The following is a 48,918-nucleotide window of genomic DNA, read 5'->3' as shown; positions in this document are numbered from 1 at the left end:
CAACATGCGCCGAGCGTCAATCAACAAACGCTTGTCAGCGTCAATCAACATCGGCATCATCAACCTCGCCGCGACATTCTCATCTTGTTTGTCGCGCGTCTCTCATCCAGATTGTCGCGCCACAGGCACCCGCGCGTCGAGCCGCAAGCATTGCCTGTACCACTACGCCGTGTGCGGCACCGTCATCGGCGGCTACGACGACGTTTCCGTCGCGCGGCAAGCGACGCGCTACCGCTTGCGTCACCTGATCGAGCCGTACGGACTGCTGGTCGATGAAAATCCGATTCGTGCGCGTGACGCTGAGGGTCAACGGCTTGTCTTCGTCCACGCGTTCGGCCACGCCCTGGGGCAGATTCACACGCACCGCGTCGAGCCGCTGCATCGTAAGCGACGTCAGCATGAATGTCGCGAGCAGGAAGAACATTACGTCGATCATCGGAATGATTTCGATGCGGCCCCGCCGGGCGGGACGAGCACGCCGAAGCTTCATGATGCGGAGCCGTCCCGCGCGATGCGTAGGTCCGCCAGCCGCCCGTTCGCGAACGATTCGAGTTCGTCCATCAGGGCATCGATACGACGCGAGAAGAAGTTGAATGCAAACAACGCGACGAGGGCGATGACGATTCCGATCGCCGTCGCGATGAGCGCTTGCGCGACGCCGCCGGTGATGCCGGCCGGATTCAAGAGCCCCGTGCCGATCAGTTTGAACGACTGCATCATGCCGACGATCGTGCCGAGAAGTCCGACGAGGGGAGCCGCCGTTACGATCGTTTCGAGCAGCCACAGTCCGCGACCGATGTCGCGCTGGATTTGCACGGCCACGGCATCGATTCTCGTTTCGATCCGCCACAGCGGCGCGCCGCGCTCGTCGAAGAGCCGCGCCACGCGGTGGAATGCGTGTCGCGACGGCAATCGCTCGAGCGCTGCCGCAAAACGTTCCTGCGCCGCGACTTCACCGGCGTCGTTCCAGGCTTGCCCGATCGCATCGGCCAATTCCACCGGCACGCGAGCGCAGCGCCAGAAGACGTATGCGCGATCGAGCACGATTGCCAGCGCCGCAACGGCCAACACCGTCAGTGGATACACCGCCCAGCCGCCCAGCCGTAGGGTCTCGGCCAAGTTCGTCAATTCGCTCAAGCTGTTCTCCTTTTCACCGATGTGCGCCGAGCGTCAAAAGGTCTTCGTCAGGCCCGCGTAGATCGCGCGCTGCGGGCCGAACTGCGGCGCCTGCACGCCGATGCCCGAGCCGCTGCGCAACTGATAGACCCTATTGAACGCATTGACGAGCACGAGACGCGCCGAGAATTTGCCGATGTACGGCTCATTGAAGCGCTCGATCGCACCGAGATCGAGCTGTGCGTAAAACGGCTGTTTGTCCGTGTTCGCGAAACCGCTGCGCAAGCCGCTGCCGACGATGCCGTCGGCGCTCAGCGTCGTATTGCCGAACGTGTAAGCGCCGCCGAACGAGGCCGTCAAGCGCTGATCGTGGTCGAGAAACACCCAGTTGCCGGCGATATAACTGAGCTCGTCGGATTCGAAATTGAACTGCGCCGATTGGACATTCTTGCCCTGTGCGCGGCTGTAGGCGATGTTCAGATAGGCCGAGACGTTGTCCTTCTTGTAGCTCGTCGTGAGTTCGACGCCGTACACGCGGCCGTGCCGATAATTGAACGGCGTGAAGATCAGCGCGGTACCGAATTGACCCTCGTCGAGCAAGTCATGTGCGATCTTGTAGTACGCGTCGAGACCGACCGTCAGATTCTGCGTGAGCTTCTGCTCGAGACCGACGTCGAAATAATGAGCGCGCTCGGGTTTCACCGGATCGTTTTGCGTCCCGGCGCTCTGATTGGTCGTGCCGTTGAATAGGCCGATCGTCGATGGAGATACCAGTTCGAACGACGGCGGCGTGAAGTAGCGTGCGTAGCCGGCGTGCAGCGTCGTCGCGTTGGTAGGTTGATAGATCAGGCCGATGCGCGGGCTCAATTGGCTCGCGTCAACGTACTCGTTCAGTTTGTCGTAGCGCATGCCGTAGTTCAGCCTCAGCTTGTCGGTGAGCTTCCACTCGTCTTGCAGATAGGCGCTATACAGGTATCCGCTTTTGCTGCTCGAATCGTTGATGCCGAACGGTACATCCGAGGCCTGGTTGCCGTTCGCATCGACCGGAAAGACCGATACGCTGTGGTTGAAGTCCGCATGCTCCTGCTGGGCCATCACGCCCGCGCGCAAAGTGTGTTTCTCGTTGAGTCGATAGACGAAATCGGTCTGCAGGCCGTTCGTCTGATCGCTATGGAAGTCCGATGACGCCACGCCGTTGAACGATAAGTCGCCGATCGTATCGGGGTTGAATTGCGTGCGCGAATAGCGCGTCGATAGCGCGATCTGATAGTCGAGCTTGCCGCCGTTCGTGCCCTGCAACGCGATTACCGCGAAGTTGTTGAGTTCCGACTGCGTTTCGTTCAGGTTCCTGGAGTCGACCGACGAGACACCTTGCAGCGAGTATTGAATCGGCAGACCAGGCGTGTTCGGCAGTTGGAACCAGTTGGTCGACGTGCCGAACATCACGCTCACGCGCGTGAGCGGATTGACGATGTACGACATGTACCCGAAACCGTTGCTTCGTTGCGTGTGATCGTGGGGCGGACTGCCGCTTGCGGTCGGCGACTCGATGCCGAGGTTGTTCACACCGTGGGAGCCGGAAAAGTAGTAGCTGAGCGGTCCCTGCGAGCCGAAGACGTCGGCGCTTTCCTGGAGCGTCTGGTGGCTGCCGCCATAGACGTCGATCGATCCGCCTTGCCCGAGTTCGCCCGCCTTCGTTTTGATGTCGACGATACCCGCCGTTCGATAGCCGTACTCCGCGGGCAACGCGCCCGTCACCAGATTGAGCTGGCCGACGATGCGCGAATCGAACGACTGGCCGAAGCCGCTGATCGGCTCCGGAATGAGGATGCCGTTGATACGGTACTGCAGATCCGCGTGATCGCCGCGTACGTGAAGCTGCCCGTACGAATCGTTGGCGATACCGGGCATTTGCAGCAGGACCTGATTGAGTGGCGTGTTCTGGCCTTGCGGCATGACATCGATGTCAGACTGCGTCACGCGGTAGACGCTCGCGCCGATATCGGGCTGAAAGCCGTTGCGCGCGCGATCGAGGCGCTGCGCATCGATATTTACGTCGAGCGCGCTGCCCTGTTCGAGCGCGATATCGATTTCGCGCGGCTTGCCCGCTTCGATCGTTTCGATGCGCGTGTTGCTGCTGAAATTTTGCGCATCGATGATCAGCGCGTACGTACCGGACGTGAGGCGACCCACTTCGAACCGCCCGTCAGAGCCTGTTTGCGCGTGAGCAATCGTGTTGCCGCCGGCATCCTGAACGAGCACGTCGGCATGTTCCAGCGCGCGGCCGTGCCGGTCCGTGACGACGCCGCGCAAAGCCGGGGCATCCGGGACGGCGAGTGCGTATAGCGGAATGCTCAAGGCAAGGTGCAGACAGCCCGCACGCGCGATCAGTTTTTTGTGTTTCGTCATTTTTGTCGTTCGAAAGCGGAAGCCGCTTGCCGGATGCGTCTTCACACGGAACAGCGGCGAATTGACGGGTTGCTCGTAAGCTGCTCATGCCATCGTTAATCGATGAAATGATATAACGTATCATGCCGGGATGAGATGATATAACGTATCACTTTATTTGCGCAAGATGCGATCCGGTTGGCGATGCGCACCGCTAAGCCCCGGCTAAGGTTCGCTTGGCAAGATGCTTTCGTTCCAGGTCTTTCGAGAGGTAACGATGTCCGTCATCGAGCAACATGGCAACGAGACTTACGGGCTCGTCGCGCGCCTTCTTCACTGGCTGGTGGTCGCTCTGGTCGCCGCACAATTCGTCTTGGGCTGGACGATGCCCGAAGTGCACCGGGATACGCAGCCGGTGGGCCTTATTGCCTGGCACCTCGCGCTCGGTGCTGCATTGATCGCGGCCATGGCTGCGCGCATTCTGTGGCGGCTTACGCACCGGCCCCCTCCGGGCGACCTGCCGCCGCTGCTCAGTACCGTTTCACGCGTGACACACTTCTTGCTCTACGCTGCGCTGATCGCAGTCCCCGTGCTTGGCTGGGCCAACGCGTCGTCGCGAGGCTGGTCCGTGAAGCTCTTCGGGACGCTGCCATTGCCGGCGCTCGCAGCTTCGGGTTCCACAGTGGGGCATGCGATGGGTGACGTCCATAGCGCGCTCGCCTGGGTATTGCTCGTGCTTATCGGCATGCACGTCGGCGCCGCGCTCGTGCATCGCTTCGTGCTCAAGGACGACGTATTGCGACGGATGATGTGACGCTCGGCCAGCCGGCCGGAGCGCCAGCTTCGTTCGACCGGGTCGTCGAGCCTTTCCCCGGCAGAAACAGGAATTACAGATCATTACAAAGCGGCGGCGTTTCAGTTGGCTGTGGCAAAAAAAAACGGGCGCCTGCCGCGCCCGTTTTCGTTCGATCGTCGCCGATCAGCAATTGCCTTTCTTCGCCTGGCCCGGTGGACAGAAACCGTTGCCGGGGCCGCCTTGCGGGCGGACTACGACGCCGGGCTGATCGGGTACATAGACAGCGCATCCGCTGAGTACGCCGGCAGCAATCGTCAGGATCACCATCATTTTTTTCATTCGAGAATCCCCGCTATAAGCATGAGGAGGGGCTTCGCCCCTCCGGTGTTTGAATGCAATGTGTCAGAAGCTGAAATTGACGGTCTGGCTGCCGCTCGAGACATTGACGGCGCTCGACTGCGTCGCACCGGAGGCAGCATCCGCCTCGATCGTATATTGGCCGGCCGACGTGGTCGCCGCAGTCAGGGAGATCGGCAAAGCGTTGCTGTAAGCGCCGACCAGCGGCGGATTGACCGGCAAGCTCATGGTGTACGCACCCGTCGTCAGATTGGCGTTGGCCGAGGCGATTTCGTAAGTGCCGGTGGTCGTCGTTTGCAGCGCGCGCAGGCTCGCGTCCGCGGACGCGGTGACCGTGCCGCTGACCGTGTTCATCGTGGATGCCGGCAACGCGATCGGCTGCGCGGCAGTCGATACGTGCGTCGTCGCGCCAACGACAACCGGCACCGACGTGATGACGCCGCTCGACACGCCGCTTTGCGCGATCACGACATCGTAGTTGCCGTTGCTTGCGCTGGCGACGAGCGGGGCGAAAGTGAAATGCCCCGTGCTGTCGGCAACGGTGCCGCTGATGACTTTGCCGTTTTGCTCGGCATAGACAGTCGCGCCGGCTTCGGCCGGTGCGACAAAGCCGTCGATGGTACCGCTTATCGTCGTGGGGGTGGCCGTAATGACCGGCTTGAGCGCATAGCCGCCGTTGCCCTGCTGGACCACGGACTTGCACGCGTTGAAGTCGAGCACGAGGTCCACCGTGCTGTTGGCCTCAACGGTAAACGGGCGAATGATTTTCAATCCGCTTTGCGTCGCGCTCGGCGTGGCGAGTGCGACTTCGGTCGTCGTGCCCGAAACGACAACCGAGTTGGCCAACGCGTTGCCCTGATTCGAAGCGAGCACGAGACGCACTTGCTGATATTGGCCAGCCGGCAATGTGGTTTGGCCAAGCGTCGTCAATACGCCGTTCGTGAGCGTCAGCAGATCGATCTTCTGCGGTGTCGCCAGCGTGATGTCACTCCAGCCCCCGTCGTTATCGCCCGCCGCCGAACTCATGTTGACGCGGACCTGATTCACGGTCACATAGACATGATCGAAGCCGCATGCCGGTGCATCGGTCATGTGAACGGCCAACGTGCCCGTGGGCGTACCGCCGCCGCCTCCGCCGCCGCAGGCGCCGAGCAGGATTGCCGTGCAGGCGAGCGCCGCGCCGGAGAGCAGTTTTTGTAGATTAGGGCTCATGATCACCACCTCTTCTTCGTCACTGGTGCGCGAAGGATATGCGTGAGCCGGTGCAAACCTTTTCTCTATTTGCAACAAACGGTAACTTCTTTCTTTAATTCAGGCGGGCTTGGACAGGCGGGTGTCCGAATCGGCGCGTGTACGCGCGGGAAAACGCAGCTGCGCTGCCAAAACCCACATGCGCGGCAATCGATTTGACACGCTCGCCACGGACAAGCGCCCGGCGCGCGAGGGCAAGGCGCCATTCCGTCAAGTAACTGCTGGGTGTCGTTCCGACGATTTCGCGGAACAGCTCCATGAACCGACTGCGCGAAACGCCGGCAATCGCGGCGAGATCCTCGATTCGCCACGCCCGCGACGGCTGGTCATGCATCACAGCGAGTGCGCGATGCAGGGCGGGGTGAGACAGGCCGGCGAGCAGCCCCGGCTGCGTCGCGCCGCCGTCGATCGTGCGCCGCAGCACCATGAGGACGATGACTTCGGCAAGCCGCTCGAGCGCTGTCTGCTTCCCGCACCGGGCGTCGAGCGCCTCGGCGGTGAATACGTTAGCGAGCGCGCGCAACTCGGGCGCGTCTTCGAGCCCGATCTCGATACGCTCGGGTAGCGCGCTCAAAAGCGGGTTCAACGGACCGCCGAAGCATAACGAAACAGCGGCGAGCACCTCGCCATCGAACGCGGCGACGGGCGGACCGATCCTCAGCACGAGGCTGCGCGCCGCATTCGCGGATCCTTTGACAACCAGCGTCGCGTCGCTTGCGCGGTCGTCGGGCGAGAACGCCCTCGCGGTGAAGTCGAACGCGCGAAAAAACGCGGAAAGTCGGTCGGGCTTCAGGGGCATCGGATTTTCAATCATGCAATTCGGACTCCTCATGATCGAGAGTATGGGAATCTTCATGCGTGCCGTCAATCACGGGTTGCCCGGCACCTTGATGACCCAGGAGGAAAGACACGATGTTGATACCCAGACAGGCTGCGCCGGAACTCAGCGTTGCCACGCTTGGCGGCGGCAGATTCGATCTGGCGCGCCAAACGCCCGATTACCTGACGTTGATTTGTTTTTATCGGGGCTTGCATTGCCCGATTTGCGCGATGTATCTCCGGGAGCTCGAGCGGCTGACACCCGAATTCGCTCAGCGCGGGGTGACGACTATCGCCATCAGCTCGGACGACGAAGCACGGGCACGCGAGATGGCGACGAAGATCGGCGCCGATCGATTGACCGTGGGATTTGGCTTGCCGCTCGAGAAAGCGCGCGAATGGGGCCTTTATATTTCCTCATCGCGCGGAAAGACGTCGATCGGCATCGAAGAGCCTGCGCTCTTTTCGGAGCCGGGCGTGTTCCTGATCAAGCCCGACAGGACGATTTACTACGCGTCGGTTCAATCGATGCCGTTCGTCCGGCCAAGCTTCGCCGAGTTGCTGAAAGCCGTCGATTTCACGATCGAGCATGCGTATCCGGCGCGCGGCGAGTACACGGGAGAAGTCTGATGCGCATGCGTCAGGCGCGCTCGCCGTCCTCGCTGTCCGGTACGGTATCGAGGTCGGTCAGCCATGCGTTTGCACTCGCGTCGCTCGGCGCGCGGTAGTCGCCGCGCGGCGAGAGCGAGCCGCCTGAACCCACCTTCGGCCCGTTCGGCAGGCAAGTTCGCTTGAACTGCTGTTGCTCGAAAAAGCGCCGCAGGAATACGGCCAGCCAGCGTTTGATGTCCGCGATGCCGTACTCGTGGCGTTTTTCGTCCGGCAGGTCCGGCCATGGCCCACGCGTACGGTCGCGCCATGCGGTCCAGGCGAGAAACGCCACTTTCGAGGGGCGGTAACCGAAACGCAGCAGATAGTAGAGGTTGAAGTCCTGTAACTCGTACGGGCCGACCGCGGCTTCGGTGAGCTGAATCGTCCCGTCCTCGCCCGGCGGAATCAGCTCGGGGCTGATATCGGTCTCGAGCACATCGCGCAAGACCGCGGCGGCGGGCGCATCGAGTCCGCTTTCATCGGCGGTCCATCGAATTAGATATTGGATCAGCGTTTTCGGCACGCTCGCGTTGACGCCATAGTGCGACATGTGATCGCCGACACCGTAGGTGCACCAGCCCAGCGCGAGCTCGCTGAGATCGCCCGTGCCCACTACGAGGCCGCCATGCATATTGGCGATGCGAAAGAGGTGACTCGTCCGCTCGCCCGCCTGCACGTTCTCGAACGTGATGTCATGAACCGCTTCGCCGCGAGCGAACGGGTGCCCGAGGTCTTGAAGCATCTGCATGCAGCTCGGGCGAATATCGATTTCGTTCGTTCGGCAGCCGAACGCGGCGACGAGGCGACGAGCCTGGCCGAGCGTACGTTCACCGGTGCCGAAGCCGGGAAGGATGCAGGCGATGATCGCACTGCGCGGCAACTGCAGCCGATCGACGGCGCGCACGCACACGAGCAATGCGAGTGTCGAATCGAGGCCCCCCGATATGCCGATGACGAGTGCCTTCGTCTTGGCGGCACGCATGCGCGTGACGAGACCTTGTACCTGGATATCGTAGATCTCGCGGCAACGTTCGCCGCGCCGTGCCGGATCCGCCGGCACATACGGGAAACGCTCGTAGCGGCGCGCGAGCGGCAGATGGATGCCGGTCGGCAGGGCAGCCGGCACGTCGACGGTGCGGAATCGTGCTGTGGTGTCGCGATGCAGACGGACTGAATCGCCGAACGTCGTTTGCCGCATCCGTTCCTCGACGAGTCGATCGAGGTCGATATCGGCGCAGATCAGTTGTGCCTTGTCGGCGAAGCGCTCGGTTTCGGCCAGGGCGTTGCCGTTTTCGTAGATCATTCCGTGGCCGTCCCACGCCAGATCAGTCGTGGATTCGCCGATGCCTGCGGCGCTATACGCGTACGCTGCCAGGCATCGAGCCGATTGAGCGCTTGCGAGCAAGCGTCGGTAATCGGCCTTGCCGACCGTCACGTTCGATGCCGAAAGATTGAGCAGTACCGTTGCACCGGCCAGCGCGGCGAACGAGGAGGGCGGGATCGGTACCCAGAGGTCCTCGCAGATTTCGATGTGAAAAGTGAAAAGCGGCTGCCCTTCGATTCGGAAGAGCAGATCGGGCGAACAAGGAATAGCGGTTTGTCCGATGAGATCGATCGAGTCGCGGTGCAGGCAGGAGGCCTCGGCGAACTGCCGTCCTTCGTAGAACTCGCGGTAATTCGGCAGGTAGTTTTTCGGTACGATGCCGAGCAGACGGCCCCGATGCACGACGGCGCCGCAGTTGAACAGAAGGCCATCGATCACGAGCGGCAGGCCGACGATCGCCGTCGTCGATAATTGACGCGACGCGGCGACGATATCGCTCAGTGCCTTCAGGCACGCTTCGAGCAGTGCCTGTTGGTGGAACAAATCGTCGCAGGCGTAACCGGACAAGCCGAGTTCGGGGAACAGCGTGACGAGTGCATGGCGAGCATCGGCCTCTTGCATCAGTGCGATCGTCTCGCGCGCGTTGACGGCGGGGTCCGCGACGCGCACGGGCGGAACCGCGACCGCGAGCCGCGCGAAGTTGTGGCGATAGAGGTTGAAAAAGGCCGGTACTTCGGTCATGGCGAATTCGTTCCTTACGGCGGCGGTATCGGCTGCTTGGCGGGTTCGCCGATATCGGATCGGGAATAGGGCTTGATTGAGCTCAATGTGCAATGTTACGCGATTCTGTCTGCTTGGCTCGGGCGTTGGGGCACCGGGGAGCGAGTCCCGCATGCGCGAAACGCGTAACCGCGGGCCCTTGTTGTCAGCTATAGTTCACAAATTGAGGGCGTCAACTATGGTTGACAAGCATGGCGGAAGGAGGAGGCATGAGTGCTGCAAAATTCAGTCGATACGACACGGTCGACTATCTGAAGACCGAGGAAGAGATTGCGGCCTATCTGGATGCGGTCATCGAGGATGGAGACCCGGCGCTGATTGCCGCCGCACTCGGCGATGTGGCGCGCGCACGGAACATTAGTAAGCTCGCCCGCGACACCGGCATGAGTCGCGAGGGCATTTACCGCGCGCTATCGGGCGAAGGCAATCCAAGTTTTGCGACTGTGATGAAGATCGCAGGCGCGCTCGGCTTGCGCCTGTCGTTTCGACCGATGACTGGGCGCGCGAGCGGATAGGAAGCGACGATGGAAAAAAACCGGCTCGAAGCATTCAGCGACGGTGTGCTCGCCATCATCATCACGATCATGGTGCTCGAGCTCAAGGTACCGCATAGCGCCGACCTTGCCGCTCTGGCTCCCCTATGGCCGACGGTGGCGAGCTACATCCTCAGCTTCATCTACGTCGGCATCTACTGGAACAACCATCACCATATGTTTCAGGCCAGTCGCAGCGTCGATGCCAGCGTGCTCTGGTCGAATCTGCATTTGCTGTTCTGGCTGTCGTTGCTGCCTTTCGCAACCGGCTGGATGGGGGAGAACCACTTCGCCCGTTGGCCGACCGTCTGCTACGGGGTCGACCTTTTTGCTTGCGCCTCGGCCTATCACATTCTGCAAACGCGGCTCGTGCGGCACCACGGCGCCGAGAGCCGATTGGCACAGGTGATCGGGCGGGACATGAAGGGTAAGGCGTCGGTTGTGCTCTACGCGTTCGGAATCGGGTTGGCGGGGGCGGATTATCCGCGCGCGGGGGCACTTCTCTATGTCGCGGTCGCGCTCATGTGGTTCATTCCCGACCGACGCATGGAGCGGGCGATTCGGGCGCGCGAGAGCTGACGACTCGCCGCGCGCCGCACCGTGCGCTTAACGCACGCGCCGCGTACGGCGGTAATGGTCGAACAGCACGGCGAGCAGCAGGATGCCGCCGCGAATCAGATACTGGTAAAACGTCGGTACGTTCATGAGGCTCATCGCGTTTTGCACGGAGCCCATGATCAACACGCCGACCAGCACACCGGAGATCGTCGCCACGCCACCCGTCAGCGACACGCCGCCGAGCACGCAAGCGGAGATGACACCGAGTTCGAGGCCCACCGAAGTCTTCGGATCGCCAAGACTCATCCGGGAAGCCAGCATGACACCGGCAAAGCCCGTGACGAGTCCTTGCAGCACGAACACTGCGATCTTGATGCGCGTCACGGGCAGGCCCGCGAGCGCGGCCGCCTCGGAGTTGCCGCCCACAGCCAGCACATTCTTGCCGAACACCGTCTTTCTCAGCAAAAAGCCGAACACGATGAAGCCGACGATGTTGCTCCAGATCGGATAAGAAATGCCTAGAAACGAGCCGCCGCCCAGATCGAAGAAGCTCTCTTCGGAAATCATGACCGCATCGCCGTTCGAAACGATATAAGCCAACCCGCGCACGACTTCCATCATGGCCAGCGTGACGATGAGCGAATTGATCTTGTAGCGCGCCACGAGCACGCCGTTGACGAGACCGACCGCGCCGCCCGCGAGCACGCCAACCGTGACGCCGAATACGACACTATGCGTGGCCGTGATCAGCATCGAGGCGACGACCCCGGAGAATGCGACGATCGAGGCGACCGAGAGGTCCACTTCGCCGAGCGCCAGCACGAACATCATCGTGACGGCGATGGAGCCGATGAGGGTGACCGAAAGCAGCAGGCCCTGCATGTTGCGGCTCGTCAGGAAGTCCGGTACCGCCAACGCCAGCACCGCGAACAGGATGACGAAAACCATGACGATGCCGGACTTGTTGGCCAGGCGCCAAGCTCTTCTCCCGAAAGAGGGCGACTCGTGCGGGGCGGCTTGCGACGACAGGGCCGGCTCGGCGGCGGGGCGGATGCTCGGTGGTTGTTGCATGATGTCTCTCATTCGTGGGTGCCGCCCGGGCTCGATGCTCAGGCGCACGCCGGTTCGAAGCGATTACTGTTCGGTTATTGCAGGTTATTGCGGCAAAGCGAGCTTGATCAGCTGATCGGGGGTAGCGTCCGCCTTGGGCAGATCGCCGACCACGCGGCCTTCCTTCATCACGATCACGCGATCGGCTACCCCGATGACTTCGGCCAGGTCGCTCGAAACCATGAGCACCGTGCGGCCGGTCTCGGCCAGTCCATAGAGCAACTCGTAGATCTGCGCGCGGGCGCCGACGTCGATCCCGCGCGTCGGCTCGTCCATGACGAACACGTCGATCTTCTCGGCAAGCCAGCGCGACAGGATGACCTTTTGCTGATTGCCGCCCGAGAGCTTGCCGATCGGGGTATCGCCGTCGCGTGTCTTGATCGACAGCTTGGCGATGTAATCGTCGGTGAGCTCACGCTCGCGCCGCTCGTTGAGCATGAACCGGGCGATGTTGAAGTGCCGGCGCGCGCTGATGTTCAGGTTGTCCGCCACCGAGGCGATCGCCACGATCCCTTCTTGCTTGCGATCCTCGGGGCACAGCGCAATGCCCGCGCGCACCGCATCGCGCGGCGTCGAAAACGAAACGGGCTTGCCATTCAATTCGACGTGGCCGCCACTCGGCTTGACGGCCCCGCATACGAGCTTCATGAGTTCGGAGCGTCCTGCGCCGACGAGACCGAAAAAGCCGACGATCTCGCCGCGGCGCGCCGAGAACGAAGCCGGCTCGGAAAGACCCGGCCCCATCAACCCCTTGGCCTCGATCAGCACGTCGCCGCTCGGGCGCGGCCGGTAGCCGTAGACGTCGCGAATCGAGCGGCCGACCATGCAACTGATCAGCCGGTCGCGATCGAGGCCTTCCACGGCATCGAACGTCTCGATCGAATGGCCGTCGCGGAAAACGGTGACGCGATCGCACAGCTCGTAGACTTCGTCCATGCGATGCGTCACATAGATGATGGCGCGACCCTCCGCGCGCAGCCCGTCGATGATCTGGAAGAGCTGTTTGGTTTCGCGCGAAGAAAGCGAGCTCGTCGGTTCGTCGAACGCGATCACTCGAGCGTCGCGCATCAGCGCCTTGCCGATCTCGATCATCTGACGCTGACCGATCGACAGATGTTTGACCTGCGTATTCGGATCGATCCGTTCGCCGAGCCGCGCGAGCGTGTCGGTGGCGCGTGCCACGAGCGCACGCTCGTCGAGCACGCCCAGCCGGCTCGGCAACTGCCCGAGCATCAGGTTTTCCGCCACCGTCAGTTCGGGCACCAGATGCAGTTCCTGGTAGATGATGGCGATGCCGGCATCGATGGCCGCCTTCGTGCCCGAGAAACGCTGCTCGACACCGCCGAGGCGCAACGTCCCGGCCTGCGGATCGTTCACACCCGAAAGAACCTTGAGCAGAGTCGATTTGCCCGCGCCGTTTTCCCCCATGAGCCCGTGAACTTCGCCCGAGCGCACGTTCAACGAAACGCGGTCGAGCGCGAGTACGCCGGGGAAGCTGACCGTGATGCCGTCGAGCTCCAGATAAGGGGTGGCGGCGTCGCCGTGCGCCCGTGCGGGCGCCGCGGCTTCGGCGATGTCGTTCGCGTTATGCATGCCTTTAGATCCCGAGTTCCTTGCGCACGTCTTGCCAGTTATCGCGCGTCATCAGCTTGCCCGTCGTCTGGGTGTCGGCCGGCGGCTGCTTGCCGTTCTTGATCCAGTTCACGAGGTTCTCGGCGCTATCCTTGCCGTGGTTCGTCGAGCTGACGGCAATCGTGCCGTAAAAGCCCGTCGGTTCCTTCTTCTGGAACTCGGCGAACGCTTCGCCCGCACCGTTGATGCCCACGCCGATCACGTCCTTCGACGGGATATGCACCTGCTCGGTGGCGCGCACGCCGCCCAGCACCGTCTCTTCGTTCAGCGCGTAGATGACCCACTTCTTGATGTTCGGGTGCTTGGACAACACCGGCGACGCCGCGTTGAAGCCGCCTTCGTCGTCAGTCGTCTTTTGCGGGGCGTCGAAAATGTTTTCCTTCTTGAAGCCGTTGTCGAGCAGCGTCTTCGTCGCGCCATCCGTGCGCAGCTTCGCCGTCGGCAGTTCATAGTCGGTGATGCGGATCGCGCCGACTTCCTCGGGCTTCCAGCCGCGCTTTTTCATCTCGTCCGAGATCGCCTGGCCGACCTGATTGCCGATCTTGAACGCCGACATGCCGAGGTGGGGCACATCCGCGAGCGGCTTGCCGCCCGAGTCGACGAGCTGGTCGTCGACGGTCACGAACTTCATGCCGTACTTCTTGGCGCGGGCCTTGATGGCCGTGCCGAGGCGAACGTCGGGCGCGCAGATCACGAAACCCTTCGCGCCTTGTGCGCCGAGGTTGTCGATGGCGGCCAATACTTTTTCACCATCGGGCGTGCCGATGTTGACGACCGAAAAACCGTCCTGCTTGCCGAGCGCCGTGGCAGCCTTTTGCTCGTTGATGAACCATGCCTGCTCGGGCATCTTCACGAGAAAACCGATCTTGAGCGGCTCGTCCGCCTTGACTGCGCTTTGCATGGCGAACGGTGCGGCGAACGTCATCGCCACGGCGGCGCACAACGTGAAGCGGCGAAGCTTGCTGGTCATACTTGTCTCCTTGGTGTCGGTCTCCATAGACCGGTAGTGTGGTAATGCGTCGATCAACGCCACTTGTTGCGGCTTTCCTCAACTCGGTTCGTGGGTTTGGAATTCGGGTTGGCGTTCGTTTATTCAGTCGACGAACGGCTCGACCTCGCGTCGCGTGCCGAGCAAGAACGCGTCGGCGACATGGCGTAGCGGACGCACATCGACATCCTCTTCGCCACGCTCGATCAATTGACGCCAATGTGCGTAAAGCGACGGGTATTCGCGTTCGGGACCGATGTCGACAGGCTTGCCATCGATCTCGAGCGTTTTGCCGCCCGCGTCGATGCGCAATCGGCTGACGTTCGTGGTCACCGCAATCTGCCATTGCTCGGTTGCGCCATAACGCCAGTCGAACTCAGCACGCACGGGCGCACCGTGCTCGTCGGCGAAGAGCAGGCTCGCCGCGATGGGCGTTTGAGTGTTTGACGGAAAGTGCAGCGTCGCGGCGTTGAGCACGATTTCGCGCGGCAAGATGCGCGTTACGATCGACAACGCGTTGATGCCCGGGTCGAATACGCCGAGGCCGCCGGGTTGCCAGATCCATTTTTGTCCAGGGTGCCATTTGCGTACATCCTCTTTCCAGTTCACTTCTACCGCCTGGATTTCACGCGAGGCGAGCCACGCGCGCGCAGGCTCCACGGCCGGCGCGTGGCGCGAATGCCAGCTCGCGAACAGCGTGCGGCGGGCCTTGCGCGCCAACTGGCGCAGGATCTCGATCTCGTGCAGGCTCGCGCCGGGCGGCTTTTCGAGCATGACGTGCTTGCCGGCTTCGAGCGCCGCGCGTGCCTGCGCAAAGCGCACCTGCGGCGGCGCGCAGAGTGAAACCGCATCGAGATGCGGCTCGTGGGCCAGCATGTCCTCGAGGGTCGTATAGTTGCGCACGCCTTCGACTTCGGCGTGGCGGCTCGCGCAGGCCACGAGCTCGAAGCCGGCATCCACGGCAATCGCCGGCAAATGCTGGTCGCGCGCGATCTTACCGATGCCGACGAGGCCCAACTTCAGTGTGTGACTCATGAATCGTCTCGCCTGTTCGCTTCTTACCGGCCCCAGCGCAACGCGAGCGGGTTCGCTTCGCGCGCCAGCTCGAGCAGCTCGGCGCGTGTCGCGCCCGCCAACGCTTCGAGCGGATGGCGCACGGCATCGCTCTTGATCACGCCGCCTTCCATCATCACGGTCTTGGTGGCGCGCAAGCCGCACTGGCGGTTTTCGTAGTTGATGAGCGGCAGAATGCGCGCATAGCCTTGGCGCGCCTCGTCGCGTCGCCCGGCCCGGAAATCGTCGAAGACTTGCCGGATCAGGTCGGGCAGCAACGCGCTCGACATCGTGCCGGTTGCCCCTGCATCGAGGTCGGGCATCAACGTGATCGCTTCTTCGCCGTCGAACGGCCCTTCGATGGCATCGGCGCCCGCGGCGATCAAGGCGCGCAGTTTGGCCGCCGCTTGCGGCACCTCGATCTTGAAGTAGCGCACAAGCGGCAGCTCGCGTGCGATACGCGCGAGGAACGGCACGCTGAGCGCCACGCCCGAGAGGGGCGCGTCCTGGATCATGACCGGCACGCCTGCCGCCTCGGCCACGCGTGCAAAATGCTCGAACATCGCGGCTTCGTCCACGCGCATCGTCGCGCCATGGTAGGGCGGCATGACCATGATGAGGCTCGCGCCCGCCGCGGCGGCACGCCGCGCACGGTCGGCTGCGATGCGCGTCGTGAAGTGGCTGCAGGTCACCATCACCGGCACGCGGCCAGCCGTCTGCTCGAGACAGACGTCGATCAACGTATCGCGCTCGGCGTCGGTCAGCGCATATTGCTCCGAGTAGTTAGCGAGAATGCAGATGCCGTCGACACGCTGGTCGACCATGCAGTCGATCACACGGCGCTGGCCGTCGAGATCGAGGTCGCCCGATTCGGTGAACGGCGTCGGTGCGACAGGAAAGAGACCCGAGAACGGTCGGGAAAAGGTCACCACAATTCGACTCCTGGTTGAAAGCTATCGGATGTTCGCCTGAGCGGGTAGCGCGCGCTCGTTGAGACTCAAGGGCAGGGCGCCTTCGTCCGAGGGGCGTGTTTCGTCGACGGCAGCCGCATGGCCGCCCAATCCCGAGCCGTTTGCCTTGCGGCGCGCGGCCTGCCGTTCGATGACGCGTTGCAGCAGGCAGAACACGCAAAGCAACGCGCCGATGACGATGCGGGTCCACCACGAGCTGAGCGTACCGTCGAATGTGATCAGCGTTTGAATGGTGCCGAGCACACCGACACCGAACACCGAACCGATGACATAGCCGACGCCGCCGGTAAGCAGCGTGCCGCCGATGACGGCCGCGGCAATGGCGTCGAGTTCCATGCCTTGCGCCTGCAGGCCATAGCCCGACAGCACGTAAAGCGTGAAGACGAGACCGCCGAGCGCGGAACACAGTCCGCCAAAAGCATAGACGCCGACCTTCGTGCGTGCGACGGGCAAACCCATCAGCAGTGCCGACTTTTCGTTGCCACCGATCGCGTAGACATTGCGGCCGAAGCGCGTGAAGTGCGCCACGTAGATCGCCACTGCCAGCATGGCGAGCGCGATCAACGCACCCGCGTTGAGATCGCCGCTGCCGATCGGGACATGAAAGCTCGCCAACGCATGAAACGATGCTTCATGGATTTCGATCGATTGCGTGGTGATCAGAAAGCACGCGCCGCGTGCGAGGAACATGCCCGCCAGCGTGACGATGAACGCTTGCAGCTTGAAAAAATGGATCAACGCGCCCATCGCGGCGCCGTATGCGGCACCGAGCACGAGCACGAGCGGTGCGATCGCCCAGACCGGCCAATGCAGCCGTTCGGAGAGGATCGCGCAAAGAATCGTCGTGAAGGCCACCACGGCGCCGACGGACAAGTCGATGCCGCCCGAGACGATGACGAACGTCGTGCCGATCGCCACGATCAGCAGGAACGCGTTGTCGACGAGCAGTCCGACGAGGACTTGTAACGAACCGAAGCCGGTATACATCGCCGAGCCAAAGCCGAACAGCGCGGCAAAGAGAATGACGGTAACGGCGATCGGCAGCGTGCGCGGATCGATGAGTCGCTGCAATACGGCTCTCATTTGGCCGCCTCGTTGACAGGTTTGACGCGCGCCAGCACGACCGCACGTCCGATGAACCGGACGATCGTTTCGCGCGCGCTCGCCGATTGAATGATGCTCACGAGCAGCACGACGATCGCTTTGACGACGAGCGTCGCTTCGGGCGGCACGCCGATGGAATAGGTCGTGTAGGTGAGCGTTTGGATGATCAGCGCGCCGAGCACGGTGCCGGCAAGCGAGAAGCGGCCGCCGAGCAGCGAGGTCCCGCCCAGCGTGACCGCGAGGATCGCATCGAGCTCGAGGAGCAGGCCCGCGTTGTTGCCGTCGGCGCTGCGCACGTTCGAGCTCGTGATGACGCCGGCGAGCGCGGCGGCCAGTCCGCAAAACACGTAGACGCCGAAGACGATCGCGCTCGCGCGCAATCCGACGAGGCGCGTTGCCACCGGATTGATGCCGATCGCACGAATGAACAGCCCCAGCGCCGTGCGATTGATGAGCAGTGCGGTGGCCGCCGTCGCGCCGGCCGCGATCCAGACGGAGCAGGGCACCGCGGCGAGATAGCCGCCGCCGAGCGTCAGATAGCTGTGCGCCGAGATAGGGATGATCTGCCCGCCAGTCAACAACTGGGCGATGCCGCGGCCCGCGACCATGAGAATCAGCGTCGCGATGATCGGCTGCATGCCGACGAATGCGACGAGCAAGCCGTTCCATGCGCCAGCCACGAGCCCGACGCCGAGCGCGGCCGCCACGGCACGGCCGACATGTGTCGGGTCGTCGGCCAGCAACATCGCCGCCGTGGCGCCGGCGATGGCGACGACGGTGCCCACGGAAATGTCGACGCCGCGCGTCGCGATGACGAGCGTCATCCCGAGCGACACGATGGCCAGCGGGGCTGCGCGGTTGAGAATGTCGATGGGTGCGCCGAACAGATGTCCGTCGAGCATCGTGATCGCGAGGAAATCGGCGCGATGCGCGACGTCGAGCGCGAACAGCAGCACGAGCGTGAGCACGGGCCACAGCAGCGGGTGCCGCAAAGCGGCCCGAAGGGCAGTACCGATGCGTGCTGTCATGACGCGTTGCCTCCGGCGATGAGCCGATAGACTTCGTCTTCGTCGAGCTTGTCGCCCGCGAGCTCGGCGACCTTGCGCCGGTCGCGCAGCACGGCGACGCGATGGCTCACGCGCAGCACTTCGCTGAGTTCGGAGGAGATCAGCAGGATGCCGAGCCCTTTCGCGCACAGGGCAAGAACACGGTCCATGATGTCGAATTTGGCGGCGACGTCGATGCCGCGCGTGGGTTCGTCGAGAATCAGCATGCGCGGCTCGATGGCGAGCCACCGGGCCAGCAGCGCTTTTTGCTGATTGCCGCCCGAGAGCAGCTCGATCGGTTGTTCGGCATCGCGCGCGCGGATCCCGAGCGACGCGATGTATTCGTTGGCGATGCGCCGTTCTTTCGCGCGCCCGAGCGGGCGCCACCAGCCGCGCCGCGCCTGCAGCGCCAGCACGATGTTTTCGCGGATCGAAAGCGCGGCGACGATGCCTTCCTTCTTCCGATCCTCGGGACAGTAGCCGATGCCGTGGCGCACCGCATGCCGCGGCGAACCCAGCTTGACGGGTTTGCCGTCGACAGTCACGGCGCCCGTATCGGCGCGCTCGGCGCCGAACAGCAATTGAGCCGTTTCGGTGCGACCCGAGCCGAGCAGGCCCGCGAGACCGACGATCCGTCCCGGCTCGATCGATAAATCGACGGGATGCAACAGTCCGCGACGTCCTACGCCCTGCATCTGAAAGCGCGCCACGTCGGCGCTGTCGCCGGGCGCCTGCGTTGCCTGGCGGGCAGCTGCGTTGGCCTGCCGCTCAGCCATGCGCGTGTCGCCGACCATCTTTTCGACGAGCGTATCGACGGGCAGATCCTTCGCCAGATACTCCCCTTCGCGCTCGCCGTTGCGCATGACGGTGATACGGTCCGACACGGCGTAGGTCTGTTCGAGAAAATGCGTGACGAACAGAATCGCCATGCCCGAACGCTTGAGCTTGCGAAGCACGTCGAAGAGCCGCGCCACTTCGCTGTCGTCGAGGCTCGACGTCGGCTCATCGAGAATCAGCACGCGCGCATCGACCGATACGGCACGTGCGATCGCCACCATCTGTTGCACGGCGATCGGGTAGGTGTCGAGCGACTTGGTGACATCGAGCGACACGTTGAGCTGTGCCAGCGCCGCTTCGGCGCCCTTGCGAATCGCTTTCCAGTCGATGGCGCCACGGCGCATCGGCTGTCGGCCCGCGAAGATGTTCTCCGCGACCGACAGATTCGGACAAAGGTTGACCTCCTGGTAGAGCGTCCGGATGCCGGCGGCCTCCGCTTCGAGCGGCGCCGCGAAGTCCACGGGACGCCCCTCGATGCGAATTTCGCCGGCATCGTGCGGATGCACGCCCGTGAGCACGTTGATCAGCGTCGATTTGCCGGCGCCGTTCTGGCCCATCAGCGTATGAATCTCGCCTGCGTACAGATGCAGATCGACATTGCGCAACGCCTGTACGCCAGGAAACGACTTGGAAAGGCCGACGGTTTCGAGCACGAGAGGGCCGGTCATGGGCATTTGCTCAAGCTTGGGGTCTCAGGGCCTCGCGGCGCGACGGATCAGTATTTACGCTGCGGCAGGACCTGCGCCGCGACGTTCATCGGGAACACCGTTTCGTTCGTCACGATGCGCTTGGGCAGTTGCTTGCCCGCAACGATGTCTTTGACGGCCGACATCAACTGCGGTCCGAGCAGCGGGCTGCACTCCACGTCGACATTGATCTTGCCGGCGATCATCGCCTGGAAGCCGCCCTTGGTGGCATCGAACGATACGACCTTCACGTCGCTGCCGGGTTTGATGCCGGCTTCTTCCATGGCCTGGATCGCGCCGAGCGCCATATCGTCGTTATGCGCATAGACGACGTTGATCTTCTTGCCGTAGGTCTTGGCGAACGCTTCCATCACCTGCTTGCCGCCCGCGAGCGTGAAGTCGCCGCTTTGCGACGCAATGATCTTGAACTTGGGATCCTTCTGGATGATTTCCATCAGGCCGGCGTGGCGATCGTTCGCGGGTGCCGAACCCACCGTGCCTTGCAGCTCGGCGATGTTAATCGGGCCGGGGTTGTCCTTGTACGTTTCCTCGAGCCAACGGCCCGCGCGGCGGCCTTCTTCGAGGAAGTCCGAACCGATCATCGTGACGTACAAATCCTTGTCCTTCACATCGATGTTGCGGTCCGTGAGCACGACCGGGATATGGGCGCGCTTCGCTTCTTGCAGCACGGGCTCCCAGCCCGATTCGACCACTGGCGAAAACGCGATCACGTCGACTTTCTGCGCAATATAGGAACGGATCGCCTTGATCTGGTTTTCCTGCTTTTGCTGCGCATCGGAGAACTTCAGATTGATGCCGGCATCCTTCGCGGCCTGCTTGACCGAGACGGTGTTCGCTGTGCGCCAGGCGCTCTCCGCGCCGACCTGCGCAAAGCCCAGCGTGATTTTCTTGTCTTCCGCATGGCCCGCAACGGCGGCCGTGAGAAGCGTGACAGTAAACAAGGCCTTAAGCGTCTGGCGTACGGTGCGTCTCATCGTCTGTGTCTCCGGTTTCTCTTCGTTTGTCTTTGTTGCTTGCGCCTATCCCGGCTCGCTTGCGCAGACCCGGAAATAGCCAAACTATAGGCATCGAGTCATGCGGGCGCGATTAGCGTTTTCCCCAGATCACGAAACCCAATAGTCATGCTATTTCTGTACGGTCGTTGCGAGAAGTTGACGCCCCAAACGGTGCGTTCTCGTGTAAATCGCAGACCGAGGGACATTGACGGCTCGACCAAAAGTTTGGGTTTCTCAAATAGTGGTCAGCGCTCGGCAGTCCCGATATAGTATTACTACTTACAGAATTTTATCGAACAAGCTATGACCGACAAACGCGCTAAGCTCCGTTCCGCCCAGTGGTTCGGCACGGCCGACAAGAACGGCTTCATGTACCGCAGCTGGATGAAGAACCAGGGCATTCCCGATCATGAATTCCAGGGCAAGCCGATCATCGGCATCTGCAACACGTGGTCGGAGCTGACGCCCTGCAACGCGCACTTTCGCAAGCTCGCGGAGCATGTCAAGCGCGGCGTCTTCGAGGCGGGCGGATTTCCGGTGGAGTTTCCCGTCTTCTCGAACGGCGAGTCCAATCTTCGCCCCACGGCGATGTTTACGCGCAACCTTGCGAGCATGGATGTCGAAGAGTCGATCCGCGGTAATCCGATCGACGCCGTCGTATTGCTGGCCGGCTGCGACAAGACTACACCGGCGCTGTTGATGGGGGCGGCGAGCTGCGATGTGCCCGCCATTCTCGTGAGCGGCGGCCCGATGCTAAACGGCAAGCACGAAGGGCGCGACATCGGTTCCGGTACGGTCGTTTGGCAATTGAGCGAGCAGGTCAAGGCCGGAAAGATCTCGATCCACGAATTCATGTCGGCCGAGGCCGGCATGTCGCGTTCGGCCGGTACCTGCAACACGATGGGTACCGCCTCGACGATGGCCTGTATGGCCGAAGCGCTCGGGGTGACGTTGCCGCACAATGCAGCGATCCCGGCTGTCGACTCTCGCCGCTATGTCCTGGCCCACCTATCGGGCATGCGTATCGTCGAAATGGCGCTCGAGGATCTGCGCCTGTCCAAGCTGCTCACGCGCGAGGCATTCGAGAACGCCGTGCGTACGAACGCCGCGATCGGTGGCTCGACCAATGCCGCCATTCATCTGAAGGCCATCGCGGGGCGCATCGGTGTGCCGTTCGACCTCGATGACTGGACGCGCATCGGGCGGGGTACGCCGACGATCGTCGATCTGCAGCCGTCGGGGCGCTTTCTGATGGAGGAGTTCTATTACGCGGGCGGTTTGCCCGCCGTGCTGCGCCGGCTCGGCGATGCGGGCCTGCTGCCGCACCCGGATGCACTGACGGCCAATGGCCGCTCGATCTGGGAGAACTGCCAGGAAGCGCCGCTCTACGACGCCGAGGTGATCCGGCCGCTCGACAATCCGCTCGTGGCGGACGGCGGGCTTTGTGTGTTGCGCGGCAACCTCGCTCCGCGCGGCGCGGTACTCAAGCCGTCCGCAGCCACGCCTTCGCTGTTGCGACATCGCGGCCGCGCCGTCGTCTTCGAGAACTTCGACGATTACAAGGCGCGCATCGCCGACCCCGAGCTGGATGTCACGGCCGATTCGATTTTGGTGATGAAGAACTGCGGACCGAAGGGTTATCCCGGTATGGCCGAAGTCGGCAACATGGGGCTGCCGCCGAAGATCCTCGCGCAGGGTGTGACCGATATGGTGCGGATATCCGATGCGCGCATGAGCGGCACCGCCTATGGCACCGTGGTTTTGCATGTGGCACCGGAGGCACGCGCGGGCGGTCCGCTGGCCATCGTGCGCAACGGCGACTGGATCGAACTCGATTGCGAGGCTGGCCGACTGCACCTCGATATCTCCGCGGCGGAGATGACGGCGCGTCTCGCCGAATGGAGCGAAACGTACCGTGCGGCGCCTGGGGATGCGAGCGGTTATCGCAATCTCTATGTCGACCACGTATTGCAAGCGGACGAAGGATGCGACTTCGATTTCCTGGTCGGCTGCCGGGGGGCCGAAGTGCCGCCGCATTCGCATTGAAAGCGCGGGCGGTACGAAGGCGGGGCGTGACTGAGAAGGGGCTTTAAGAAGGCCGGCACAAACGACTGACGTTGTTCGTGCCGGCCTTTCTCGTCAACGTGCGTTGCGGGTGGCCACTTCGAGAATCGTTTCGGCGTCGGCGCGAGCGTTCTCGAGTTGAACGAGGCTTGCCTGACGTGCGCCGAGCGGGTCGCGGTTTTCTATTGCCGTCAAAATGGCCTTGTGACGCGGCAGCGACAGCGCATGCGTGTCCGGATGGCGGCTTGTCAGCTTGATCGACTCGGAGAGCGCCATCGACATCATATTGCCGATGAAGGCAAGCATGTCGTTGTGCGTAGCCGCCATGATTGCGCGATGGAACTCCAGATCGGGATCGAGCAATGCCGAGGCCGTTTCCGCGCTCGCCATCTGTTCGAACGCCCGGCGAATGCGCGCCAAATCGGCTTCCGTGCTTTCGGTCGCCGCCAGCGCGGCCGCGGCCGGCTCGATGATGCGGCGCACCGTCAGCAGCGAGCGAAAGAAATCGCCCTCGGGCGTACTGCTGATTGTCCAGAACAGCACGTCGGGATCGAGCATGTGCCATTCTTCCCGTGGGCGCACGACGCTGCCCACGCGCGGCTTCGATACCACGAGCCCTTTGGCGACCAGCACACGGGTGGCTTCACGTAGAACCGGCCGGCTCACGCCGTAGGCTTCGCAAAGGCTGGGCTCGGGGGGCAGGCGTTCGCCGGGGGCAAATTTGCCGCTGACGATCTCGATGCCGAGTTCCTGCACGATCCGAGCGTGCATGCTCTTGCGATTCTTGAGATGCCGATAGTCCATGGTCTGTTCAATGCGGTGCGCTGACCGCGCGAGGCGAACTCGCGCGGTCACGTAGCCGCGGAGGTTGTTCGCAGCATAGCATGGGCCAAAGCACGATTTATCGGAAAAATTGCGCCGTCAGGGAATAATCGGGCACCCCAGTCCGTTAAGAAAAGGTGATCGAGTTGCATCGGTGCGGTGAACGCCGTCTCGGTCGCTTGCCGTTCGATGGCCGGGGCGCCGGTATGAGCCAGGCGCGGCCATTACTACCTCAACTGGAGCCGAAGATGAAAATCCGTCAATTTCTCCCCGCAGTGTTCACGATGCTCGTTTTGGCGCTGGCATCGCTGTCGGCGACCGCGTGCTCGACCACCGACGGTTCGATGGGCTCGACCGGTGCGTCGAGCTCGGGCGGCAGCGGTAGCGGCGGTTATTGATTGCCGGTGCACGCCATGAAGACCGCGCGACACGCGGTGACGCACGCGTGAGCTTCGAAGCCGACGTCATCGGCAAGCTGCCGCAACTGCGCCGCTACGCGCGCGCGTTGACGGGCGATGCCGCATGGGCCGACGATCTGGTGCAAGACGCGGCCGAACGCGCGCTCATTCGCCGCAAGGCGTTCGAGCCGGGCAGCAACTTGCGCGCGTGGCTCTTCACGATCCTGCGAAACCTCTACATCGACCAGTTGCGCGCGCGGCGCGAGATCGCGGTGGACGACGAAAGCGCGCCCTGGCGTAGCCTCGAGGCGCCGCGCGCAGAGGTCGACGGTCTGGTACTGCGCGATGTCCAGCAGGCGCTCTATCACCTGTCGATGGAGCAACGAGAAGTGATCCTGCTCGTCGGTGTCGAAGAACTGACGTATCAGGAGGCGTCGAACGTATTGGATGTACCGATCGGCACCGTCATGTCCCGGCTTTCGCGTGCGCGGGAGCACATGCGGATGCTGCTCGATGTGGGACCGGCGCATAAGCCGGCGCCCCTCAAAGTTGTGAGAAACAAGCCATGAACGACGACCATCGCGATTCCGGGCCGGAAGCGGGTAAAGCGGGCAAAGCGGACAAAGCAGGTGAAGCGGGCATCGATTCGCAGATGCTCGGCGCGTTCGTCGACGGGGAGTTGAACGAAACGCATCGTGCAGCGGTGCTGTCGGCACTCGAGCACGATCCCGAAGCAAAGGCACGCGTGGCCGCATGGCGAGCGCAAAAAGCGGCGCTGCGCGCCCTGTGCAACGCGCCGGAAGAGGGCGTCGCTCCGGTGATCGTGCTGCGCGCGCGTACCGCGTGGCCGCGGCGCATGGCACTTGCCGCGGGCTGGCTGGCCGCAGGGATCGCCATCGGTGTCATGGCGAGTACATTGATGCCCGAGCTGCGGCGGCATCAGGAGCCGGCGACGTTCGCGCGTCGTGCCGATATCGCGTATGCCGTCTATGCGCCGGAAGTCCGTCATCCGGTCGAAGTAGGGGCGGGCGACGAGGCGCATTTGATGAGCTGGCTGTCGAAACGGCTCGGCAAGCCGCTGTCCGTGCCGTCGCTCCGGGAGTACGGCTACTCGCTCGTCGGCGGGCGTCTGTTGCCGGGCGAAGCGGGGCCGGCCGCACAGTTCATGTACGAGAGTGCCTCGGGTGCGCGCCTCACGCTTTATGTCACGCGCATTCCCACTGATGAAACGGCGTTCCGGCTGTTGCGCGACGGCGATCGCCGTACGTTCTATTGGGTCAGCGATCACCTCGGCTACGCATTGTCGGGCCCGATATCCGAGGCGAAGCTGCGCGCGATCGCGATCGAAGTGTGCAGCGCGCTCGGCGGCAAGCCCGAATCGTGGCAATGACCAACTAAATTGACGGCGCATGGAATAGCGGCGCTATCGAATCCGTTTATCGCATGGATTGCGAACGTCGGCTGCACATGATATGCAGCCGGCATTCGCCGATTCGACTCATGATCTTTGCAATCGAACGGAGAACAACATGATCAAATCCCTCGCCTGCGTTGCCGCCGTGGCATGCGCTATTCCCGTTGCAGCTCTTGCCGAACAACCGAAAACAGCCAATGGCATGCTGGTGGACGAAGACGGCATGACGCTTTATACCTTCGATGCGGACGCGAAGGCGGCGGACGGTGCGAGCGCATGCAAAGACCAATGCGCGACCATCTGGCCCGCAGCGAAAGCGGACGACTACGACAAAGCGAGCGGCAACTGGACGCTCGTGAAGACCGCGGACGGCAAGCAACAATGGGCCTACAACGGGCACCGGCTGTATCGTTTCTCGAAAGACGCCAAGCCCGGCGACAAGAACGGCGACGGCGTCAAAGGCGTCTGGCATATCGCCAAACCCTGATGCGCACGTGCCTCCGGCACGCGGGACGGGTCGTCTTCGAAAAAAGTGGGAACGCGCCGATCGGATAGGACATCTATCGGCGCATGGACGGCGAACCGGCTCATCGAGCCGAATGTCGCTGTCCGCTCACCCGGAGACCCAACATGAAGCACATCCCATACGCCGCGGCACTCGCTGTTTTCTCGCTGCTGACAATCGACGCGCACGCCCAGCAAGCCGTTGCCGCCCCGACGGATCCGCAAATCGCCGCGATCGTCGTGACGGCAAACCAAGTCGATATCGATGCCGGAAAGCTCGCCGGCGCACGAAGCCATAACAAGGACGTCAAAAGCTTTGCGCATCTGATGGTGACCGACCACAGCAGCGTCAATAAATCGGCGGTCGATCTCGTCCACCGGCTCAACGTGACGCCGGAGGACAATCCCACGAGCCGCGCGTTGAAGCAAGGCGGCGACGAAAACCTCGCGAAGCTGAAGAAACTCAAGGGCGCGGCATTCGACAAAGCTTATGTCGATCACGAAGTGGCCTATCACGAGGCGGTGCTCGACGCCGTCGACAAGACACTGATTCCGGATGCGCAAAATGCCGACCTGAAGGCGTTGCTCGTCAAGGTTCGGCCAGCCTTTGTCGCTCACCTCGAGCACGCGCGGCAGCTTCAGACCGAGCTGGCGAACAAGGGGGAATGACATGTCCTCGAATGCGTGGCTCGCACGGGCGGCGCTGTCTGCTGCCGCAGCGGTCTGCCTGTTGCTCGGCACGCACCCAGCCTCGGCTGCCGAACATATCGTGACGATCGAGGGGATGCAATTCTCGCCTGCGTCGGTCACGGTCCAGGCGGGCGACGAAATCGTATGGGTCAACAAGGATCTCGTCGCGCATACCGCTACCGCCACGGGCCGTTTCGATTCCCGAACGATCGAACCGGGCCATCGGTGGCGCTATGTCGCGCGGGCTCCCGGCACCTATCCTTATGGGTGCACACTCCATCCGACAATGAAAGCGACCCTCATCGTGGAGAAAGGACATGAACGGCGCAACACGAAGTGACGCCGAAGCGGTATTGATGTCGGCGCTCGGACGGCAGCACGATGCCGCGCTCGCGCGGCTGATCGCGGCCGGCGATCGGACCGCGTTCGTTCAGATGATGCGGCATCACAACCGGCGGCTCTACCGTCTCGCGCGAGCCGTCTTGCGCGACGACGCCGAGGCCGAGGATGCGTTGCAGGATGCCTATCTGGCCGCCTACAAGGCAATCGGCGGGTATCGCGCGCAGGCGTCGCTCGCGACCTGGCTGTCGCGCCTCGTGCTCAACGAGTGTATGGGGCGGCAACGGCGCCAGGCTCGCCGAAACAACGTGGCGCCAATGTTCAGCATGACGGACAGCGACGGAACGGAGCATGACATGGCCGACACAGAGGGCGCGGATGCCCCTGACGAAGCTTTGCAACGCAGTGAAATCCGCTCACTGCTCGAACGCAAGCTCGACGCGTTGCCGCAGGCGTATCGCGTCGTTTTCGTGCTGCGCTGCGTGGAGGAGCTCAGCGTCGAGGAGACGGCCCAGTACCTGGATATTCCGGAAGCGACGGTACGTTCGCGCCACTTCCGCGCACGCAGCATGCTGCGCGAGTCGCTGGCGAGAGCGCTCGATCTAGCGGAGGGGGAGGTGTTCTCGTTCGGAGGGGCGCACTGCGACCGTATCGTCGATGCGGTGCTCGCGAAGATCGATAGATAATTGGGCACGAACAAGATTGCGCTCGCTGGCGATTCCAAAGAGGAGGAACATCGTGAGTCACACGAGACGGCAGTGTGTTCTTTCTTCTCACCATCGCACAGGGAGCGCCGCACATGTGCGGGCGGCCCGCATCAAATCGGCGGCATACGTTCAAGCGCCTGTGCGGCGCTCGATAGCCCGCGAAGCACCTTATCGGCGACCTCCTGCGAAAACCCATGAGGCAAGTCTGCCTGAACCTCCGCTATCACCGCCGGCGTGCGTGCGATCAGCTCCTGAAGCAACGGCTCGGCGTTTTCCCCATACCCCACCTTTCTTGCTGTGCTGTTGAAGTGGCGGCGCAGGATAGTGTGCATTTGATAGTGCCGGTTCTTGCCGAGTAGTGCCATGGCTAGCTTGAGCTGCTGCACGTCCCAGTGGTTGGTCCCGTCACCGATGACCGGGTACGCCGACATGACGTCATAAATAGGCGTCAGCAGATACCGGGCGGCTGGACCAGGCTGCAGTTGGATGCTGAAATTCTTGGCATGACCGTCCGGAGCGCGCAGCATCCAGAAGAGAATTTGGGAAGCCATGACGGTGCGCATGTCACGCTCCGCATTCACGGACTGCTGCAAGAGCGCGAATAGTTGTCCGAGGCCGGGCCCGCCTTCGCTCTCATATTTGATGAGCGGTGACGTTCCGGTGGCTTGACAGAAGTCTTCCTGGATGAGCCGGAACACACGCGTGGTATCGGACGAGATCGAGCGATCGAATCGCTCCACGATGAGTACCCGTTGCTTGCCGAACGTGGCGATACGCGCTTGCGCTGTGGGCAGACCGTATGCCTTGAAGATCCGCAAGCAGATCCACTCGTTGTCCACTGACGTGCTGAAATCCGCTTGCCGGCCGCCGACCAAACCAAGAGGCAGCTTGAATATATGCGTCGTGGGCGTGGCGCCGCGCGGCTTCATCCATTTGCCGTCCCACCACAAAAAGGCGTCTTTCTCTTGCGCGCCCGCAAGTGATATTCGGAAGTCATCGTCAGGGTCCATGGCGCCGGCGAAGCGGTCCGGAGTGACGACTTCTAGCAGATGGCGCTCGATCGCTTCGTCGTCCGTGACAACGCCGTCGATGCGCTCGACGCCTGACGGCAACTCGCCTTCTGGCAGCAGTTGTAGCGCGCCCACGCAATCGCGACCGATGGCAGCCAAGAGATCGAAAGCGTCGGTGGAGCCTGTCTTGAAACGCGCTGCAACCCGCTTGCGGATAGCACCGCTGTCAGGGAGCAGGCCCTCGAAATAATGGGCGACGCTGTCGCCTCTCAATGGTTCGTTATTGAAATTAAAAGGCAGCGATACGGAGATTGGCCGTCCATGCGGAGAAGCGAGCCAGTGCGCGTCGTATTGCAGTTCCATGCCGCCACGGGCCGTGATGGTCCAGCGGCCAACGTATTCGCCGTTGGCCCAGAGCGTCAACGTTTGACTGTGCGAGCGTCGCCCCATATCACCACTCCGTTTTGTGTGCCGGGTCGAGGCTTGCACGTTCCCCCAACCGTAGCTCCAGCCCGACGGCCGCGCACCAGCTCAGCAATTGTTTGAAGCTGATGTCGTCCGGGTGCTGTTCCAGGTAGGACACACGGTTCTGGCTCAGGCCCAAGCGGGCCGCCACTGCCGCTTGCGTGAGTTTGCGACGCTTGCGGGCAGCCTTTAATAGTTGGCCCAACTGCAAGGCAGTCACAAGCGATTGAGACGGCAGGATCGAGGGCATAGCATGTATCCGAAAAACAGCTATTTGTATTTTAGCTGAAATTCAGCTATTCACAGAGTATCCGGAAACCGGATAAACCGAGCGACGGTTCGGCTTGCGGTTCGAACGCCTGTTGCCATCCAGCCCATCGCGCTATTCGGCTATGCCCGGCCGGGGAGCGGCTTCGCCAGCGTCTTCGGCATTTCGTCCTGTCCCATCGCGACGCGAGTGCGCGTGCGGATAATCGGCGCGGTGGGCGAACAACACTGGAAACGGAGAATGTCCGGGTGATTTTTGAGAATGAAGAACCGTCCGATGTATGCGAATCGCCGGACGAAGCTGTGAATGTATCCGTACCGGTCTCGATGGTCTTGCACTCGTCCGGCGAAATTTCCGTCGTCGTCATCGATTTGATGCGTGAGGACGAGCGCCCGTGCTTTGCCGAGCGAACCATCCGCTTCAGCGCGCACGCGGCCGCCCAATTCCTCGATGCCATGGGTAGTACTGTGCAAAGCGGGCATCTCCTGTTCGGAGACGAGCGGCCCGCGACGGCGACGCTTCACTAGCACGGCCGCGCAAGATCGTGCCGCGTCAACCCAAATCGAACGTCGTCGTCAGTACGAAGGTGCGGCCCGGCAGCACCGGTATGTAGATCGCGTGCATCGACGCGCCGTAAAGGCGCCGGTCGAACACATTCTTCACGCCCAGTTGTGCCGACCAGTGCTTGGCGCGATAGAAGACGGTTGTATCGACGCGCGCATTGCCGGGCAGCGAGTAGCCAGGCAAATCCGTCGGCTGGCGCGAATGGCCAAAGATTCCGCCGCCGACGCCCCAGCCGCGCGTCGGGTCCTTGCTGAACGCGTAGGTGCTCCAGAGGCTCGCGCTGCGAGCCGGGACTGCTGGGGAGGCGCCGCTGTCACCGCCCGCGCTGGAGCTCGCCACGGCCAGCGTGCCGATCACGTTCCAGCCTGGCAGCGCTTGCCCTTGCAAATCGAACTCGAACCCGCGGCTGTGCTGGCCCGGTACCTGTACGGCGAAAAGCGGATTCGTCGGGTCCGGCCCAATCGCAAAGTCGTTGCGCAGACGATAAACGGACGCTGTCGCATACAGTTTGTCGTCGAGCAGGTTCAATTTCACCCCTGCCTCGATCTGCTCGGCACGGATTGCCGGCAACGGCGTTCCGCTGGACGTCTGTTGGCCGAGCGACTGATCGAACCCGTGCAGCCAGTTCGCATAGAGGGTTGCGGACGGAGTCAACCGGTAGCTGACGCCGAGATTGGGCGTCCAGGCGCCGTTGTGCTGATCGAGGTGATTGAGCGAATCGGAGAGCAGCACGTTCGTGTGCCGCATCGAAGCCAGGACCCGCAGCCGCGAACCGAACTCGAGTTGCGCCTGCACGTAGGCGCTCCACTGCCGCGAATCGAATGAAGCGAGCGGTGCAAGCGGCCCGCCCGGCACCGTCGGCAGCGGTTGGGGCGTGTACAGGTTCTGAAGCGAGAAGTTGTCGGGTGCCTGATCGTTCGCGAACCCGAGCCGCCAAAAATCGACGCCAGCGAGGAGCGTGCCGGAAACGCCGCCCAACTTGAACTTGCGTGCCAGCTCGCCGGCGACGGTGGCTTGGTGCTGGACCGTGCGCGCATTGATTGCATCGAGCCCCACGTCGCCTTGGGCGTCGAATGCGGCCAACGGGACGTTCCAAAAGGTCTCGGTTTCGTAGCGCAGCAGCCGCGCTCGCGCACGCACGCTCCAGCCGTCGCCGAAGTCGTGTTCTGCGAGCAAATGCGCTTCCGTCGATTTATTTGCGATGTGGTCGCTCGGTGCGCTGACCGGCGTGAGCGGCGTACCGGGTAGCGGTTGGCCGTCCGGGCCGCCCACCGTGTACGGCAGGATCGGCAAGCGATTGCGATGGTATTCGAACCCTAGCGTGATGTCGTTCGAACCATCGCGGTAGCGCAGCGATGGCGCCACAAAATCCTCGCGTTGTCCGTCATAGCCGCCGTAGTTGCGGTTATCGAACTCGCCGCCGGCAACGAAGCGGTAGCCAAGATGCGAACCGTCGCCGAACATGCCGTTAAGGTCGACGCTTGCCCTGCGCTGGCCGTTCGAGTCGATTTGCGTCGTCAGCGTACGTTGAATCTTGAACTCGGGCTTCTTCGTGACAAGATTCACGATGCCGCCCGACGGGACGCCCCCCGCGATCAGCGTGACGGGCCCTTTGATGACTTCGACGCGCTCGATCTCCTCCAGTGGCGGATAAGCCTCCGATTCGTAGAGCATGCCGTCGACCATCAGCGTGTTCGTCTGAAAGCCGCGCACTTTGACGTCGTAGTTTGCGTTGTTGAAGCCGAACAGCGACGTGACGCCGCTCACATTGCCGAGCGCATCGGCGGCGCTCACCGCTTGCTGGCTGGTCATCACGTCGTGGCTCACCGCGCCGACCGACTGCGGCACGTCGGAGAGTGCCATGTCGGTGCGCGTGGCTGTCGACGAGCGCTCGACGACGAAGCCCTGCTCGGTCGCGGAGCCGTCATCGGCACGAGCGAGTACATCGATCTTCGGCAGCACGTGCGCCGGGGGCGATGCGGAACCCGCTTCGTCCATTGCTCCGGAGGGGCGCAGCGTCAGCGTACCGCCCGCTACATCGATCAGCTCGAGACGGCTGCCGATCAGCGCATTGGCGAGCGCCTCCCTTGCCGTCATGGTGCCGTCGACAGCGTGGGACACGAGGCCTCGCGTCAGTGCCGCGTCGAACGAAAGAACGAGGTGTCCCTGCTTTGCGATCTGCAGCAGTACGTGTTCGAGCGGAGCGCTCGCCACATGAAACTCGATGGGCTGCGTATCCGCCGCCCAAGCGTGCGAAGCCGCGACGGAGCACCAGATCGCCCCCGCAAGCCAACCCCAACGTCCGTGTGTACCGGGCGCCATTTTTGCCATTGCATTCATCTCGATTGGAGGAAGGCCGACTCGACCGCTTCCACATACGAGCGATGCAAAACCGATCATCTTGCCGTTTGAATCGAAACGCGCTCGACATGCGCGCGTCTCTGCCTTTCAACGGCCCAAATATCGGTTAGTTGACGCCGATCGGGGGATAGGGATCGGCTGATTCTGCAGTAAGGGTTTTCCGATCGGTCTTTCAGGCCCGCCCAATCTCCGCCGCATGCGCGATGAGTGGTACGCGTCCCAAGCCGCCTTCGAAGCGCGCATTGTCCGTCGCCTTAGCGGAGACTTCGAGCCGATAGCCGAGCGAATAGACGGTGCGCAGCGTCACGCCATTTGCAGGCCCGAGCGCCAATTTTCTGCGCAGCTTGTAGATGTGCTGCTCGATCGAGCGGTCGGCGCAATCGGTTTCGCTACCCCAGATCGATTTCGCCACCATCGATCGAGTCAGACTGACGCCGGGGTTCGTGAAGAAAAGCCAAGCCGTCGCAAACTCGCGCGGCGTCAGTGGGATCGACGTATCGCGCAGCTCGACGACGCAGCATGCCTTGTCGAGCGTATAAGGGCCGACGCGCAGGCTCAAGAGCTCGCGATTCGCCATGCCGGTGTCGAGCTGCATCGCGCGCGTCGCGCGAACGTAGAATTCGTTCTCGTTGAATTGCAGCGACAGGATATCGGTGGCGCCCGCCTCGTACCATTGCAAGAGGTTGGCCGGATTCGCGAACGAGCCGACCACGAGCAGCGGCGTGTTCCGGAACGAATGGCACTCGCGCCAGCCCACGAGCGCACTCGTCGCCACGTCGTTGCTTCGAGCATCGACTACGATGAGACCGTAGGGCTTGTGTCGGAGCGCACGCAGCATGTCGATCTCGTTCGTGAATACTTCTCCGCCCGTGCAACACAGCGCGAGACTCTCCGCGATGCGTCGCGCAAGGCTGCCGTCATTCGTGAGGATGGCGTAGTTCACAGTGACCCCCTTTTGTTGCATTGGGTTGAAACGTTTGCCCGCCATCACGGGCGGGCGAGCTTGAAATCGATTGCCTGGACGACGCTGACGGGAACTGCCTCGCCGCGATCGATATAAGGCTCGCAAGCGGCGCCCCTCACGGCATCGAGCGCGGCAGAATCGAGATCGGCGAAGCCGGTTCCTTGTTCGAGGCTCACGGCCGTCGGGCGTCCGCGCGTATCGAGCGTCATTCGTACGGTCGCCGTGCCTTCCTCCTCGAGCCTGCGTGCGCGTGCCGGATAGGCGGGCGCCGGAATGCGGCAGACCACTTCATCGGCCCGCTTCGTTTGCGGGCGGGTGCTGAACCGCGCCGCATCGGCCACGGGTGGCGCTTTCGCCGCATTCTCTGCCGATGCGGCGCTCTCGCCAGCACCGGCGGCGCCAGCCGCTGCGCCAGCCGGTGGGACAGTCGCCACGTTTTGCGGCGCGCTCGCGCGCGCGGCTGGCGCGACGATCTCGGTAGGTGCCGGTTTGCGCCGAAGCAACGAGTGTGCGGCCGGCGATCGGGACGGATGAATTGGCGCGGGGGATAGTGGGCCGGCCGGCGCCGGACGTTCGGCGAAGGAGGGGGCGGCCAGCAAGACCACCTCGACGGGCGCGGACGGTGCGACGGCGTGCGCGTCGCGTAGGCCCGATATGCCCCATCGCTCCCGCGTCACAAAGGTGGCGAAGAGCGCGAGATGTGCCACGGCGACGAACACGGTGACGATGATCGTCCGAGCCTTCAAGCCGCGTTCGGCTTGAAGGAACTGGGTCGCGGGGGTTATGGCCGTACTTGTCATCTGCGTCGATCGTATGGGTGGGGCGCGCTTGGTGGTTCGCATTTGCGCTTTCAAATGGTATGTGGGGCGAGCGAGCGAAAGTGACGTATTCCGAACGAAATATATTCTCGAGGAACCCGAGAGTTCCACTTTGGGGATGCGGGCGAAGCTCAGGCGCGCGAGACGAGGACCAGGTATCCCGCGTAGCGGCTGATCGAAAGAGGCAGTGTGGCGGCCAGCGCATCGAGCGCGCGCAGCGGCTGATCGAGCGGGAACACGCCGGTCACCGGGAGCGAAGCGGCATCGTCCGCGACCCGGATCACGCCGGGGAAATACGGACGCAGGCGTTCGACGACCGAGGCGAGGGCCGCCTCGTCGACTTGCAACTGCCCCGACGTCCACGACGCTTCGGACGCGGCGCTCTCACGGGTGAGCTCGATTCGATGCGCCCCCGCTCGCGCGGTGCGACCGGGCGCAAGCATCATTGTCTCGCCGTCGGCTACGGAAATCCGAAGCGGCGCGTCGAGCGCTGCGACATGGAGCCAAGGTCCTTCGGTGCGCACCGACAGCGAACCGGCACGCGCATGCACGCGCCGGTGCCCATTGCGAACGACGAACGGCCGGATGTCTCGCGCCGCGACCCGGACGAAAGCCGCACCGGTGCGCAAGACCACCCCGCGTGTCTCGCCGGCGTAAGCAAGGTCGACGGCGCTTCGGGCGCCGAGCGTGACGGTCGAACCGTCGGCGAGCACCGTGTTCGTTCGCTCGCCGGTGTCGGTATGAAAATCGGCTGTCCATTGGCCGATCGGCGAGAGCCGGTCGACGATCGCGCCGGCCCCGAGTGCGACCGCGCCGAATGAAAGCACGCCGCGCACGAGCTTGCGCCGAGTGGGCGCGGCGAGGAGCGCATCGCCAACGGCGCGGCGCGGCATGCCGGCCGCCACGGGTTGTAAGAGGGCGCCGAGCGAGGCCTCGACGTGGGCCACGGCCTTCGCGTGAGAAGGGTCGGCATTACGCCAAGCCTCGAAACGTTCCCGGTCGCGCGCGGTGGCGTCGCCGGAACGCAACATCACCATCCAGCGGATCGCGGCACGAATCGCTTGCTCGTTATGCTCGCGGCCGGCGCCGGAACCTGCCGCCCGGGCAGTATCGTCGTTCACTGCATCGAGGCCAGATAGCAAGCATGCATAGCCTGGGCGAGGTAGTCGCGTACGGTTCGTTTCGACACGCCGAGCCGCTCGGCGATGTCGGCGTGCGTCATGTCATGGAATTGGCTGTAGACGAATGCGTTGCGCGCCTTCGCAGAAAGGCCTGCAAGGATGCGATCGATCGCGTAAAGCGTCTCCACGACGATCGCGCGCTCCTCCTCGGACGGGGCTGTCGCTTCGGGCAGCGCGGCGAGGCTGGCCAGATAAGCTCGCTCGAGATCGCGCCGGCGCCACAGATCGTAGACGAGCCGATGGGCGATCGTCGTCAGCATCGCTCTCGGCTCGCGCAGACCTGCCGGATCGGGCAGCGCAATCAGTTGGACGAAGGTTTCCGAGGCGATGTCTTCGGCGGTAAACGCGCAGCCGAGCTTTAACCGCAGGCGGCCGAGCAACCAGCGATACTCGTTGCGAAAAATCGATTCCACCGGTGCAAGACAGGGGCTGGCAATGGCATTGGACATACAACTACTCCGCGCGGGCTTTAGCCGGCTTTCTTCCACCGCCGCAGGCGAAGCGATCAAAAGCCGATACCCCCGTAGCTTACGGGCGGACAAAAGTCCTATCAATCAGGGAAATGGAGGATGCAAAAGACGAGCGGATGCGGGAATCTAGGCGCGCTTTGTGTAAATAGTGTGACAATTTCGTTGATAAGGTAATTATTGCCTGGCGGGGTGCAATCGCACGGCGCTGGCGCGTAATTTTAACTCATGGGGCGAATCGAATCCGCAACCGCTGTTGGCGGGGGCAGCGATCGCATTCGCAGCCGGCTGCGACGATTTTGGCGAGGCAAACCGAACCCCGGTCACGCTCAGCGCGACTTGATCGGTGGGCTATGGGATTACTTAACGATTCCCAAAGAAATCGTGAATTCCCCATGAGCGCGTGGCTGTCTATGCTTGGTGGCGTTTATTCGGGCCGGGCCACGACAGGAGACGCGCATGGACGCCTTGATTTTCGACGTCGACGGGACGCTTGCCGACACGGAGAGCGCTCACCGCGATGCGTTCAATTCCGCGTTCGCCGAGGCGGGGCTCGATTGGTACTGGGACGACGCGCTCTATACGCGGCTGCTCGACGTAGCGGGCGGCAAGGAGCGCATCCTTCGTTATTGGCGCTGCATCGAGCCCGAAGAGGCAAACGGAGCCAAAGCCGCGGAAACCGTGGCAGCCTTGCATGCGCTCAAGACGAGGTACTACGCCGAGCGCGTCGGCCAGGGAGCATTGCCGCTGCGCCCTGGTATCGTGCGGCTGATCGGTGAGGCGAATGCGGCAGGTTTGCCTGTCGCCATTGCCACGACGACCACGCCTGCGAATATCGATGCATTGCTCGCCGCGCCGTTCGGGGCGAGTTGGCGCGAACGCTTCGCGGTCATTTGCGATGGGTCGACTACGCCGGTGAAAAAGCCTGCTCCCGATGTCTATCTCGGGGTACTCGATGCGCTCGGATTGGATGGCGGCCGGTGCGTCGCGTTCGAGGATTCCGAAAACGGCGCCCGAGCGGCCGCCGCTGCCGGCATACCCACAGTGATTACACCGACAACCTACACGCGCCATCATCGTTTCGTCGACGCATTGGCGGTGATTTCCCACCTGGGCGAACCCGACGATCCCGTGCCCGAGCCGCTGGCCGACGCGACGCAGCGATATGTCGACTTGGCTGTACTGCGGCGATGGCACGAATGCCGAGCGCGCGTTGTGCTTTGAGGTTTATTTCACGTCTTGGCTGTAACCGCGGCGCATAGGCCGGCGAATTAACAAGCAAGCAGCGCAGTCAAGCCGATAAAGCCAGCCGATCGTGGCTGGCGCGCATCTCCGATCGCCCGACCGCTGCGGGTCGCAGTCCGATCCAAGGACCGCGATGACTCAATCGCTATGTCGTCGTTACCACGACGATCGGAGTCCCACCATGAAACCTTCATTTCGCGTCGCTTCGCTGCGTTCTGCGCTCGTCGCCCCTATGTTCGCGCTCGGTGCCGCCGTCTTCGCACTACCGGCCGTCGCCCAAAGTACCGACGCGTCGCACGCGCAGATTACCCGCGCGAGCGTCAGAGCACAGCTCGAGGAACTTGTCGGCGCGGGCTACAACCCGCGCGATTGGTATCACTATCCCGACAATTTGCAGGCGGCGCAGCGCGTCGTCGATCAGCGGCATACGACGCTCGCGCAGTCGGACGCTCCCGTGAAAGCGATGAGCGGCGATACGTCGACGAACGCGACATCGTCTGATCAGAGCACCGAATCCATGGGCGGTGTGGCTGCCGGGAAATCGGACGCGGGCGCGCCGGTAGATTCCGCTATGGACGCGCGGCGGGCTTGCGCCGTCGGGCCGCAGTGTTCGGCTTTTTATGGGCGATAGGATTGAATGGGTTTTGAGCCACTTGGCTGTCGCCTTGCTCGACTCACCGCGCCTCCATCACGCGCAACGCGGGGTGTCCGCCGACATCTTTGAGCGGGAAATAGGCGCGGTGGGTCACCGGATCCACCGCGACGACATGTGCATTCGGTCCGACCCGGGCTTCGCCGATTTTTTTCACTGCCGCGCCTTTCACACTGAACATCGAGACAACGCCAGCCTCTCCCGCGACGTACAACGTCTTCGATGTCGTATCGAACGCCAGCACGTCTGGGTCTCTACCGACATAGAACGATTGCAGGACGCGTCTCGAACCCATGTCGAAGACCAAAAGCTTGTCGTTTCCCTCGCAAGCGATGAACGCGATGCGATCCTGCGAGTCGATCAGGAGTCCGTGGTTGCCTTTTGCGCCCGTCAGAGGGAAGCGGGAAATCACGCGGTCGATCGTTGGATCGATTTCGACGAGTTCATCGCGTGTCTGCACATTGACGAAGATATGACGCGATGTCGAGTCGTACTGACTATTGCCGACCTCGCCACCGAGCGGGATCGTCGCGATACGCCGGTTGGTTTGAACGTCGATCACCGTCTCCGTCTCACCGGTCTCGTCCGATACGTAAAGCTTGTGCGCGTCAGGAGCATAGGCCATGCCGTCGGGGTAGTGACCACCCGGTACCCGCGCAACGATTTTCAGCGTGGCCTCGTCGATTGCGACGATTTCGTCGGTTCCGGTGGCCGAAGCGTACACGCGGGACTGCTCGGGAACGACAAGCACACCGTGTACCGACGAGACGTCGCCAACTCGTCCGAGTACGCGCGATGAAGCGACGTCGAAGACGATCACCTCCCCATCGCCGAGGTGCGCGATAAAAAGCAGGCGTCGGGTGGGATCGTAACTCTCATAATCGAGACGACTCGTCCGGCCAGGTAGTCGAATGTCAACGACGTGCCTGAGTGGCAGATCGCCCATCGACGGTTTGTCTGCTGCAGCCCAGGTGCTTCCTGTGCGCAGGCCCGCGCCGACCAGCATCACGCATAGGCCAAAAAGCAGGACGAGACACCGGCGCCTGCCACGTAGCCTGTTCGTTCGCGCAAGGGGCAGCATCAGAAGACGTGCGAATGAACGAGCGGATAAACCACAAGACCGAGGAGGGCGGCCGCACCCACCACGAACGGTTCCTGAAGTTTCTTGAAGCGCCACAGCAAGGCGATCGTCGCGAGGCCAATGAGGAGAGTCGGCGCATGGACGATCGAACGCTTGGCAATCACGATCACCGAGCCCGTAATGGCGCCGACCGCCGCCGCGGTAATACCGTCCACGAACGCTTTGACGCCGGGCAGGTGGCCGTACTTCTTGAAGTACGGTGCCGGGATCACCGTGAACAGATAGCACGGCAGGAACGTACCGAATGCCGCGACGAAGGCGCCGGGCAGGCCGGCGACGAGATAACCGATAAAGCCGACCGTGATGACGACCGGTCCCGGTGTGATCATCGCAACGGCGACGGCGTCGACGAACTGCTTGTCGTTGAGCCAATGGTGCTCGGTCACGACACCACCGTAAAGGAACGGCACGATCGCAAGGCCCGATCCGAAGACGAACGCGCCGGCCTTCATGAAAAAGCCCCCGAGCTGTGCAAGCAGTGGCCAATCGAACCCGGAAACGACGCTGGCCCCCGCAGGAAGATTCGCCGCTGCGATCGCATGGATACCGCCTTTATGCAACCATTTCGGCGGAGCGCGCCAGAGCCAACCAATCAGTCCGCCGGCGATGAAAAGCCACGCGATCTCGGATTCCGTGACGAACGTGACGATGGCGAGCGTCAGAAAGATCGCCCACAGAAGCTTGTCGTTGCCGACCGTCTTCATCGTGAGCTTATAGGCGCTCATGGCGATGATGCCGACGACGGCGGCACCCACGCCGTAGAACACCGCCTGCATCCACGGCAGGCCGCCAAAGTGCGCGTAGGCCCAGCCCAACGCCACGACCATCAAGAACGAGGGCAGGACGAATGCAAACCCCACGAGCGTTGCGCCGAGAATCCGGTAATGCACATAACCGAGATAAATGGCCAGTTGCGCGGCGAGTGGCCCCGGCGCGAGCTGCGCGAGTGCCAAGCCCTCCTTGTAGTCCGATTCGGTGATCCAACCGAGCCGTTCCACGAGGTCGCGACGCATGTAACCTGCCAGCGCCACCGGGCCGCCGAAGCCGAGCGTGCCGAGCCGCAACATGTATCTGACGAGTTGGACCAATGTGTAGGTCGGTGCTGCAGTGGCCACCGTGCTCACGAACGCCTCCCAATGTCTTTTTCGCCGCTCATCGCGAAATGCGTATAGAGCGCCTCCAATACCGGCCCCATCTGCTCGAGCAATTGATCGTCGTCGTCCACGCGTTTGCGGGTGCCCGACATCACCGCCTCGAATCCAATTGCCTCCGGGGCGCCCGGCCCGCCCACGTCGAGCGCATGCACGATTTCGCCCAGGCGCAGCAGGGCCGGATCCTGGTCCAAGCCGAAACTCGCGAGCAGCACCTCGAAGGTGACCCGCTCGCCCACATGCGTGAACGCCGCGCCGTCGAAGTCGAAACCGAGTGCATCTGCCGGGCATTCGTCCGGCGAGGTCAGCCATACGAAGCGCGCACGGGAATCGATGAAGCGCCGAATGAGCCAGGCACTGGCCACGCGGTCCACCCACATTCGTTGGCGCGTGGCCCAGATACGGCCCTGGTACTGATCGCGTGACAGCAGACGGATGGGGTGTTCGGCAGGATGCGGCTCACCGGGCGAGAGCACGGTATCGACGAGCGCGACGAGGTCCTGCCACGCCGCTTCCGCGCGCGTGGCGGCATCGTCCGGGAAGTAATCGATTGCCCGAATGGCCTCGTAATCTTTGTGCATGCGTCGCAGCAGACGCGTCAGTTCAGTAGCCGACTGACCTTCGATGGTTCTGCGCGCCGCCGCCAGCGACTGGATGAACGCGTCATAGTCGCTTTCGCGGTCGAACAGCGTGCGGAACACCTGTTCCTGAGACGCATCGAGGCTCGGCGAGCGCAGCAGGTGGGCTGTGCCGCCGCTTTCGGCAATGGCGTCGGCCAGCTCGCGCAACATGTCTTCGTGAGCCTCGCTATAGGGCAAGAGATAGACGCCGTCCCGCAGGACGGCGCAGCCTTTTGCCTTGAGCGCGCGGTAAAAGCGCATGCGCGCTGTCGCGTTCTCGGTGGGCAGCGTCAGTATGAGCAGAGACCATATCAGCGATGTATTCATGTAGAGTATCCTACACATACGTTAATATCAATACAAGTTAACTCGCGCTCCGGTCCAGAACCGCTTGTCCATCCAGCGATCCCGATTCGTTAAACTGCGCGCATAGGGCGCCGCGCGCGCCGATTCCCACCAAACACCTCATTCCATGAACTCAAGACTCAGCGCGGTGTTCGTCGCGCTCGCGGCCGCGGCACTGTTCGGCGCCGCCACCCCGATCGCCAAAGCACTTCTCGGTTCGATGTCCGCCTTCATGGTGGCGGGTCTTTTTTATCTCGGCAGCGGCGTCGGGCTCGGCATGGGCATCGTCGCTCGCAGGCTCCGACGGGCCGATGCCATGGCGAACGCAAGCCATAGAATCGAGAAAGGCGAACTGCCCTGGCTCATGGGCGCGATCGTGACCGGCGGGGTCGCGGGACCCGCGCTGCTCATGCTCGGGCTCGCGAGCACGTCGGCAGCGACCAGTTCGTTGCTACTGAATCTCGAAAGCGTGCTGACCGCCGTCATCGCATGGGTCGTCTTTCGCGAGAACGTCGACATCCAAGTATTCCTCGGGATGGTGGCTATCGTCGCGGGAGGCGTGCTGCTGTCGTGGCACCCGGGTCAGGTAGCGGTTCCCATCGGGGCGCTGCTGATCGTCGGTGCCTGTTTGTGCTGGGCGATCGATAACAACCTGACACGCAAGGTGTCCGCGAACGATGCGATGGTGATCGCCTGTTTGAAGGGCTTGATCGCCGGCCCCGTGAACCTCGCCATCGCCTTTGCCATGGGAGCGGCACTGCCGGCCGCGGGCATTGTCGTCGCTGCGATGCTCACGGGACTGGCCGGCTACGGCGTGAGCCTCGTCCTATTCGTCGTTGCGCTGCGGCACCTCGGGACTGCGAGGACAGGCGCGTATTTCTCGGTTGCTCCGCTCTTCGGGGTTGCGCTTTCGCTCGTGCTATGGCCTGAGTTACCTTCCGTATCGTTCTGGATCGCGGCAGCGCTAATGGCGCTTGGCATTTGGCTGCACGTGCGCGAGCGCCATGAGCATGAGCATAGCCACGACCTCCTCGAGCACACTCACCGGCACCGCCACGACGAACACCATCGGCACCAGCACGACTTCCCGTATGCGGGCGACGAACCGCACACCCATCCGCATGTTCATTTGCCCATTACGCACTCGCACGCGCATTTTCCGGACATTCATCACCGCCATCAGCACTAGGCGCTCTTGGGCGGCACGAAAATCGCCGTCCGTGTGCGCGCTCCTCACATCGAAGGGTTTATGGAAGCAGGCATATCGAAGTCGCACGCGAGCCGCGCGGGCTCCGCACTCGAGGTTCTGTCGGTTTTTCTGAGGCTGGGGCTGACGTCCTTCGGCGGCCCTGTCGCCCACATCGGATACTTCCGTCGGGAGTTCGTCGAGCGGCGCCGTTGGCTCGACGATGTGACGTTTGCTGACCTCGTCGGCCTTTGCCAGTTTCTTCCGGGGCCCGCGAGCTCTCAGGTGGGATTCTCGATCGGTTTGCTTCGCGCGGGATGGCGCGGCGCGGTGGCCGCATGGTGCGGCTTCACGCTGCCCTCGATCGCGTTGTTGATCGCTTTCGCCATCGTCGCGCCGTCACTGGGCGGTCCGCTCGGCAGTGGCCTGATTCATGGGCTCAAGCTCGTTGCGGTAGCCGTCGTGGCGCAAGCGGTATGGGACATGGCGCGCCGCCTATGCCCTGACCATCGCCGCGCTGCTATCGCATTGATCGCCATAGCGATTCTTGCTGTCCTGACCACCGCCTATGCACAGTTGATCGTGATCGTGCTCGGGGCATGCCTTGGAATGGTATTGTGCAGAGCTTCCAGCTCCGAGAGCATGGCGGACATGGGTCAACACGCGCTCGAGTTCCACGTGTCGCGCACCGCAGGCGCAGTCGCGCTGATACTGTTTTGTGCACTTCTTTTCGGGATGCCGGCATGGGCGGCGGCCGATTCGACGCACGCCATCCGCATATTCGATGCCTTCTACCGCTCCGGCGCGCTCGTCTTCGGTGGTGGTCACGTGGTGCTCCCGCTACTCCAGCACGAAACAGTCGAGAGAGGCTGGGTATCGTCGAACGACTTTCTGGCGGGCTACGGCGCCGCTCAGGCCGTCCCGGGCCCGCTCTTCACGTTCGCGGCCTTTCTCGGCTGGATCATGGTCGGCACGCCCGGTCATGGCTGGGGCGCGTTGTTGGCAACGGCCGGCATCTTCTTGCCGGGCTTGCTGCTGGTCCTTTCAGCGTTGCCTTACTGGCAAGCACTGCGCGCGCATCCGTCGATGGCCGCGGCGCTGTCGGGTGTCAATGCCGCGGTCGTTGGGCTGCTGGCGACGGCGTTGTACTCGCCCGTCTGGACGAGTGCCGTCCATTCGGGAGCCGATTTCGCGATCGCCACGGTCGGGTTCTTCTTGTTGACACGCTGGAAAGTGCCGCCACTCGCTGTCGTACTCCTTTGCACGATTGCAGGCGTTATCGAAGTCCTCCCGCATTGACGGACCCCGTGAGGTGCGTCACGAGCAACCGGGCCGGCTTGGGCAATACAGCCAGGTCTCGCGCACAGATCAGCAGTGCACGGTGTGCCCATTCTTCGGCAAGCTCGATCTTGCGCAGCCCCATCGAGCGCAAATACGGCCGCACGGCCGCCGCGGGCAGCACGGCGACGCCGAGTCCGGCCGCGACCATCATGCACATGGCATCGAAGCTGCGCACGCGGATGCGCAGCTTCAGCCGTCGGCCTATCGATTCGGTGGCGCGTTCGAGCCGTTTGGCCAACGACGTACCCCGTGAGAGGCTGACGAAGTCGTACTCGAGTGCCTCGTCGAACGAGATCGATCGGTGGGCGGCAAGCGCATGGCCGTTCGGCACGACGAGCACCAACTGATCGCGCCGATAAGGGACGGTCTGCAGGCCCAGCATGGGCGTCGATTCGGCAAGAATGCCGAAGTCCGCTTCACCGTCGACGACGGCCGTCGCCACGCGGTCGCTGTTCTGCTCTTCGAGTTCGATACGGATCTGCGGATTGGCCGCCGTGAAAGCGGCGATCTCGGCCGGCAGGAACTGCGTGACGGCCGAGGTATTGGCCCAAAGCCGCACCACGCCGACGACGCCGGCTGCATAGTCCGAAAGATCCGCGCTCAACACGTCGACATCGCTGAGAATGCGTTGCGCGTGCCGCTGCAACGCGGTGCCGGCCGCCGTCAGTACGATCCCGCGGGAATGACGCTCGAAGAGGGCGACACCCAACGCGGCTTCGAGGTCCGCGATCCGCTTGCTCGCAGCGCCCACCGCGAGATGCGCCAGAGCCGCGCCCTTGCTGATGCTGCCGCTGCGCACCACCAGGTTGAACAGCGAGAGCGAGACGAGATCCAGGCGGTGCAGATTCATGATCGGGCGTAAGTCGGTGTTAGTCGGTAACCGATCTATCGTGCCGCGCATTATGCAATATCGCTCTTCATTCCCCGATAGCGGTTAGGGAAGACCCTGAATCGGCTTTCGCGTTTCGCGAAAGCTGGATGCGCGACTGTGATATTCCGCCGAGTTGGGCCGGCTCGCATAATCGCCACCCATCGAGCTACCAGAACTTCAGGGGAGATAGGCCAATGAGCGGTCAACCATCGACTTCCATTTCACCGGCGGCGCTCGATGGCATCCGGGTCATCGAAATGGGACAGTTGATTGCGGGGCCATTCGCCGGCAAAACACTCGGTGAATTCGGCGCCGATGTCATCAAGATCGAACCGCCTGGCGCGGGCGACCCGCTGCGCAACTGGCGCCTCATGAAAGACGGTACGTCGGTCTGGTGGCAGGTGCAATCGCGTAACAAGCGCTCCATTGCACTCGATCTGCGCAGCGCGCAAGGACAGGAAGTGGCACGCGCGCTGATCGCACAGGCCGACGTGCTCATCGAAAACTTCCGGCCCGGTACGCTCGAGGCCTGGGGCATGGGCTACGAAGCGCTGTGCGAAATCAACCCGGGTCTCATCATGCTGCGAATCTCGGGTTACGGTCAAAGCGGACCCTACCGGGACTTACCGGGCTTCGGCTCGATAGGCGAAGCGATGGGCGGACTACGGCACCTCACCGGTGAACCCGGGCGCGTGCCGGTGCGTTGCGGCATCTCCATCGGCGACACGCTGGCGGCATTGCACGGCGTGATCGGCGTTTTGATGGCGCTTTACCATCGCGACGCTCGCGGCGGAAAAGGGCAGGTGATCGACGTAGCGCTGCACGAAGCCGTATTCAACGTCATGGAGAGTCTGATTTCGGAGTACAGCGCGTTTGGCGCCGTGCGCGAAGCGGCGGGCAGCGCGTTGCCGGGTATTGCACCATCGAACGCCTATCGGTGCACGGATGGTTATGTGCTCGTCGCCGGTAATGGCGACAGCATTTTTCGGCGCCTGATGGGCGTCATCGGCCGCGACGATCTGGCCGCCGATCCGTCGCTCGCCGCGAACGCGGGGCGCGTTGCGCGTGTCGGCGAACTGGACGCGGCGATCGGCGCATGGACAGCGTCGCGCACGTCGCAGGAAGTGCTCGATACGCTTTCGGCCGCGCGTGTACCGGCCGGCAAAATCTATACAGCCAAGGACATCGCGGAAGATCCGCACTATCGGGCCCGGGACATGATCCTGCGGCAAAGGACGCGGGAAGGTTACGAACTCGCCGTGCCCGGCATCGTGCCGAAACTGACCGGCACGCCGGGCGCGATTCGTTCGGCCGCGCCGCGGCTCGGAGACGACACCGAGGCTGTGTTGAGAGAGGCCGGTCTGACCGACGACATGATCCGCACGCTGCGCGAAAAAGGGGCGATCGCATGAAGAGCTGGCAAGGGAATCATCGACGCATTCGTCTGCACGAGGTCGCGCCGCGCGACGGTTTGCAGTCCGAACTCGCCTTCGTGGCAACCGATCGGAAGATCGCATTCGTCGACGCGCTCTCGCTCACGGGCGTCGCCAAGATCGAAGTGGCGGCGTTCGTCTCGCCTCGGGCCATTCCCTCGCTTCGTGACGCCGATGCCGTGCTAGCGGGCATCGAGCGGCGTCCCGGCGTCGTGTACACGGCGTTGGTGCCGAACGTGCGCGGTGCCGAACGGGCCATCGAGGCGCGGGCCGACGAACTGAACCTCGTCATGTCGGCGAGCGAAAGCCACAACCTCTCGAACCTGCGAATGACGCGCGAGCAATCGTGGCAAGGATTGCTCGAGGTCGCGCGTCTCGCGCATGGGGCCGGCGTGGCCGTCAATGTTTCGCTGTCGTGCGCGTTTGGCTGCCCGATGGAGGGCGATGTGGCCGCGGATACGGTGCTCGAGTGGTCCAGACGCTTCGTCGAGGAAGCCCATGCGCGCGGTGTCACGCTGTGCGACACCACGGGCATGGCCTACCCGAGCCAGGTCGCGCTCTTGACGCAGACATTCTGTACGCGCTGGCCGGCCACCGAACTCACGCTGCATTTTCATAACACGCGCGGCATGGGGCTGGCCAACGTTCTCGCCGCCATCGATGCCGGGGCGACACGCTTCGATGCATCGTTGGGCGGAATCGGCGGCTGCCCCTACGCACCGGGCGCGAGCGGCAACGTGTGCAGCGAAGAGATCGTGCATGCGCTCGAGTTGATGGGATACGACACCGGTGTCGATCTCGATGCGTTGCTCGCGATTTCGCGCCAGCTGCCCGGAATGCTCGGGCATGACACGCCGAGCCAGCTCGTCAAGTCGGGGCAGCGGCTCGATCTGCATCCGCGACCCGCCGATTACGACGCGATCGCTCGGCGCGCGCTGGAACGCAGCACCGGCAGCAGTTGAGAGCGCGCTCTTATCGGAACATCGCGAATGCGGGCGAAAACCTACCGGCGATCCGATCGAGGTCGCCGATGCCCATCCAAATCGGAGGAGACATGAAAAGAGAAGCCACGTTACCTGAGCAGAAGTCCGCGGAAATTGCCGCGCGCTTCGACCGCCTGCCACCTTCGCGTACCGTCTGGACGATGGTGATCCTGATCTCGCTTGGCGGGTTTTTCGAGTTCTACGACTTGTTCTTCACCGGCTATGTCGCGCCGGGGATGGCCCGCTCCGGACTCTTCACGCCCGAATCGCTCGGATTCTTCTCGGCGCTTGGCCCACTGAAGGTCGCCGGCTTCGGGACCTTCGTGTTTTCGACGTTCATGGGGCTCTGGGTCGGCGCGCTCGCGTTCGGACAAGTTGCCGACCGATGCGGGCGACGGATGATCTTCACGTGGTCCCTCATCTGGTACGTCGTCTGCACGACGATCATGGCGTTCCAGACGACAGGGCTCTGGCTCAACGTCTGGCGCTTTGCCGCGGGTGTCGGACTCGGCATCGAACTGGTCACCATCGACACCTACATCTCCGAGTTGATCCCGAGCCGGGAGCGCGGCCGCGCCTATGCCGTGAACCAGGTCATCACGTTTTCCGCGGTGCCGGTGGTCGCGTTTCTCGCGTTCGCGTTGAAGGACATGCGGCCGTTCGGACTCGATTACTGGCGCGTGGTCGTTTTGATCGGCTCCCTCGGTGCCGTGGCGGTCTGGTTCTTACGGCGTAGCATCCCGGAAAGCCCGCGGTGGCTCGCGCGTCATCAGCGCGTTGAAGAAGCGGAGCGGATCGTCGCCGACATCGAACGTCGCGTGGCGGCCGAACGTGGCATCGCGCTGAGCGCCCCGCAACCGGCGCAGCCCGAGAAAGAAGGGCGCGGATCGCTCATGGAAGCGCTGCGGCCTCCCTATCGGAAACGCACGGTGATCATGTCGGTGTTCAACATGGCGCAGGTGATCGGCTTCTATGGATTCGCCGCCTGGGTGCCGACGCTGCTCGTGAGCCGTGGCGTGCACGTGACATCGAGTCTTGCCTACGCGTTCGTGATTGCGATCGCCAATCCGTTTGGACCGTTGCTCGGGGTATGGTTTGCCGACAAGTTCGAGCGCAAGACGCAAATCGTGGTGAGCCTTGCAGCAATGGGCGTCGTGATCGTGCTCTTCTCGCAGGCGTCTTCTCCGGCGCTGCTGATTGTGCTCGGCGTGTTGTTCACGCTGGCATCGAACGTCATGTCGTTTGCGTACCATGGGTACCAGGCTGAACTGTATCCGACGCGGATGCGCGCGCGTGCGGTCGGCTTCGTCTACTCATGGAGCCGTCTCGCAGCGGCATTCGCGGGCCTAGCGATCGGCATTCTGCTGCACGGCTATGGCGTGCCCGGCGTCGCGGCGTTCATCGGGACGTCGATGCTCGTCGGGATTGCCGCGATTTTGCTGGGACCTGCGACGCGCGGGCTTGCGCTCGAGAAGATCAGCCACTGAGGGTCCGGTGGTTATCCGTCCCCTCGTCGCACGGCGGCTTCGGGGATCCGATGCACATCACGCTCGTCGTCTCACATCATGCCGCCCACGCTCCCCATGCCCCCGGTACCGCCCAACCCCGTCCCGCCGGTCCCGCTCGTGCCGGTGCCCGGCGATGTTGCGATCGGATTGGCGGCTCCCGCCGTGGCCATGAGTGTCACGGCGACTCGGTCCGGTTCGCCGTTGACGTCGATTGCACCGCGAGCGCGGAGCGCTTCGAGATCGCTGTCCACGCCGGGTTGTCCGCATTCCATTACACACAAGTCTGCTGCTCGAGCTCACGCGCGTATCTGATACCAGCAGCAAAATCCACCACGCGCTGCATGCCTAGCCAGATGGTCTTGACGCCAGGCTCGCCGTCGCCTTTGCGGG

The 48,918-nt window shown here is 63.0% G+C and carries 50 protein-coding genes; 20 read left to right on the top strand and 30 right to left on the bottom strand.

The genetic code is table 11. From position 1 onward, the window contains the following. Positions 1–79 precede the first annotated feature (79 nt). Genes GWC77_RS20595 through GWC77_RS20585 form a run of 3 tightly spaced genes read right to left on the bottom strand, consistent with a single transcriptional unit; the run spans position 80 to position 3,525 of the window. The gene (locus GWC77_RS20595; RefSeq protein WP_173260002.1) at positions 80–490 is read right to left on the bottom strand and encodes a biopolymer transporter ExbD; all 411 of its coding nucleotides are present in this window, start codon (positions 488–490) and stop codon (positions 80–82) included. After that, positions 487–1,137, bottom strand: coding sequence for a MotA/TolQ/ExbB proton channel family protein (locus GWC77_RS20590; protein WP_173260001.1), 651 nt, complete (start codon positions 1,135–1,137; stop codon positions 487–489). Before GWC77_RS20590 ends, GWC77_RS20595 begins: the two co-directional genes overlap by 4 nt. 33 nt (positions 1,138–1,170) lie before the next feature. Further along, entirely contained in the window at positions 1,171–3,525 is a 2,355-nt protein-coding gene (locus tag GWC77_RS20585; RefSeq protein ID WP_173260000.1) for a TonB-dependent receptor, read from the bottom strand. A 256-nt stretch (positions 3,526–3,781) separates the two neighbouring features. On the opposite strand from GWC77_RS20585, the gene GWC77_RS20580 reads away from it, so the two are divergent. Further along, the gene (locus GWC77_RS20580) at positions 3,782–4,318 is read left to right on the top strand and encodes a cytochrome b (protein WP_173259999.1); all 537 of its coding nucleotides are present in this window, start codon (positions 3,782–3,784) and stop codon (positions 4,316–4,318) included. 165 nt (positions 4,319–4,483) lie between these two features. Here GWC77_RS20580 and GWC77_RS20575 read toward each other — a convergent pair whose 3' ends face one another. The 3 genes from GWC77_RS20575 to GWC77_RS20565 form a co-directional block, all read right to left on the bottom strand. Next, entirely contained in the window at positions 4,484–4,639 is a 156-nt protein-coding gene (locus tag GWC77_RS20575) for a hypothetical protein (protein WP_173259998.1), read from the bottom strand. 63 nt (positions 4,640–4,702) lie between these two features. Beyond that, a complete protein-coding gene (locus GWC77_RS20570; RefSeq protein WP_173259997.1) occupies positions 4,703–5,869 on the bottom strand; it encodes a DUF4382 domain-containing protein in 1,167 nt (388 codons plus the stop codon). A gap of 94 nt (positions 5,870–5,963) precedes the next feature. After that, positions 5,964–6,722 (bottom strand): AraC family transcriptional regulator, encoded by a 759-nt coding sequence (locus GWC77_RS20565; RefSeq protein ID WP_173259996.1) that lies wholly within the window; start codon positions 6,720–6,722, stop codon positions 5,964–5,966. 98 nt (positions 6,723–6,820) lie between these two features. Here GWC77_RS20565 and GWC77_RS20560 point away from each other — a divergent pair, with 98 nt between their 5' ends. Continuing rightward, the gene (locus GWC77_RS20560) at positions 6,821–7,357 is read left to right on the top strand and encodes a peroxiredoxin-like family protein (RefSeq protein ID WP_173259995.1); all 537 of its coding nucleotides are present in this window, start codon (positions 6,821–6,823) and stop codon (positions 7,355–7,357) included. 10 nt (positions 7,358–7,367) lie between these two features. Here the strand turns inward: GWC77_RS20560 and GWC77_RS20555 are convergent, their stop codons facing one another. After that, positions 7,368–9,443 (bottom strand): NAD(+) synthase, encoded by a 2,076-nt coding sequence (locus tag GWC77_RS20555; protein ID WP_173259994.1) that lies wholly within the window; start codon positions 9,441–9,443, stop codon positions 7,368–7,370. 248 nt (positions 9,444–9,691) lie between these two features. On the opposite strand from GWC77_RS20555, the gene GWC77_RS20550 reads away from it, so the two are divergent. Both GWC77_RS20550 and GWC77_RS20545 read left to right on the top strand, forming a co-directional pair. Further along, the gene (locus GWC77_RS20550; protein ID WP_173259993.1) at positions 9,692–9,997 is read left to right on the top strand and encodes an addiction module antidote protein; all 306 of its coding nucleotides are present in this window, start codon (positions 9,692–9,694) and stop codon (positions 9,995–9,997) included. Between the two features lie 9 nt (positions 9,998–10,006). Then, positions 10,007–10,594: a TMEM175 family protein gene (locus GWC77_RS20545; protein WP_173259992.1), complete on the top strand. Its 588-nt coding sequence runs from the start codon at positions 10,007–10,009 to the stop codon at positions 10,592–10,594. A 27-nt stretch (positions 10,595–10,621) separates the two neighbouring features. On the opposite strand, the gene araH is transcribed toward GWC77_RS20545, so the two are convergent. From araH to GWC77_RS20500, 9 genes are all read right to left on the bottom strand, one after another. After that, positions 10,622–11,644 carry an L-arabinose ABC transporter permease AraH gene (gene araH, locus GWC77_RS20540; RefSeq protein WP_173259991.1) on the bottom strand — a complete coding sequence of 341 codons (1,023 nt, stop codon included), beginning with the start codon at positions 11,642–11,644 and terminating at the stop codon, positions 10,622–10,624. Between the two features lie 84 nt (positions 11,645–11,728). Continuing rightward, positions 11,729–13,276, bottom strand: coding sequence for an L-arabinose ABC transporter ATP-binding protein AraG (gene araG, locus GWC77_RS20535; RefSeq protein ID WP_173259990.1), 1,548 nt, complete (start codon positions 13,274–13,276; stop codon positions 11,729–11,731). A gap of 4 nt (positions 13,277–13,280) precedes the next feature. Continuing rightward, on the bottom strand, positions 13,281–14,285 hold the full coding sequence (locus tag GWC77_RS20530; protein WP_173259989.1) for an arabinose ABC transporter substrate-binding protein: 1,005 nt from the start codon (positions 14,283–14,285) through the stop codon (positions 13,281–13,283). A gap of 123 nt (positions 14,286–14,408) precedes the next feature. Beyond that, positions 14,409–15,338 carry a Gfo/Idh/MocA family protein gene (locus GWC77_RS20525; RefSeq protein ID WP_173259988.1) on the bottom strand — a complete coding sequence of 310 codons (930 nt, stop codon included), beginning with the start codon at positions 15,336–15,338 and terminating at the stop codon, positions 14,409–14,411. Between the two features lie 23 nt (positions 15,339–15,361). After that, positions 15,362–16,288, bottom strand: a complete 927-nt coding sequence (locus GWC77_RS20520; RefSeq protein WP_173259987.1) for a dihydrodipicolinate synthase family protein — start codon at positions 16,286–16,288, stop codon at positions 15,362–15,364. A gap of 21 nt (positions 16,289–16,309) precedes the next feature. Then, positions 16,310–17,410 carry a galactofuranose ABC transporter, permease protein YjfF gene (yjfF, locus tag GWC77_RS20515; RefSeq protein ID WP_173259986.1) on the bottom strand — a complete coding sequence of 367 codons (1,101 nt, stop codon included), beginning with the start codon at positions 17,408–17,410 and terminating at the stop codon, positions 16,310–16,312. Beyond that, complete coding sequence (locus GWC77_RS20510) at positions 17,407–18,459, bottom strand: ABC transporter permease (RefSeq protein ID WP_173259985.1); 1,053 nt, start codon at positions 18,457–18,459, stop codon at positions 17,407–17,409. Before GWC77_RS20510 ends, yjfF begins: the two co-directional genes overlap by 4 nt. Further along, positions 18,456–19,982: a sugar ABC transporter ATP-binding protein gene (locus tag GWC77_RS20505; protein ID WP_173259984.1), complete on the bottom strand. Its 1,527-nt coding sequence runs from the start codon at positions 19,980–19,982 to the stop codon at positions 18,456–18,458. The genes GWC77_RS20510 and GWC77_RS20505 overlap by 4 nt, the downstream gene beginning before the upstream one ends. Positions 19,983–20,029: 47 nt before the next feature. Further along, positions 20,030–20,995 (bottom strand): ABC transporter substrate-binding protein, encoded by a 966-nt coding sequence (locus GWC77_RS20500; RefSeq protein ID WP_173259983.1) that lies wholly within the window; start codon positions 20,993–20,995, stop codon positions 20,030–20,032. A 324-nt stretch (positions 20,996–21,319) separates the two neighbouring features. On the opposite strand from GWC77_RS20500, the gene GWC77_RS20495 reads away from it, so the two are divergent. Then, entirely contained in the window at positions 21,320–23,062 is a 1,743-nt protein-coding gene (locus tag GWC77_RS20495) for an IlvD/Edd family dehydratase (protein ID WP_173259982.1), read from the top strand. 93 nt (positions 23,063–23,155) lie between these two features. Here GWC77_RS20495 and GWC77_RS20490 read toward each other — a convergent pair whose 3' ends face one another. Next, the gene (locus GWC77_RS20490) at positions 23,156–23,884 is read right to left on the bottom strand and encodes a FadR/GntR family transcriptional regulator (RefSeq protein ID WP_173259981.1); all 729 of its coding nucleotides are present in this window, start codon (positions 23,882–23,884) and stop codon (positions 23,156–23,158) included. 266 nt (positions 23,885–24,150) lie between these two features. Between GWC77_RS20490 and GWC77_RS20485 the strand changes: the two genes are divergently transcribed. The 7 genes from GWC77_RS20485 (at position 24,151) to GWC77_RS20455 (ending at position 27,933) form a co-directional block, all read left to right on the top strand. Further along, a complete protein-coding gene (locus tag GWC77_RS20485; RefSeq protein WP_173259980.1) occupies positions 24,151–24,300 on the top strand; it encodes a hypothetical protein in 150 nt (49 codons plus the stop codon). Between the two features lie 47 nt (positions 24,301–24,347). Beyond that, positions 24,348–24,869 carry a sigma-70 family RNA polymerase sigma factor gene (locus tag GWC77_RS20480; protein ID WP_173259979.1) on the top strand — a complete coding sequence of 174 codons (522 nt, stop codon included), beginning with the start codon at positions 24,348–24,350 and terminating at the stop codon, positions 24,867–24,869. Continuing rightward, positions 24,866–25,690, top strand: coding sequence for an anti-sigma factor (locus GWC77_RS20475; protein ID WP_173259978.1), 825 nt, complete (start codon positions 24,866–24,868; stop codon positions 25,688–25,690). The genes GWC77_RS20480 and GWC77_RS20475 overlap by 4 nt, the downstream gene beginning before the upstream one ends. A gap of 139 nt (positions 25,691–25,829) precedes the next feature. Continuing rightward, the gene (locus tag GWC77_RS20470) at positions 25,830–26,201 is read left to right on the top strand and encodes a hypothetical protein (RefSeq protein WP_173259977.1); all 372 of its coding nucleotides are present in this window, start codon (positions 25,830–25,832) and stop codon (positions 26,199–26,201) included. A 143-nt stretch (positions 26,202–26,344) separates the two neighbouring features. After that, on the top strand, positions 26,345–26,887 hold the full coding sequence (locus tag GWC77_RS20465) for a DUF4142 domain-containing protein (RefSeq protein ID WP_173259976.1): 543 nt from the start codon (positions 26,345–26,347) through the stop codon (positions 26,885–26,887). A gap of 1 nt (position 26,888) precedes the next feature. Further along, positions 26,889–27,248, top strand: coding sequence for a cupredoxin family copper-binding protein (locus tag GWC77_RS20460; RefSeq protein WP_173259975.1), 360 nt, complete (start codon positions 26,889–26,891; stop codon positions 27,246–27,248). Positions 27,249–27,264: 16 nt separating this feature from the next. Then, positions 27,265–27,933: an RNA polymerase sigma factor gene (locus GWC77_RS20455; RefSeq protein WP_173260007.1), complete on the top strand. Its 669-nt coding sequence runs from the start codon at positions 27,265–27,267 to the stop codon at positions 27,931–27,933. 131 nt (positions 27,934–28,064) lie between these two features. Here the strand turns inward: GWC77_RS20455 and GWC77_RS20450 are convergent, their stop codons facing one another. Beyond that, the gene (locus GWC77_RS20450) at positions 28,065–29,414 is read right to left on the bottom strand and encodes a type II toxin-antitoxin system HipA family toxin (RefSeq protein ID WP_173260006.1); all 1,350 of its coding nucleotides are present in this window, start codon (positions 29,412–29,414) and stop codon (positions 28,065–28,067) included. A 1-nt stretch (position 29,415) separates the two neighbouring features. Beyond that, on the bottom strand, positions 29,416–29,679 hold the full coding sequence (locus GWC77_RS20445; RefSeq protein WP_173259974.1) for a helix-turn-helix domain-containing protein: 264 nt from the start codon (positions 29,677–29,679) through the stop codon (positions 29,416–29,418). Positions 29,680–29,945: 266 nt separating this feature from the next. Here GWC77_RS20445 and GWC77_RS20440 point away from each other — a divergent pair, with 266 nt between their 5' ends. Continuing rightward, positions 29,946–30,224 (top strand): hypothetical protein, encoded by a 279-nt coding sequence (locus GWC77_RS20440; RefSeq protein WP_173259973.1) that lies wholly within the window; start codon positions 29,946–29,948, stop codon positions 30,222–30,224. Between the two features lie 25 nt (positions 30,225–30,249). On the opposite strand, the gene GWC77_RS20435 is transcribed toward GWC77_RS20440, so the two are convergent. The 5 genes from GWC77_RS20435 to GWC77_RS20415 all read right to left on the bottom strand — a co-directional run bounded on the left by GWC77_RS20435 (position 30,250) and on the right by GWC77_RS20415 (position 36,034). Then, positions 30,250–32,592, bottom strand: coding sequence for a TonB-dependent receptor (locus GWC77_RS20435; RefSeq protein WP_173259972.1), 2,343 nt, complete (start codon positions 32,590–32,592; stop codon positions 30,250–30,252). Between the two features lie 202 nt (positions 32,593–32,794). Then, a complete protein-coding gene (locus tag GWC77_RS30320; protein ID WP_173259971.1) occupies positions 32,795–33,565 on the bottom strand; it encodes a response regulator transcription factor in 771 nt (256 codons plus the stop codon). A gap of 44 nt (positions 33,566–33,609) precedes the next feature. Beyond that, a complete protein-coding gene (locus GWC77_RS20425) occupies positions 33,610–34,386 on the bottom strand; it encodes an energy transducer TonB (RefSeq protein WP_173259970.1) in 777 nt (258 codons plus the stop codon). A gap of 149 nt (positions 34,387–34,535) precedes the next feature. Next, positions 34,536–35,525, bottom strand: coding sequence for a DUF4880 domain-containing protein (locus GWC77_RS20420; protein WP_173259969.1), 990 nt, complete (start codon positions 35,523–35,525; stop codon positions 34,536–34,538). Beyond that, positions 35,522–36,034, bottom strand: coding sequence for a sigma-70 family RNA polymerase sigma factor (locus GWC77_RS20415; RefSeq protein ID WP_173259968.1), 513 nt, complete (start codon positions 36,032–36,034; stop codon positions 35,522–35,524). Before GWC77_RS20415 ends, GWC77_RS20420 begins: the two co-directional genes overlap by 4 nt. A 477-nt stretch (positions 36,035–36,511) precedes the next feature. On the opposite strand from GWC77_RS20415, the gene GWC77_RS20410 reads away from it, so the two are divergent. Both GWC77_RS20410 and GWC77_RS20405 read left to right on the top strand, forming a co-directional pair. Continuing rightward, positions 36,512–37,276: an HAD family hydrolase gene (locus GWC77_RS20410; RefSeq protein WP_173259967.1), complete on the top strand. Its 765-nt coding sequence runs from the start codon at positions 36,512–36,514 to the stop codon at positions 37,274–37,276. A gap of 202 nt (positions 37,277–37,478) precedes the next feature. Next, positions 37,479–37,928 carry a DUF4148 domain-containing protein gene (locus GWC77_RS20405; RefSeq protein WP_254367062.1) on the top strand — a complete coding sequence of 150 codons (450 nt, stop codon included), beginning with the start codon at positions 37,479–37,481 and terminating at the stop codon, positions 37,926–37,928. 43 nt (positions 37,929–37,971) lie between these two features. Here GWC77_RS20405 and GWC77_RS20400 read toward each other — a convergent pair whose 3' ends face one another. From GWC77_RS20400 to GWC77_RS20390, 3 genes are all read right to left on the bottom strand, one after another. Beyond that, positions 37,972–38,955, bottom strand: coding sequence for a YncE family protein (locus GWC77_RS20400; RefSeq protein WP_254367063.1), 984 nt, complete (start codon positions 38,953–38,955; stop codon positions 37,972–37,974). A 74-nt stretch (positions 38,956–39,029) separates the two neighbouring features. Then, a complete protein-coding gene (locus GWC77_RS20395; RefSeq protein WP_367949069.1) occupies positions 39,030–40,214 on the bottom strand; it encodes a chromate transporter in 1,185 nt (394 codons plus the stop codon). Next, positions 40,211–41,188: a chromate resistance protein ChrB domain-containing protein gene (locus GWC77_RS20390; protein ID WP_173259965.1), complete on the bottom strand. Its 978-nt coding sequence runs from the start codon at positions 41,186–41,188 to the stop codon at positions 40,211–40,213. The genes GWC77_RS20395 and GWC77_RS20390 overlap by 4 nt, the downstream gene beginning before the upstream one ends. Before the next feature lie 145 nt (positions 41,189–41,333). Between GWC77_RS20390 and GWC77_RS20385 the strand changes: the two genes are divergently transcribed. Continuing rightward, positions 41,334–42,395 carry a DMT family transporter gene (locus tag GWC77_RS20385; RefSeq protein WP_173259964.1) on the top strand — a complete coding sequence of 354 codons (1,062 nt, stop codon included), beginning with the start codon at positions 41,334–41,336 and terminating at the stop codon, positions 42,393–42,395. A gap of 60 nt (positions 42,396–42,455) precedes the next feature. Then, a complete protein-coding gene (gene chrA / locus GWC77_RS20380) occupies positions 42,456–43,691 on the top strand; it encodes a chromate efflux transporter (RefSeq protein ID WP_173259963.1) in 1,236 nt (411 codons plus the stop codon). Here chrA and GWC77_RS20375 read toward each other — a convergent pair. Further along, complete coding sequence (locus GWC77_RS20375; RefSeq protein ID WP_173259962.1) at positions 43,669–44,583, bottom strand: LysR family transcriptional regulator; 915 nt, start codon at positions 44,581–44,583, stop codon at positions 43,669–43,671. The genes chrA and GWC77_RS20375 overlap by 23 nt on opposite strands. Positions 44,584–44,798: 215 nt before the next feature. On the opposite strand from GWC77_RS20375, the gene GWC77_RS20370 reads away from it, so the two are divergent. From GWC77_RS20370 to GWC77_RS20360, 3 genes are all read left to right on the top strand, one after another. Next, entirely contained in the window at positions 44,799–46,016 is a 1,218-nt protein-coding gene (locus tag GWC77_RS20370; RefSeq protein ID WP_173259961.1) for a CaiB/BaiF CoA-transferase family protein, read from the top strand. Continuing rightward, a complete protein-coding gene (locus GWC77_RS20365; protein WP_173259960.1) occupies positions 46,013–46,999 on the top strand; it encodes a hydroxymethylglutaryl-CoA lyase in 987 nt (328 codons plus the stop codon). Before GWC77_RS20370 ends, GWC77_RS20365 begins: the two co-directional genes overlap by 4 nt. Before the next feature lie 182 nt (positions 47,000–47,181). Further along, positions 47,182–48,507: an MFS transporter gene (locus GWC77_RS20360; protein WP_173260003.1), complete on the top strand. Its 1,326-nt coding sequence runs from the start codon at positions 47,182–47,184 to the stop codon at positions 48,505–48,507. Between the two features lie 71 nt (positions 48,508–48,578). On the opposite strand, the gene GWC77_RS20355 is transcribed toward GWC77_RS20360, so the two are convergent. Both GWC77_RS20355 and GWC77_RS20350 read right to left on the bottom strand, forming a co-directional pair. Continuing rightward, on the bottom strand, positions 48,579–48,779 hold the full coding sequence (locus tag GWC77_RS20355) for a hypothetical protein (RefSeq protein WP_173259958.1): 201 nt from the start codon (positions 48,777–48,779) through the stop codon (positions 48,579–48,581). Between the two features lie 20 nt (positions 48,780–48,799). After that, on the bottom strand, positions 48,800–48,918 hold a 119-nt coding region (locus GWC77_RS20350; RefSeq protein ID WP_173259959.1), incomplete at its 5' end, for an IS4 family transposase.

Source organism: Paraburkholderia sp. NMBU_R16, from assembly GCF_013282575.1.
Taxonomy (GTDB): Bacteria; Pseudomonadota; Gammaproteobacteria; order Burkholderiales; family Burkholderiaceae; genus Trinickia.
Note: the sequence above shows the minus strand (reverse complement) of the source record. Positions and strands in the feature narration are given on the sequence as shown.

Bases quoted from the DNA above. Each gene is read 5' to 3' on its own strand.
- GWC77_RS20595 (WP_173260002.1), bottom strand. From the start codon at position 490: ATGAAGCTTCGGCGTGCTCGTCCCGCCCGGCGGGGCCGCATCGAAATC.
- GWC77_RS20585 (WP_173260000.1), bottom strand. From the start codon at position 3,525: ATGACGAAACACAAAAAACTGATCGCGCGTGCGGGCTGTCTGCACCTT.
- GWC77_RS20580 (WP_173259999.1), top strand. From the start codon at position 3,782: ATGTCCGTCATCGAGCAACATGGCAACGAGACTTACGGGCTCGTCGCG.
- GWC77_RS20575 (WP_173259998.1), bottom strand. From the start codon at position 4,639: ATGAAAAAAATGATGGTGATCCTGACGATTGCTGCCGGCGTACTCAGC.
- GWC77_RS20570 (WP_173259997.1), bottom strand. From the start codon at position 5,869: ATGAGCCCTAATCTACAAAAACTGCTCTCCGGCGCGGCGCTCGCCTGC.
- GWC77_RS20565 (WP_173259996.1), bottom strand. From the start codon at position 6,722: ATGATTGAAAATCCGATGCCCCTGAAGCCCGACCGACTTTCCGCGTTT.
- GWC77_RS20560 (WP_173259995.1), top strand. From the start codon at position 6,821: ATGTTGATACCCAGACAGGCTGCGCCGGAACTCAGCGTTGCCACGCTT.
- GWC77_RS20555 (WP_173259994.1), bottom strand. From the start codon at position 9,443: ATGACCGAAGTACCGGCCTTTTTCAACCTCTATCGCCACAACTTCGCG.
- GWC77_RS20550 (WP_173259993.1), top strand. From the start codon at position 9,692: ATGAGTGCTGCAAAATTCAGTCGATACGACACGGTCGACTATCTGAAG.
- GWC77_RS20545 (WP_173259992.1), top strand. From the start codon at position 10,007: ATGGAAAAAAACCGGCTCGAAGCATTCAGCGACGGTGTGCTCGCCATC.
- araH (WP_173259991.1), bottom strand. From the start codon at position 11,644: ATGCAACAACCACCGAGCATCCGCCCCGCCGCCGAGCCGGCCCTGTCG.
- araG (WP_173259990.1), bottom strand. From the start codon at position 13,276: ATGCATAACGCGAACGACATCGCCGAAGCCGCGGCGCCCGCACGGGCG.
- GWC77_RS20530 (WP_173259989.1), bottom strand. From the start codon at position 14,285: ATGACCAGCAAGCTTCGCCGCTTCACGTTGTGCGCCGCCGTGGCGATG.
- GWC77_RS20525 (WP_173259988.1), bottom strand. From the start codon at position 15,338: ATGAGTCACACACTGAAGTTGGGCCTCGTCGGCATCGGTAAGATCGCG.
- yjfF (WP_173259986.1), bottom strand. From the start codon at position 17,410: ATGAGAGCCGTATTGCAGCGACTCATCGATCCGCGCACGCTGCCGATC.
- GWC77_RS20510 (WP_173259985.1), bottom strand. From the start codon at position 18,459: ATGACAGCACGCATCGGTACTGCCCTTCGGGCCGCTTTGCGGCACCCG.
- GWC77_RS20505 (WP_173259984.1), bottom strand. From the start codon at position 19,982: ATGACCGGCCCTCTCGTGCTCGAAACCGTCGGCCTTTCCAAGTCGTTT.
- GWC77_RS20500 (WP_173259983.1), bottom strand. From the start codon at position 20,995: ATGAGACGCACCGTACGCCAGACGCTTAAGGCCTTGTTTACTGTCACG.
- GWC77_RS20495 (WP_173259982.1), top strand. From the start codon at position 21,320: ATGACCGACAAACGCGCTAAGCTCCGTTCCGCCCAGTGGTTCGGCACG.
- GWC77_RS20490 (WP_173259981.1), bottom strand. From the start codon at position 23,884: ATGGACTATCGGCATCTCAAGAATCGCAAGAGCATGCACGCTCGGATC.
- GWC77_RS20485 (WP_173259980.1), top strand. From the start codon at position 24,151: ATGAAAATCCGTCAATTTCTCCCCGCAGTGTTCACGATGCTCGTTTTG.
- GWC77_RS20475 (WP_173259978.1), top strand. From the start codon at position 24,866: ATGAACGACGACCATCGCGATTCCGGGCCGGAAGCGGGTAAAGCGGGC.
- GWC77_RS20470 (WP_173259977.1), top strand. From the start codon at position 25,830: ATGATCAAATCCCTCGCCTGCGTTGCCGCCGTGGCATGCGCTATTCCC.
- GWC77_RS20465 (WP_173259976.1), top strand. From the start codon at position 26,345: ATGAAGCACATCCCATACGCCGCGGCACTCGCTGTTTTCTCGCTGCTG.
- GWC77_RS20460 (WP_173259975.1), top strand. From the start codon at position 26,889: ATGTCCTCGAATGCGTGGCTCGCACGGGCGGCGCTGTCTGCTGCCGCA.
- GWC77_RS20455 (WP_173260007.1), top strand. From the start codon at position 27,265: ATGTCGGCGCTCGGACGGCAGCACGATGCCGCGCTCGCGCGGCTGATC.
- GWC77_RS20450 (WP_173260006.1), bottom strand. From the start codon at position 29,414: ATGGGGCGACGCTCGCACAGTCAAACGTTGACGCTCTGGGCCAACGGC.
- GWC77_RS20445 (WP_173259974.1), bottom strand. From the start codon at position 29,679: ATGCCCTCGATCCTGCCGTCTCAATCGCTTGTGACTGCCTTGCAGTTG.
- GWC77_RS20435 (WP_173259972.1), bottom strand. From the start codon at position 32,592: ATGGCAAAAATGGCGCCCGGTACACACGGACGTTGGGGTTGGCTTGCG.
- GWC77_RS20425 (WP_173259970.1), bottom strand. From the start codon at position 34,386: ATGACAAGTACGGCCATAACCCCCGCGACCCAGTTCCTTCAAGCCGAA.
- GWC77_RS20415 (WP_173259968.1), bottom strand. From the start codon at position 36,034: ATGTCCAATGCCATTGCCAGCCCCTGTCTTGCACCGGTGGAATCGATT.
- GWC77_RS20410 (WP_173259967.1), top strand. From the start codon at position 36,512: ATGGACGCCTTGATTTTCGACGTCGACGGGACGCTTGCCGACACGGAG.
- GWC77_RS20405 (WP_254367062.1), top strand. From the start codon at position 37,479: ATGAAACCTTCATTTCGCGTCGCTTCGCTGCGTTCTGCGCTCGTCGCC.
- GWC77_RS20400 (WP_254367063.1), bottom strand. From the start codon at position 38,955: ATGCTGGTCGGCGCGGGCCTGCGCACAGGAAGCACCTGGGCTGCAGCA.
- GWC77_RS20390 (WP_173259965.1), bottom strand. From the start codon at position 41,188: ATGAATACATCGCTGATATGGTCTCTGCTCATACTGACGCTGCCCACC.
- GWC77_RS20385 (WP_173259964.1), top strand. From the start codon at position 41,334: ATGAACTCAAGACTCAGCGCGGTGTTCGTCGCGCTCGCGGCCGCGGCA.
- chrA (WP_173259963.1), top strand. From the start codon at position 42,456: ATGGAAGCAGGCATATCGAAGTCGCACGCGAGCCGCGCGGGCTCCGCA.
- GWC77_RS20375 (WP_173259962.1), bottom strand. From the start codon at position 44,583: ATGAATCTGCACCGCCTGGATCTCGTCTCGCTCTCGCTGTTCAACCTG.
- GWC77_RS20370 (WP_173259961.1), top strand. From the start codon at position 44,799: ATGAGCGGTCAACCATCGACTTCCATTTCACCGGCGGCGCTCGATGGC.
- GWC77_RS20365 (WP_173259960.1), top strand. From the start codon at position 46,013: ATGAAGAGCTGGCAAGGGAATCATCGACGCATTCGTCTGCACGAGGTC.
- GWC77_RS20360 (WP_173260003.1), top strand. From the start codon at position 47,182: ATGGTGATCCTGATCTCGCTTGGCGGGTTTTTCGAGTTCTACGACTTG.